The following is a 57,671-nucleotide window of genomic DNA, read 5'->3' as shown; positions in this document are numbered from 1 at the left end:
AACAATACGGTAGATTTGGTTTTTTTAGATATTAATCTGCCAGACATTTCTGGAATCGATTTCATTAAAACCATTAAAAATCCGCCAGCAATTATTATCACAACAGCATATCCGGATTATGCAGTTAGTAGTTTTGAACTAGATACTATTGTTGACTATTTAGTAAAGCCATTTGGTTTTGATCGCTTTTTAAAAGCAATGAATAAAGCAAAAGATAGAGTAGAAAAGCCCGTAAATACTTCCGAAGAAAACAATCCAGAAACACTCTTTTTAAATGTAGATAAAACGCTTCATAAAATTATAATTAGTGATATTCTTTATTTGGAATCGGACAGAAATTATATTACCATAATCACAAAGAATAAGAAACTGTCTTTTATAGATTCACTTAAAAATTGGAACGAAAAGCTTTCCGAAGCAGATTTTATTCAAGTCCATAAATCGTTTATTATTAATAGAAAGTATGTAGATAAAATTTCTGGAAATGAAATTTATGTGCAAGGGAATAGAATTGCTATTGGTAGAACGTATAAGCAGGAATTACTACGGTTTTTGAAGATTGTTTAAGGTTTTTGTATTCTGCGTAATAGTTAAAAAAACGTTTCACTCTTTTTATTACAAACGCTCCGAATTTATTTGCAATAAATCCACCTTTCTTTAACTAAAGAGAGGTGCGCTTGCGATTATGTTTAAAAAATAGTCATGAAGTATTTCAGGCGATTAGCTGTGCTTGCTCTCCTCTTATTTTAAGAGGAGAATGAATTTTAATTCTTCTTTCAAAATTAAAAGAAAGAGGAGTTAAAAAAACGTTATTCTCTTTTTATTACAAACGCTCCCAATTTATTTGCAATAAATCCACTTCTCTTTAGCTAAAGGGAGGAACACATACGATACTAATTTAGTTTATTAAATAAAAAAAGACCTGTCAGGTTTTTAAAACCTGACAGGTCTAATGTCAATAAACTGTGACTGTAAACTGAATACTGCCTACTGAATACTCTTTTTACTGTTTATTCGTTTTAGGATGCACCAATTTCATTTCATCAATTAAATGTGTTGCTCCAGCAAATTTATCTACAATAAATAATACATAACGTACATCTACCATAATGTTTCGGCAAATTTCTGGATCGTAATTCATGTCGCTCATAGTTCCTTCCCAAACTCTGTCAAAGTTTAAACCAACTAGGTTTCCATGTGCATCAATTGCTGGACTTCCAGAATTCCCACCAGTGGTGTGATTGGTTCCTAAAAAGCAAACAGGTACTTTCCCGTTGCTATCTGCATATTGTCCGTAATCTTTATTTTTATGTAATTCTAATAGTTTTTCAGGCACATCAAACTCATAATCTCCAGGAATATATTTTTCTACAACACCATCTAAATAACTTACAGGATTGTAGTATACAGCATCTCTTGGTGAGTAACCTCTAACTTGACCGTAGGTTACACGAAGCGTACTATTTGCATCTGGAAAATATCTAGCTTCAGGTAAAGCCTTCATTAAAGCGGTCATATACTCGGTTTGTAAGGCAGTAATTGGTTCGTTTTTTTCTTGGTACTCCTTATTTATAGTATTGTAAAACTCTGCAATCATTGGTTTTGCATATGTATATGCAGCATCTTTGTTTAGTTTTTTAAGCACATCTTTAGCATCTCCATCTAAAAGTTTTAAAGCTTTGTCTAAATTTGTAAAAGCTGTTTTGTCATAAATAGAAGCATCAGCATTTTTGTTGTAAAAAGGCATCACATTACTAAATACACCTTTGTCTACATCTACGTCATAATTTTTATGAATGCCTTGCAAAGTTGCAATTAAACGTTCTTTTTCTTTATCAAAAGCTTCCGGATTTGCAGTAATAGCTTCTTCCATTTGGTATGCTCTAAAAGTCATTTGCATTAACTCATTCGTTACCAAAAACACTTCAATAAAGTTTCTACGTTTAATATTTATAGGTGCAAAATCGGCATATAGTTTATCAAATTGCGGTAAAATGTTTCCGTATTTAGCATCTAAACCTTTTTCATTTAAAGCTTTAGTAAAAGTAGCTTCAAAAGCACGACGCTTTGCTACAGCATCACTTTTTTCAATTCCTAGATTTTCGCCAATCCATTTTTTCCATGCATTTGCAATACGTGCTTGTTTCGATGCATATTTAATTCGTACAGCATCACTAGTTTTCATTTTGGCATCAATTACTTTTAAAGCAGCTTCGCGAATAGCAATATTTGTAGGGTTAAATTCTTCTGTGATATGCTCAATTGCTACTGCAGGTAAATACTCATTTGTACTTCCTGGAAAACCAAAAATCATAGTAAAATCTCCTTCTGCAACACCATCTAAAGAAACAGGTAAAAAGTGTTTTGGTTTGTAAGGTTTGTTGTCGATACTATATTTTGCAGGTCTATTGTTTGCATCTGCATAAATACGAAACATAGAAAAATCGCCAGTATGTCTAGGGAAAACCCAGTTGTCTGTATCACTTCCAAATTTACCAATACTTGTTGGTGGTGCTCCAACTAAACGAATATCTTCAAAACGTTCGGTAACAAATAAGAAGTATTGGTTACCATTATAAAAGGCTTTTGTTTTAACATCTTGCCAAGCTTCTCTAGGCCAGTTTTTCATTAACCCATTCGCGTTTTTATCGATAACCGATTGCTTTTCTTTTTCGGTCATATCCTCATTTACAACCGCAAGAACTTCTTCCGTTATATCTGTAATACTTACAATAAATTCAATGTATAAACCTTCATTTGGTAACTCTTCTTCTAAAGACATTGCCCAAAAACCATCTTTTAAATAATCATTTTCTAAAGACGAATGTGCTTGTATTTGTCCGAAACCACAATGATGATTTGTTAATATTAATCCTTTGTCGCTAATAACTTCACTAGTGCAACCTCCATTAAAATGCCCAATAGCATCTTTTAAACTAGAATTATTAACATCATAAATATCTTTTGCGGTAAGTTTACTACCAAGATTTGTCATTTCGGTTTCGTTCATGCCTTCTAATAGGGAAGGAATCCACATACCACCTTGTTGTGCCGAAATATTCAGCGTTATAAAAAGGAATAAGAATTTAAAAAATTTCATATATATAGTTTTTTGAATACTACCAAAGATAAAAAACCAAGAAGTAAAAATGGTTAAAATGATTAAATTTCTAAGGGTTTTATTTTTTCGATTTCTCGGAATTTATTTTTCCATACATCCACCTATTTTTAACTATATAGAAGAGTGAATATTAAAGGTCTTTGGTGTTGATATTATTTTTTATTCGGAAGAAAGAAGCGTTAAAAACAGAAATTGTGTTTATATTTATAATTATGCAACACATCTCTAAATTACCAAACGTAGGAACCACCATTTTTTCTGTCATGAGTGCTTTGGCAAACCATCATAATGCAATTAATTTATCGCAAGGATTTCCTAATTTTAATAGTGATAAAAAGCTAATGGATTTGGTAAATAAAGCGATGCATTCTGGTTACAACCAATATGCGCCAATGCCTGGTAATATCGAATTAAGAGAACGTATTGCGAATAAGTTTGATTTATTATATAGCACAAGCTATCATCCAGAAACAGAAATAACAGTTACCGCTGGAGCAACACAGGCTATTTTTACTATTATTTCTGCTTTTGTGAAACCCGAAGATGAAGTGATTATTTTTAGACCAGCTTATGATTGTTATGAGCCAGCAATCGAATTACAAGGTGCAAAAACCATAAGTATACCATTAGATGCACCAAATTATGGAGTAGATTGGTATATGGTGAAAGAACAAATAAATAGCAAAACGAAAATGATTATCATAAATACACCGCAAAATCCTGGTGGTAGTATTTTTTCGGAAACCGATATGCTAAAACTGCAAGAACTTACTAAAGACACCAATATTATTGTCTTGAGTGATGAAGTGTATGAGCATATTATTTTTGATGGTAAAAAACACCAAAGCGCATGTTTGTTTCTAGATTTAAAAGCACGAAGTTTTATAACCGCATCTTTTGGTAAAACATTTCATAATACAGGTTGGAAAATGGGATATTGTTGCGCGCCAAAAGAACTGATGGCAGAGTTTAGAAAAGTGCATCAGTTTAATGTGTTTTCTGTAAACCATCCCATGCAAAAAGGTTTGGCAGACTATTTAAAAGAACCTAGTCATTATTTGGAGCTTGCTCAATTCTATCAAGAAAAGAGGGATTTGTTTTTAAGCTTAATAAAAGATTCACGATTTAAATTTAAACCTGCACAAGGAACGTATTTTCAGGTTTTAGATTTTTCGGAAATCACCCAAGAATACGATGTCGATTTCGCAAAACGATTAACTATTGAAAATGGATTAGCATCTATACCATTATCGGTTTTTAACGATAATAATAAAGATGATAAAGTATTGCGTTTCTGCTTTGCAAAAACAGAGGATACTTTAAAAAAAGCAGCAGAAATATTAAATAAAATGTAACACAGCCGATTCATTTGGCAATATATTTGCTAACTATTGGTAAACAATAAATATAAAACGATGAAAAAATTAATAGTACTAGTGTTCTTTTTGGGATTGGGATTAACGGTTACCGCGCAAAACGCAGAAGGCAATCCTGTTTATACGGTGAAAGAAAATAAAATATATGAAGGAGATAAAGAAGTTACCGATGTTTTAAGTGAAGAAAAGCGGAATGAAATTTTTGCTTCGTATAAAGCAGAAATAGAAGAAAAAGAAAAATATGATCGATTAAACGCGGCTTCCGAGGCGGTAGGAGAAGCAAAATCGGATGTGGAAGAAGTAGAAGATAAAACGGAAGAGGAACTTGCAGCCCAAGAAAAGGAGCTTAAAAAGGAGCAAGATGAAAAAGAGAAAGAAATTAATAAAGCTAAAAAAGAGGAAAAAAATCGTCAAAAAGAACTGAAAAAGAATGAAAAGGAGCTAAAAAAAGCGGAAAAGAAGCAAAAGCAAGCAGAGAAGGCGTTAAAGAAAAAAGAGAAAGCACAAAAAAGTTTTGATAAAGCAAATAGTAAATTAGAGAGTGCGCAAACTAAATATGATAGGCTTAAAAAGAAAGGGAAACTTTCGCCTCAAGACGAAACAAAATGGCTTAAGAAAATTGAAGGTTTAAATAAGGATATTAAAAAGGCACAAGAGAAATTAAGAAAGGCCTAATTGTAAAAGAAATGTTTTACTTCATTAAAAAATCCAGAGTTGTTCTCTAAAACAATCTGGATTTTTTTGTTTTACGACTTTGTAAAATAAAGTATCTTTATAAAATGCAAGAAAAATTAAGAATAGCGCTCATCCAATCGGATTTAATCTGGGAAAACCCAAAAGAAAATAGAATTCATTTTACGGAAAAAATCACTGCTGTTGCACAACAAGTAGATCTCATTATTCTTCCAGAAATGTTTACTACGGGTTTTACTATGCATGCACCAGAACTTGCAGAAAATATGCAAGGAGAAAGCGTTAAATGGATGTTGGAAATGGCTAAAATAAGCAACGCCGCTATTGTTGGAAGTCTTATTGTTTCCGAAGAAAGCAAATACTACAACAGGCTTTTATTTGTTCATCCGGAAAGGAAAATAGAAATCTATGATAAGCGACATACCTTTACACTTGCTGGTGAAGATAAAGTCTATACCGCAGGAAATAAAAAAATAATAGTAGATTATAAAGGCTGGAAAATTTGCCCTTTAGTGTGTTATGATTTGCGTTTTCCTGTTTGGGCAAGGAATACAGAAAATTATGATGTATTGCTTTATGTTGCTAATTGGCCAAAACAGAGAGTAACTGCTTGGGATGCATTGCTAAAGGCAAGGGCAATAGAGAATATGAGTTATTGCGTGGGTGTAAATAGAGTTGGTTTGGATATTAATAATTATGAATATTCAGGAAGCTCGGCTGTATATGATGTTTTGGGTGAGAAAATAACAAATATAGCTCTAGGTGTAGCCCAAACTGAAATTGTAACGTTAGATAAAAACCACGTAAAGAAATATAGAGACAGATTACAGTTTTTAGGAGATAGAGATAATTTTAGTCTAAAAGTGTAAAATCTATTATAGGATCCCAATTTGCACGAACTTCAATTACTTCATTAAAATGGCTAATACGTTCTGGTTGACGCTTTTTTAAATAGCTTCCAGAATCATACTTTTGATTTTTATTAGTATCAAAAATTACACGCAAATAATATTTAGCAGGATCGAGATACCTAAAATCTAAAGGCTCTGGTTCTGTACTGTATATTTCTGCTTTTATTTCGCCTTTATCATCTGTTAATTGGGCAATGATTGGGTATTTTGCATTGAATAATGTTATTCTTACATTACCATAATCTGCAAAGTTTTTTGTGCTTAATCTGTAATTTAAGGTATCGTTTTTATTCTCAAAAAAATCAGTAAAAGCTTCTGGTAAAACTTGAATGGTATATTTGTTGTCTTCCGTTTTATCAAAAGCAAAAGAATAGGTATTTGAAAGGGTGTCTAACGTTGTTTTATATGCTACTTTTAAAGAATCTTTATCTAAAATAGTAAGTTGCTCTTCATTAAACTTTACCAATGGAATATTTGCGGTTAATTTAAAATCGTCTTTAAAATTTAAAGTTCCTTTTGAAGCAGCTACTATTTTTAATGAATCTCTTGGTTGGTCGCTTATTTTAACCGTGAAGTTTTCGGTGTAATTTTTGTTTTTTACTGTAAAAAGCAAAGAGTCTGTATCTTTTAATCTTGGCATATACCAATAATTTAAAGAATCTGTTTTGGCATCTTTTGTAATGGTGTATTTAAAGTTGTCTGGCACAATGGATGACGTACTAATTTCTGTGTTTTTGTAATCTCCTTGATAACCAAAAGCTATTTTTTCACCAGCCACCAAACGCGGTCTAATTACAGTGAAATCTGCTTCTTCTTTAAATAATTTTAAGGTGAAAGTAGAATCTGTTGGTACTGTTATATAGTTTTTGTAAAAAGCGATCTTATCTGTTAGTTGCTGAAATTTATTGTCTTGGTTTGCATCTTTTAACGCCACAAGCATATACTTTCCTGCTTTCATATTATCGATACTAAATGTCGTGGTGCTGTCTAAAGTATTGGTTACGTATTTGGGTAGTTTTTTGTAAACAATAGAGTCGTTAAAAGTGCTATCTATTTCGTACAAACGCACAGAAACAAAATCATCAGGCTTACGTAAGGTAGCATCTGAAATTTCACCTTTAACAGAAAGGGAATCAATATAACTTCCTGTAGATAAAATATATTTGTAATAAGAATACGGGTTTTCTTCGTTGTTATCTGTTATACTGTTTCCAAAGTTAAAAGCATATGTCGTATTTTCTAATAAGGTATCGTTAATTTTAATCGTAATGAATTTGCTAGCAGTACCAATAGGAGTTACTTCTGGAGCAGGATCCATTGGTGGCGATATAATGAGTTGTTTGGTTAAGTTTTTCATTTTTACATACTCATCAAAATAGATTTTAATTTCCTTGCCATTAAAATTGGTAGTATAATTTTCGGGAGTAGATTTAACTATTTTTGGAGCTGTAACATCTTTTGGTCCTCCAGCAGGGTTTCCTCTATTAGCACAACTAACTATAATTAAGCCTATGGTTAGAATTAAAATTAAATTGGATAAGGTATTACGCATTATGAATTTCATGATTTAGTACAAAGTAACAAAATACTCAATTAACTATTGCCATGGTTGCTATGCTTATTTTAACATTTTCGGCTTTATTTAACACTTGAATACAAGACTCTAACGTGGCACCAGTAGTAATAATATCATCCACAAGTAAAATATGTTTGTTTTCTATTAATGTTGCGTTTTCTAAAGCAAAAAGTTCATGATCTGCTTGCCAACGTGCAAATCGTTTTTTGGTGACTTGAGACTTCGTATTCGTTATTTTAATTAAAGATTGTTCGTTATAATCTACTTGCAAAGCTTTTGCTATTTCTTGTCCGAATTTAGTAACCTGATTATATCCTCTTTTTTTTTGTTTCTTTTTATGTAAAGGAACAGCGATAACTATATCTACATCTTTGTAAGTCTCTAATTCTTTTAATTCGTTACCAAGCCATTCCCCTAAAAAGACACCTATTTCCTCATAACCTCTATATTTTAAATTATGAATAAGCTGTTGTACAACTCCTTTTTTTTCATAGCGAAGCAAAGCAGTAGCTTGTTCTACTTTGGCCCGACCATAAAATACTTTTTCAACCGTGTTGTTGGCATTAAAGTGATAATTAGTAACCGGTAAATTATGTCTGCAAGAAGTACAGACATACATTTCAAAATCTTGCAGCTGCGAATAACACGCAAAGCATACTTTTGGAAAGAACAAATCAACAACCGCTTGAATCATAGTATTAAACTTACAAAATTTCTAGCGAATTCTTTAAAGAAATTGCTTTAACAATTATATCACTTACTTTAACGATTAAAATAAAATAAACCAAACTAAATTTCTAGCTTCGTATTGTAAAATAAATAATATGTTAGTTTTCCCTCAAACTTTTAACTACAGATTAATTATTGGTACATTGGTAATAGCAATTGCTGTTTTAGGTTCTTATAGTATTTCTAGTTTTAATTCCTTTAAAAATCAAGAAGAATTTTTAGAGCAAGAAACAAAACTCGTGCAACATGAGTTAACAGAAATGATATCGCTTTATAATGATGTTTCTATTGAAAATGAAGTTGTAAACACGAAATTAAACGTATCTAAATCTAAAGTAGAGAACATATTAAGTTCTGTAAAAAACACGAAAACCGATTTATCATTAATATCTAAATACAGAAGTCAAATAAACACTCTTAAAAATGAAAGAGAAGTTATTTTTGATCAAATAGACTCGCTTCTTCGTGATAATGAAGCGTTGCACATACAGGTGGATTCCGTATCTCAGGAATTTGAAAATCAAAAAATCGAGTTAGCTGATTTATCAGAAAAGAATGAAAAGCTACATACTATTATTAGTAAAGTTGGAACACTGAAAGCTAATAATATAAAAGTGGTAGCTTTAAATACAACGCGGTCTGAAATATACGAAACAAATAAATTAAGTGAAGCAAATCAATTTGAAGTATGTATTTTACTAGAAGGTAATGCGTTGGCAAACAAAGGAAGTAAAAATATTTACGTACAAATTTTAGATACTACAGATCAAATAGTTTCCGAAAGAGGTGTTCTTACATACCAAGGGATAAAAATTGGATATAGCGGAAAAACAACAGTAAAGAATGTTTCTGAAAACATTACAGCCTGCCTGAAAATTAGCATTAAAGACAAAGAAAAGCTAAAACCAGGAACCTATAATGTGGACGTATTTCAAAATGCTACCTTATTAGGAAGCACATCTATTACATTAAAATAAAAAATAACTTATAATTTTTTGAAAACCGTTCCATTAATATGGAGTGGTTTTTTACTTTTGCAACCTATGGCAAATCAAGACGATCAATTTAAAAAAGTAATCTCTCACGCAAAAGAGTATGGTTACGTTTTTCAGAGTAGCGAAATCTACGATGGATTAAGTGCAGTATATGACTATGCTCAAAATGGAGCAGAGCTAAAAAAGAACATTCGCGACTACTGGTGGAAAGCCATGGTGCAAATGAATGATAATATAGTAGGAATAGATGCGTCCATATTTATGCATCCAACCACTTGGAAAGCTTCTGGGCACGTAGATGCTTTTAGTGATCCACTTATCGATAACAAAGATTCTAATAAAAGGTATCGTGCAGATGTTTTAGTGGAAGACTATTGTGCTAAAATTGAAACTAAAATAGAAAAGGAAGTTAAAAAAGCGGAAAAACGTTTTGGAGAATCCTTTAATAAAGAAGAATTTCTTGCTACTAACGGAAGAGTAGTAGGCTATCAAGAAAAGATAGACACTATTTTAAAACGTTTAGGGAAATCTTTGGAAGCAGAAGATTTAGCAGATGTAAAAGCATTAATTGAAGAATTAGAAATAGCAGATCCTTTAACTGGTTCCAGAAACTGGACAGACGTGAAGCAGTTTAATCTTATGTTTGGCACCAAGCTTGGTGCTTCTGCAGAAACTGCAATGGATTTATACTTGCGTCCGGAAACAGCACAAGGAATTTTTGTGAACTTCTTGAATGTGCAAAAAACAGGACGAATGAAAATTCCTTTTGGTATTGCGCAAACAGGAAAAGCATTTAGAAATGAGATTGTTGCAAGGCAGTTTATTTTTAGAATGCGTGAGTTTGAACAAATGGAAATGCAATTTTTTATTAAACCAGGAACGCAAAAAGAATGGTTTGATAAATGGAAAGAAACCAGAATGAAATGGCATCTATCTCTAGGAATGGGAACAGAAAATTATCGTTTTCATGACCACGAAAAATTAGCACATTATGCAGATGCTGCAACAGATATTGAGTTTAAATTTCCTTTCGGATTTAAAGAGTTAGAAGGAATTCACTCGCGTACCGATTTTGATTTAAAACAACACGAAGAATTTTCAGGTAAGAAATTACAGTATTTTGATCATGAAGAAAACAAAAGCTATACCCCTTATGTTTTAGAAACCTCTATTGGTTTAGATAGAATGTTTTTAGCTGTGTTTTCTAATGCTTTAATGGAAGAAGAACTAGATAACAATACTACAAGAACCGTTTTAAAATTACCAGCAGTTTTAGCTCCTGTAAAAGCAGCCATTTTTCCTTTAGTAAAAAAGGATGGTTTACCAGAAGTAGCAAAACAAATTGTGGAAGATTTAAAATGGGATTTCAATGTGTTTTACGATGAAAAAGATGCCGTAGGAAAACGCTACAGACGTCAAGATGCAAACGGAACACCATTTTGTATTACGGTAGATCATGAAACTTTAGAAAACAACACGGTTACCATAAGACATAGAGATACTATGGAACAAAAACGTGTGAAGATTGAAGATTTAAAAGACTTGATTAAAGCAGAGGTGGATGTGAAACATTGGCTAATGAAGATGAAATAATCTAATTCCTGCAAAACCAAAGATGCTAACGCGCTGTTTAAATAAAATAAATAAGTAAATAGGAATCTTATATACTAAAAAGCCCAAGCCGAAAAGCTTGGGTTTTTTTATAAAGTAGTCTTGCAATTAAAATCGCCAACCAAGTGATGCGCCTAATCTTGGCACAAAATCAGTTCCAACCTCGTTGTTAGAGGTGGAGATGTTTCTTCCAACACCACCAAAAACTTCAAATAAGAATCCTTTTTTGCTTACAAATTTTCCACCAACAGCCATACCAAATCCAAGGTTGTTAGAAGTTTCATCTGTGTACACATATTGATAGTTATCGGTAATAGAATTGTAAGTGTAAACTTCATTACTATCATCTTGTACGTTATACATACCAAATGCTTCTAAGAAAAATCCCCAAGCATACTGACTAGAAAAATAGCGTCTGTAGTATGGCGTGAATGCAAATTTCTCATTATAAATGGGACCGTCACTAAAATCTCTATCTTCTTGGTTTTGTAAATTAAAAAGTATGGAAGCACCAACAGAAGATTCTGAATCGATTAAATACTCATAAGAGAAATCTACCGATTTAAAAACAATAAGGTTAAAAGCATTTACTTTAACTTCACTATGTTTTACTTTTTCTTCTTGCATATCTTCCTGAGCAAAAGTTGCAAAAGAAGTAAATAACAATAATCCTAAAAGTGCCTTTTTCATTTATTTAATTTTTTAAGTTCCGTTTTATATTTATCAAAAGCTGTACCACTAGTAGATGTCCAAAACAGGAAAAGGTTGCGTGAAAAACACATGTTTATATCTGTTCTTTGTACGCTAATAAGCGTAAAGCATTTAAAACCACTACTACCGTCGATCCTTCATGAAACAAAACAGCAATTCCAATATTGGTTAGTCCTAAAATAGTAACAGGTACTAGTATAGCAACAACGCCTAAACTTATAAAAATGTTTTCTTTTATAATGCGTTTGGAGGCTCTGCTTAATCCGATTACAAATGGTAAATTTTCAATTTTATCAGACATTAGTGCTACATCTGCTGTTTCTAAAGCAACATCGCTTCCTGCTGCTCCCATAGCAACGCTAACCGTGCTTAAAGCCATTGCTGGAGCATCATTCACGCCATCACCAATCATTGCTATTTTTCCGTCTGTGGCTAGTAAGTTTTTAATAGCAGCAACTTTATCTTCGGGTAATAAATTTCCTCTTGCTTCTGTTAAGCCTATTTGTTTTGCTATAGCATCACCCACATTTTGATGGTCACCGGTTAGCATAATCATTCGTTTTATACCAATAGCACTTAGTTTTTTAAGTGTGTCTGCAGCTGTTTTTCGTGGCACATCCATTACGCTAATGATACCAATAATTTCCTTTTTAAAAGCGACAAGCATTACGGTATGTCCGTTTTGCAATAAACGATCCATTTGTGTGGTTACCGCATCCGTTATTGTAACGCCTACCTCTTGCATTAATTTTTGATTACCAATAAAGACTGTCGCGTTTTCGTAAACCGCTGTAATTCCTTTTCCTTGGATCGCTTCAATATTTGTGGCAGAGTTTTTAAAACTAAGGTTATGTAGTTTTGCAATATCTTTAGCAATTGCTTTCGCTAAAGGATGATTACTTAAGCTTTCCACCTCTAAAACGATTTGTAACAACTCCTTTTCTTCAAAATTATTTAAAGGAATAACGTTGGTTAGTTTCGGTTTTCCTTCGGTTAAAGTGCCTGTTTTATCAAATGCAATAGTGGTAATGCTTCCTAAATCTTCCAGCGCTTTTCCGCCTTTAATAAGAACTCCTTTTTGTGCCGCTCTTGCAATTCCGCTAAGTACAGCACTTGGTGTAGATATTGCCAGAGCACAAGGGCTTGCGGCTACTAATACTGTGATTGCTCTGTAGAGGCTTTCGTTAAATGTTTCGTCTATAATTAGATATGCAAAACACAATAATACCACCACAATTATCACAATTGGAACATACCATTTTTCAAACTTTTTGGTTAATCGTTGCGTTGGTGATTTTTGCGTTTCTACTTCACTCACCATTTTTATTAATCGTGCAACTGTAGAGTCTTGGCTTAATTTTAAAACCTGAATTTCAATACTACTATCTCCATTTATGGTGCCTGTAAAAGCGATGTGCTTTTTATCGATATGTTTAAATTCTGGTAACTTTTCTGTGGATGCAATTGCGGTTTTATCTACAGGCATACTTTCTCCCGTAATTGGCGCTTGATTTATGCTACTATTTCCTGAAGTAATAACCCCATCTGCTGCTATTTTAGTATTTGGTTTGACAACTATAATATCGCCAATTTTTAAGTCTTCAATTGGAGTTTCTGTTATTTGATTTCCTTTTTTTATCCATGCGGTTTTTGGAGATAAATCGCTTAAAGCTTCAATAGATTTTTTAGCTTTATTCATCGCATAATGTTCTAATGCATGACCTAAACTAAATAGAAATAAAAGTAAAGCACCTTCTGCCCAACTACCAATATAGGCTGCTCCAATGGCAGCAACTATCATTAGAAAGTCAATTTCAAAACCTCCTTTAATGATTTTTTTAAAAGCTTCAACGCTAATAAAATACCCTCCAAAAAAGTAAGCGATTATATAGCTCGATAAGGAAATCCAATCAGGGAAATTTGTTCCTTTTTCAAGACCAAAACCAAGGATTAAAAACACGCCACAAAGTATGGAGAAGTAGAGTTCTGTGTTTTTACCTAAAATTAAATTGTGACTATGGTTATGTGTTTCTTTATTATGATTTTCCATTTTGTTTCCTTCCAATTAATACTAATGACTGTGTCCGCCTTCACTATCATTTAAAAGCATACCTGTGCCTTTTACAAGTATTTGTTTGTTTTTTAGAACCTCCGAATTTAAAATTTCAACGCTAGTTTCGGTTTGTTTTCCAATCCCTAATTTAATCTTTTCTAAATGAAATTCGTCACCTTGCTGTTCTGCTAAAACCAAAACATAATTGTCGTCACCAACCTCTATTACAGCTTCTTTTGGTAAGCCCATTGCCTTTTTGCTGTCAATAATAATATCTGCATCTACAAACATACCAACAATAAAATTCTCTTTGCCATTATCTACATGTCCATGCACTTTTACGCGTCTTGTTTGTTCATCAATGGTGGTACCAACTAAATGGACTTCTGCCTCATATGTTTTATTGGAAGCTTCTGGTATTTTAAATAGAATTTTTTGATCCTTTTTCACTTTCATTATATCCTTTTCAAAGACAGATAATTCTAAATGAATATGATCAATATCTACAATTTCCATAATCACATCACTTGGCGAAACATACGTTCCGTTACTTACGTTCACCTTTGTAACATGACCATTTATTGGAGCATACAAGTTTATAGTGGATGAGATGCGTCCTTGCTCCACGCTACTCGGATTAATATTTAGCATTTGTAACTTTTTACGCAATCCGTTATAATGTGCTAAGTTGCTTTTATACGCGCTTTGGGCTTTTAAGTAGTTTTTTTCGGAAGTGATTTTCTCTTCAAATAAAGTTTTTTGTCTCGTAAATTCCGATTTTAAATAATTTAATTGTTCGGCAACTTCTAAATAGTTTTGCTGAATTTCTACAAACGCCGTGTTTTCTAAAGTGACTAAAAGTTGTCCTTTTTTAACCTGGTCCCCAATTAATAGAGGTGTTTTTGTAATATAACCACCAATAAAAGTAGTCACGCTAGATTTGTTGTGTGGTGGTACATCTATCATTCCGTTTACTTTTACGGTTTCATTAAAATCGAATTCAGATACCGTTCCAAAAGCCATCTTTTCCCCTTCAAATTGTGCTTTATTTATTGTTATTTCATCGTTATGTGATTCCGTTTCCGGAATTATAACTTCTTTATTTTCAGAATTTCCGCAGGCTACTAAAAGTATGGAAAATAGTACTATATATATGTTTTTCATGGGTTTATAATGTTAAGTGATTGATAGTGATTACCGTTTGATTGTATTGGTTTAATTGCTCTAAATAATTGAGCTGAATGTCTTTTGCAGTTTCTAAACTTTGAATGTATTGAAAGAAATCAATTTCACCTTCTTTAAAGGTTCTGTTTGCTGTTTTTATAATTTCTTCGGAAAGTGTTTGTCCTTGCGTTTCATAATAAGTTATGGCTTCTTCGTACTGCTGAAGCTCTGCTAATAACGATTGATGTTCTGCATTTAATTGTGTCTGATAATCTTGTTTTTGTTCTTTAATAACATCTTGCGCAATTTTTGAAGCTTTAATTTTAGAACGTTGACCACCAAACAGAATAGGAATTTTAAGCCCTAATTGATAGCCTTTAATATTATCGTTTAAACCACTATTGGTGCCTTGGAAATATTGGGCATTTAAATCTGGAAGTACGCTTTGCTTTTCTAACTTGGTTTGCGCTTTTTGATAAGTAATAGAAGCATCAAAAACGGACAAACCAGCATTTTTAGAGATAGATAATTGTTCGACTTCTAGTTTTTCGAGTAAACCATCTAAAATAGAAATAGAATCTACTTGAACTACTTTTTTAAGTTGTTCTCTAAATAAAACAACCTCTTGAAGGGATTGTTTGTAGCGTGTTTCTAATTGTTTCTGTTTCGATTTTGCGGTAATCATTTCTAGATAATTCGTTTCCCCTAACTCAAAACGACGTTTTGCTTTTCTAGCAAAATCTTGATATAAACTATCTAAATATTTGTAGTTTTCTGCTTTGTTTTTGGCATAGCTTAACTGGTAATAATTCGCATAAACTTGCTTTGTTATTTGTTGTAATTGTAAACTAAAATTGGCTTCTTGTATCTTTACTTTGGATAGGTTTACTTTCTTTTCAGCAAAATAAACCGTTGGAAATTTAAAATCTTGCTGGATTCCAAAGACTTTAAGTGGTTCATTATTTATGGCTAAATTACTTTCGTCATAATTATAATAAACACTGGTTTTATCAAATGTAAAGGCCGACTTTACTAAAGCGTTAGATTGGTCTATTTTTAAATTTTCCGCTTTTAAATTCGCATTATTTTCGATCGCTAATGCTAAAGTTTGCTCTATCGTTAATGGTTGGTTTTGTGCTTGAATATTAAAGGTGAATAGTAGAACAACTACAGTCGCAATGGTTTTCTTATTGATTTTTAATTCTTTTTGTTCTTCAAACCAAGCATACAAAACAGGTAAGACTACTAATGTTAATAAGGTTGCGGTTATTAAACCACCAATAACAACGGTTGCTAACGGACGTTGCACTTCTGCTCCCGCGTTTGTAGAAATGGCCATTGGTAAAAACCCTAAAGCAGCAGCGGCTGCGGTTAGTAAAACAGGACGTAAACGTTCACTTGTTCCTTTTTTAATGCGTTCTTCAACGTTAGAAAATCCTTCTGCTTTTAACTCTTTAAAATGCTCGATGAGTACAATTCCGTTAAGAACTGCAATACCAAAAAGTGCTATAAAACCAACTCCTGCAGAAATACTAAAAGGTAAATCTCTAAACCAAAGTAATAAAATGCCTCCAACCGCAGAAAGCGGAATAGCAGAGTAAACAATTAATGCTTCTTTTACAGAGTTAAACGCGAAATAAAGCAATATAAATATTAACACTAAAGCCACAGGAACAGCGACTAATAATCTGTCTTTTGCACTTTGTAGATTTTCAAATTGACCACCATACGTAATGCTGTAACCAGCAGGTAATTTAAGGTCGCTTTCTATAATATCTTGTATGTCATGCACCACAGATTGTAAATCCCTATTCCTAACATTTACACCAACTACAATACGTCTTTTAGTGTCGTCACGCGATATTTGTGCAGGGCCAGTTGTGTATTTTATTTCTGCTAATTCGCTAAGCGGAATTTTATTTCCGTTAGGCGTGTCTACATATAAATTTTGAAGACTTTCTAAATCTTTTCTATTGTTTTTCTGAAGTCGAAGTACTAAATCGAAACGTTTTTCACCTTCAAAAACATTTCCAACGGTAGCACCAGCAAATCCCATGGAAATAACATGGTTGATGTCTGAAATATTAAGTCCGTAACGTGCAATTTTACTTCTATTGAACTTTACACTCATTTGTGGTAAACCTGCTACTTTTTCAACTGAAATATCTTCCGCACCTTCTACTTCTTTAATAAGGTTTTTTATTTCATCTGCTTTGGTGGCTAAAACCGATAAGTCTTCACCAAAAATTTTAATAGCAACATCTGCTCTAACACCGGTAACCAATTCATTAAATCGCATTTCTATAGGTTGGGTAAACTCCACTTCCATTCCAGGAATTACAGCTAATGCTTCTTTAAATTTATTGGCTAATGCATCTTTATTGGTAGCAGACGTCCATTGTTTTTTAGGTTTCAGTTTTATAATAACATCACTTTGCTCCATAGACATCGGGTCTGTTGGTACTTCTGCAGCACCAATTCGACTTACTACTTGAACTACTTCAGGAAAATTATCTAATAAAATTTGTTCTATTCTAGTGGTGATTTCTATGGTTTTTCCAAGTGATGTTCCTGTTTTTAAAACGGGTTGAATAACAAAATCACCTTCGTCTAAAGTAGGTATGAATTCACCTCCCATTTTACTAAAAATCCAAACGCTAGATGCAAGTAAAATAACGGAAAGTAACACCACTATTTTTTTGTTGGATAAAGCCCAATGAATGATTGGTTGATACCCTTTATTTAAGAATTTCATTAGTCTTACGGAAATGTTTTTTGCAGACTGTTTACTAGGTTTTAAAAATAAGGAAGACACCACAGGAACATACGTTAAACACAAAATCATGGCTCCAATTAAAGCGAAACTAAAAGTCATTGCCATAGGCTTAAACATTTTGCCTTCAATACCACTTAAAGAAAGAATTGGAATAAATACAATTAGAATGATTAATTGTCCGAAAATGGCAGAATTCATCATTTTTGAAGCGCTTTTTAGGGTTATTTGGTCGATTTCAGCTTGTTTCTGGTTTTTGTCTATTTCGGAAAGATGTGCCGATTTAGACATGATTTGAAACGCAATAAATTCGACAATAATAACTGCTCCATCGATGATAATACCAAAATCGATAGCGCCTAAACTCATTAAATTGGCATCGACACCAAATTGATTCATGAGTATAATTGCAAACAATAAACTTAATGGAATTACGGAAGCGACCACTAAACCAGAACGCCAGTTACCGAGTAGTAAAACGACAACAAAAATCACAATTAAAGATCCTAGTATTAAGTTTTCGGCAACTGTAAATGTTGTTTTATTAATAAGTTCGCTACGTTCTAAAAAACCATTAATATAAACACCTTCTGGTAGTGTACTTTGTATGGACGCAACACGTTCTTTAACCGTATCAATAACTTCTTTAGAGTTGCCATCTTTTAGCATCATGATTTGTCCTAGTACTTTTTCGCCTTCTCCATTTCCGGTAATGGCTCCAAAACGGGTTGCGCTTCCAAAACCTACTTCTGCTATATCTTTAATGTAAATTGGGGAACCGTCATTTTTTACAACGATGTCTTCTATGTCTTTTAGTGAGCTGACTAAACCTTCGCCACGAATAAAAAAGGCTTTGTCATTTTTTTCAATGTAACCACCTCCAGAAACACTGTTGTTTTTTTCTAAAGCCTCATAAATTTCGGCAATAGAAATATGCATCGCTGTTAGCTTGTTTGGATTGATAGCTACTTCGTATTGTTTTAAAAATCCGCCCCAAGTGTTTACTTCTACTACACCAGGAATTCCAGAGAGTTGACGCTTTACAATCCAATCTTGAATGGTACGTAAATCTGTTGTGGTATATTGATCTTCATAGCCAGGTTTTACATCTAAAATATATTGATAAATCTCCCCCAAACCAGTAGTTATTGGACCCATTTCTGGCGAACCAAAACCTTCTGGGATTTGTTCGGAAGCAGATTTAATTTTTTCAGCAATAAGCTGACGAGGTAAATAGGTGCCTAATTTGTCGTTAAACACAATGGTAACTACGGATAGCCCAAATTTTGAAACCGATCGAATTTCTTCCACTCCAGGTAAATTAGCCATTTCTAGCTCGATAGGATAAGTAATAAATTGCTCGACATCTTGTGTAGATAAATTTCGAGAAGTGGTAATAACCTGTACTTGGTTGTTGGTGATATCTGGAACTGCACCAATAGGTATTTGGGTTAGTGAAAAAATTCCAAAGCCTATAATAAAAGCTGTAAATAGGAAAATAATCAGCTTATTATTTAAGCTGAACTTGATAATGTTTGTTAACATAATTCATAAAAATTAAGAAATAATAAATGCCTGTTTTTATTTTACAGGATTAAAATCTAAAATGAATTATGCGCACTTAGGTGGCTGAAAAACGGATAGTTTTTCAAAAGAAGAGATAGTTTCTTTATAAAAGAAGTTGCATGGTATTTCTATAAATTCTTCGTAATCTAAATCGAAGGTTATACTTTCAAAAGTAAATGCAGCTGTGGTATGGACGCAAGTTTGATGATGATGTTTAAATGGTAAATCATCATGTTCTTTATGGTCGCTTTCATGAACTATTAGGGTTTTTCCATAATGTTCCGCTAAAAACTGATAAAAGGAATCGCCATAAGTTTCTTGATGATATTCAGCATGTTCAAACAACGTGCCTATTTTAGAGATATCATCAGAGCTTAAATTAATGCTTTGAAAAAGCACTAATAGAGAAAACGCTATGGCAAATAATTTTTGCATACCTCAAAGTTATAAAAAAAGATATGACATTATGTTATAAATGTTACAAAAGGTTAAAAATAAGCTTTTAACTGAATGTTCCCTGTGTGAATAGTTTTACTAGTTTCTGTATTTCTACCAAAATAACTTAGGTTTAAATCTAAGTATTTGGTTAGTTTTTTTTGTGCTAGAAATGTCCAAGTAAAGTTTTTGCCTGGCTGTAAACCTTCTAGCATTTGGTACGCTACGGGAGAATTTGCATTGCCAGAAAAGGCATTGGCGAAATAATTAAACTCTCCAGAAATTGCCATTTGTTGTTTGCTAGAAAACGAGAATGAAGCGCCGTATTTTTGTTGTTTTAAAGCTTCTAAATCTCCAATCGTATTATCCTTATTTGTGTATTGGTAAAAAATATCAAAACGCGTGTTGTCATTTAATAAATAGGAAAGCTTTGGGTTTAGTTGTGTTTCTTCAATAGTATAATTTTTACTCGTATAGTTTTCGCTTTTACTTTCGTTCGTATTAAAACTAGTTAATAGATTTGCTAACCAATTGGTTGCGAATTTATGATTGAAAAGCAATTGATGACTTTTAGATTTCGCTTCTAATGAACCTATAGTTAATAGGTTTCTAGAGCTATTGGTTAAAAAAGTATACGACGTTGTGTAATGCTGTTTTCCTCTATTAAAAAAGAAAACATTTCTAAAATTAGATTGTAGACCAAGACGCTTTTCTGCATCATCATTAAAAGGGTTGAGGTTAAAAGTGCTGCCTTCTCGTTTTTGTTTTCGGTCTATTAAATAGGAAGTTTGGTTGTAAAAACGGGAAACCACTTTTTTGAAACTGTTTTCACTATTAGACCATTGCAACGGATTTAAAGTTACCGTTTGACTAAATCTATTTTGATGTGTTTTTACATATACTTGATTGGGAAGTAATACTCTTATATAGGTACCTTGATCTGTAAATTGGGCAATTTCAAATTCCTCTAACTCTTGAATGCCATTGTTGTTGTAATCGATCCAAGTGTATGCGCCTTGTCCTGCTTCTACTTCTACGTACGTAAATTCTTGTTGCGCTAAGGTTCCAGAATTGGTTTCGTAAACCGTATTCCAGTGTATCATTTGCTTAAATAATTTTTGACTGAATTGTATTCTAGAATTTAAAGATTGTTCATTTTCTAATGCTGTATCTACATTATTTAAAGTTCTATAATTTGCATAAAGGGATAAATTGGTATTGTTGTTTTGAATAATTCTGGAATCGATATAATAAGTATTGGAGGTATTTACTTTTTGAAGATTCCCGTTTACTAAACTATCATTAACCCTGTGTTTATAGCCAATTTCTGCAAATATTTTTGTGCTATCTCCAATTCCTGTAAAAACTTCATACGATTTATAACGTTGGCTTAATGCGGTAAAGGAATCTGTTTCTATATTTTTTTGTTCGTTGTTTTCTATGGCTAATCTTGTACCAACCCAAGCATTTTTTAAACTATAGGTAATCCGATTATAGCTTCGTAAAAAAGTGGAATTGTTTACATTAGATTCCGCATTTAATATACTAGAGTTGGAAAGTATATGCCATTTTTTGAGATTTAAATCGCCAAAAAGAATGTGTCTACTTCCGTTAAAGTTTTCGGAATAATTTAAATATTCAAATTGATATTTTGCTAATCCCTTTTCTTGATGAAGCGCTTGAACTCCGGAAGCAAAAAGCGTTTGATTCCCATTATTAATAACGTTTTGATTGCTTGTAGATTGCTCAATATTCCAATCCCGAATAAACTCTGCATTATATAAACGCTCCATGGTTCTAAAATCTTCTTGAATGTAGTTTGCATCTGCAAATGCGTTTACACTCCAAAGACTATCCTTTTTAATAATTGCTTGTTCTAGTTTTATTTTTGCTGCAAATCCATCGTTATTACCATCATCTATATTAGAAAACAAGTTCAAATCATTCTTGCTTCCAGCAACTTCAAAACCAATATTCGTTTTTTCGGTTGGTGCATAGTTTCCGTTTAAAACGGCAATTTGTAATTTATTTGGCGCAACTAATTTTGTAATTGGTTGGTAGTTTCCTTGAAGTTCACCAGAGATTGGTGCTACATATTCATAAATAGTACTAATAGCATTAATGCTACTTATTATATAATTTCCTTGATTATCGCCAACCGAAGAAAAGTTAACACTAAATAATTCATCGTCTTCATTGTTAGAAAAGACAAAAGTTTCCACACCACTTACAATTTCCTTTTTGTATAAAATTCTGTTTTCATTATAGGTTTCTGGAGTTGCAGAAGGAGCAGTCATTAATGTTTCGTCATCTCCTGCATTTGCTAGAATTTCCACTTGCTCACTAGAAAGGTTTTGTTGCAAAGGGTTATTTTTTGCATCATTCTCGCTATATACCGAAAAGCCGAGTTTTAGTTTTTCGCTTTCGTAATTACTGCCGCCATAAACTACCAATCTAGAATAGTTTCGTTCGCTATATTGGTAATCTACGGTAATTCGCATTTCACTGGTTATAGGAAAAGTGGCATTGAAAATTATTTCGCCAGCATTATAATTTATAATGTAATCGTTGTTTTCTCCTCGTTCTAAGGCAATTCCGTTAACGTAAACAATTTCACTACCAGAAACTACAAGTACAAATAATTCGCCACTAGGACCGCGAAGTTTATACGGACCTTGATTCCCTTCTTGCGCAGTAAATTGGCTAGTAGTAAATTGCCCTCTAACAATTGCTCCTGCAGCAAAAATATTAGTTTTAGAATCGGAGTGATTTATCGTTGCTCCAAGCGATAAACCTTGCACGCGTTTAGAAAAATTAGCAAAAGCACTATTTGTGTTTTGCAGGTCGACATCTCCCGCGCGAATTTTCCAGTTGTCGCTAAAAAGTTCTACAAATACTTGGTCAAATTCATCTAATCGTTGGGAATAACCACTTTCTTGCAAAGGTATATTTGCATCTTGAATGGAAGCTCTTAAGGAAACTTTATCATTGAGCTTTCCGGTAATTTGTAAATCTAATTCACTGTTTAAAACCGAATTTTGATTGTTTCCAATAATAACACCTCGAGAAATACTTCCAGAAGTTGTTAAACCATCAAAAGGAGTAAAAGTGTTAATTTCGCTAGATTGTTTTATTTTATATAATTGTTGTTGGTTGTCTGTGCTTTGTACTATGATTTTGTCGTCTAGCTGTTTGTAGGTTTTGGTTAAAAATTCTGGGTATTTTAAATAATTAATAATTATTGAATCTGTTTCTATAGGTTTTTTAAAACGAAGTATCGCTTTTTCAAAATCGACAGCATAGTACGTAGTATCAATAATGGAATTGTCTTTTCTTCTAATATTAAAGTGAGCTGCATTAATACTCACACTATCTATAGCAATACGATCTTGTACAATAACCGTTTTAGTTTTGTAATTAGAATCTTGATCTTGTGCCATAGCAACAAAACCAATAAAAAATATAAAAAGAAAGTATGTAAACTTCATGCGATACTAAAACTGCAAAATACTTAAAATATTTTGTTGATAGTTTTTTGTTAAAAGGACTTTAAAATAATAGTGTAAATGTAAAGCATTATTTATTTTAGCTGAAACATAACTTTTTTAAAATAAAAACCCATTGAAAATAATATCATACAACGTAAACGGAATACGTGCAGCGCTTAAAAAAGACTTTATAGGATGGCTTAAAGCAGCAAGTCCGGATGTGATTTGTTTACAAGAAATAAAAGCAATGGAAGAACAACTAGATTTAGATGTTTTTGTTGAAGCTGGTTACAAATATAACTATTGGTTTTCTGCACAAAAAAAAGGATATAGTGGTGTTGCTATTTTAAGTAAAACCGAACCAGACCATGTAGAATATGGTACAGGAATAGAATCTATGGATTTTGAAGGTAGAAATATTCGTGCAGATTTTAATGGTGTTTCGGTAATGAGTTTATACTTGCCGTCGGGAACAAATGATGCAAGACTGGAACATAAATTAGAATATATGGATATGTTTCAGGAGTATATAAATACTCTAAAAAAGGAAATTCCTAATCTAGTTATTTGTGGGGATTATAATATATGTCATGAAGAAATAGATATCCATAATCCGAAAATGAAAGGTGTTTCTGGATTTCTTCCTATAGAAAGAGAATGGATTGGCGGTTTTATAGATAGTGGTTTTATAGATGCTTTTCGTTTTATACATCCGGAGAAACAAGAATATAGCTGGTGGAGTTATCGTGCAAATTCTAGAGCTAATAATAAAGGTTGGCGATTAGATTACACAATGGTTTCAAATCCTATAAAAGAAAAAATTAAAAGGAGCGTTATACTTCAAGAAGCTGTGCATAGTGATCATTGTCCGGTTTTAGTAGAAATAGATTAATTAACAGTAAAACAGTACACAGTACACAGTAAAACAGTACACAGTAAGCACGAAACACGGAATAAACCCAAATCCAATATGAAAAATAGAATTTTAACAATAGTAATTACAACCATTTTAGTTACATCCTGCGTTTCGCCAAAAGTCTATAAAGATTTAGAAACTAAATATGCGCACTTGAAAAAGGAAAATAGAAAACTTTCGGATGAAAACGAGTCCTTATTAGGAGCGAATAACAAAACGGAAAATGACTACGCGAAATTGAAGAGTGATTATGATGTGGCTATTGCAAATCGCGATAAGTTGCAAGCCGATTACAATGCGTCTAAAACAAATCTAGATAACCTTAAGGCTTCTTATGATGCTTTAGAAAAAAACAGCTCTGCTTCATTAGCCGAAAACTCTCAAAAAAACAGGGAGTTATTAGCGCAATTAGAAGCTAAAGAACAAGCTTTGGAAGCGGAAAACATAAGACTTGAAAAAATAAAAAGCGAATTAGAACAACGTTCTAACAGGGTTGCAGAGTTGGAAAATGTGATAGCGTCTAAAGATGCAGCAATGACACAATTAAAAAATGCAATCTCTAAAGCCTTAACAGATTTTGAAGGAAAAGGTTTAACGGTAGAACAACGTGACGGAAAAGTGTATGTGTCTATGGAAAATAAACTACTTTTTGAATCTGGTAGTTGGGCAGTTGGTACGCAAGGTAAAAAAGCCGTACAACAATTAGGAACTGTTTTAGGGGAAAATCCCGAAATTGCTGTTTTAATAGAAGGACATACAGATAATGTGCCATACACAGGAACAGGACAAATTTCAGGGAATTGGGATTTATCTACCAAGAGAGCAACAGCAATTGTAAATATATTAAGAGAAAACAACGCGATTACTCCTGGAAACTTAACCGCAGCTGGACGCGGAGAATTTGCGCCAATAGCAGGGAATGATACTGCTGAAGGGAAAGCGAAAAACAGAAGAATAGAAGTTATTTTAACGCCTAAGTTAGATGAGGTAACAAAGCTTTTAAAAGATATTTAATAATAGTCTTTGTTTTAATATCTAGAAGCGAAGTGATCTAAAATTTATTTTCATGAAATATACTACACTACCAAACACCAATATTAAAGTAAGTAAAATCTGTTTAGGAACCATGACTTGGGGGAATCAAAACACCCAAGACGAAGGTTTTGAGCAAATGGATTATGCGTTAGATCAAGGTGTGAATTTCTTTGATACCGCAGAATTGTATCCTGTTCCTGCAACCGAAGAAACGTACGCAGAAACAGAGCGCATTATAGGTAATTGGTTTAAGAAATCTGGAAATAGAGATAAAGTGGTTTTAGCATCAAAAATTGCAGGACCAGGAGATTATACAGCACATATTAGAACAAATGGTTTTAAACCAGAAGCAATAAAAGATGCGGTAAACAAAAGTTTAGCACGTTTACAAACCGATTATATAGATTTATATCAATTGCATTGGCCAGAAAGACAAACCAATACTTTTGAAACTAGAGATTACGCACACAATCCACAAGATAAATGGCAAGACAACTTTAATACGATCTTACATACTTTAGATGAAATTGTAAAAGAAGGGAAAATTCGTCAAATAGGAATATCTAATGAAAAAGCTTGGGGAACCATGCGTTATTTAGAAGAATCTAAAAAGCATAACTTACCAAAAATGATTACCATTCAAAATGCGTACTCTTTGCTAAATCGTATTTTTGAAGGGGATATGGCAGAAATAGCAATGCGTGAAAATATAGGTTTATTGGCATATTCACCAATGGCATTTGGTGTGCTATCTGGTAAATATATTAAAGGAACAGCTGCAGATAATTCTAGATTGAAATTATTCCCAAGATTTAAAAGGTATAGTAGTGATTCTTGTACGGAAGCTACTCAGCAATATTTAAAAATTGCGGAAGAAAATAATATGTCTCTTGCGCAAATGTCTTTAGCATTTGTAACACAACAACCTTTTGTTACTAGCAATATAATAGGAGCAAGTACAATGTCTCAATTAAAAGAGAATTTAGGTAGTGTAAATGTAGAGCTAAATGCGGGTATTTTGGATCAAATAAAAGGGGTTCATAATGCGATTCCAAACCCTGCAGCATAGCATTTGAAAAAACCACGTACTTGTTAATAAATCTAACCTTTTATCGTAAATATGCGTATTTAATCTATTAAAGTAAAGTTAATTTATTAGGCATAATCTTTTTTTATACTTTAGGTATTTAATTAAAGCACCAGAATTTATTTGGTGTTTTAATATTTAAATTTCAATTAAATATAATAGTTTGTTTAACAGCGGATTATGGAAGATATATTTAATATTTTAATAACTAACCTTAACCATAAAATGAAAAAAATTACCCTTTCCCTATTATTTGGGTTTATGTCTATTATTGGCTTCTCTCAAGTAGGTTTAGTAGAAAATTTCGATTCCGGATTTACTTTGCCCACAGGTTGGACAAGTGATTTAGAAGATTACACCATTTCTTTTTTTGAAAACTGTGACGGTAACTCTATAAGAGCAAACCTAAGCATAGATAATTTGGACGCGCAACTGACTTCGCCAAATGTCGCAGGACAGTCAAATGGAACTGATTTAACAATAGCTTTTGACTATAAAATAGTCGATTGGCCAGATGTAGTAAATGGAACTGTTCCAGGATGGGGAGAAATTTTAATAGAGTACTCTACAAATGATGGAGGAACTTGGACAACAGTTGAGACTATTAATGATATAAACCATAGTACAACAGATATTTGTACTGGTTGGTCTGTAATTGTTCCTGCTGCAAGTTTGCCAGTTGGTTCCGATTTTAAATTTCGTTTAAATGCGAACTGGTCTTCAGGGTCCTATTTTATTTACTTAGATAATATTTCGGCAACGCAAGTAGTGGAAGATCCGCCATCTTGTGTTAGTTTAATTACACCATCTGGTAGTACAGCCGTTTCCATTAACACAGACTTAGAATGGTCTACCGCAACAGGAATACCTGCAGGGTATACTGTAACTGTTGGTACAACTCCTGGAGGAACAGAAATTGCAGATAATGTAAATGTAGGTTTATCAACAACCTATGATTTACCAGATTTAGAATATGCCACTACGTATTATGTGAGTATAATTCCTTTTAACTCCAATGGAGATGCAATAGGATGTACAGAAAACATCTTTACTACAGGGTCAGATCCTAATGCACCAGTAGATTGTAGCTCAGGAGCACCAATTAATACCGTGTATTGTTATACTATTAACGAGACAATGACTTGGTCTTTTGAAAGCTCTGATGGTGCTCCACTAAATGTGTTCTTTAACGCAGGTATTATGGAAGCTTGTTGTGATGAGGTTACTATATATGATGGTACAGATAATACAGGAACTGTATTATATGATGATAACAATGGAGGAGATATGGCAGGTGTTTCTGTTATTGCTCCTTCTGGTTTTGTTTTTATAGAAATAGATAGTGATAGTTCTATAAGTTGTGAGTCTAACAATTATGTGCCTCTAGATTTTGATATATCTTGTGTAGATACTACTGCAATACCAAATTGTAATGCATCTTTAATAGCTCCTGCAAATGGAGAAGTTGATGTTAATTCCAATGCAGATTTAGTTTGGAGTCCAGCTTCTATAATAGTTACTGGTTATGTACTTTCTGTTGGTACAACACCTGGAGGAACAGAACTTATTGATAATTTAGATGTTGGTTTAGTTACAAGTTATACCCCAGGAGGTTTGCTTTATGAAACAGTATATTATGTAACTATAGTTCCTTATAATGATAATGGTTCTGCGATTAATTGTAATGAAGAAAGCTTTACAACAGAAAGTGATCCTTATCAAGTAGTAGATTGTTCTATTAACGAAATTATAAATACTACGTACTGTTATGATAATGGTACTAATGGTGTTTTTGTTGAAATATTTAACTTTCAAAGCTCAGATGGTGCACCTTTATCTATTGTATTTAATTCTGGAGATATTGAAGACTTTTGGGATACGATAAGAATTACAGATGCAGATGATTCTGTAATATATGAAGGAGATAATGGAGGGGATTTAACAGGACTTAATTTTGTTACCATTGGAGATGCATTAACTATTTTTGTAGAATCGGATGGTTCTGGAAGTTGTACTTCAAGTGGTTATATACCTTGGGATTTTGATGTTACATGCGTAGATACTAGTGCAGTGCCTAATTGTAATGCATCTTTAAATTCACCAGCTAATGGAGCGATAGATGTTAGTGAAAATGAAGATTTAGTATGGAATGCAGCAACCGTATTTGTAACAGGATATTACCTATCTATAGGTACAAGTCCTGGAGCTGTAGATATTTTAGATAATCTAGATGTAGGTAATGTATTAACGTATGAGCCAGGTATATTAAATTATGAAACTACCTATTATGTTACTATAGTACCATATAATGATAATGGATTTGCAACCGGGTGTACCGAAGAAAGTTATACTACTCGATCAGATCCTAATCAAATTGTAGATTGCCCATCCAGTCAAGTTATAAATACACTTTTTTGCTATGAAAATAATAGTGGAGGAAATGGAAATGGTAACTATTTAGAAATTTTTAGTTTTCAAAGTTCTAATGGAAACCCTTTAAGTATGATCTTTAATGCAGGAACAATTGAAACTTGTTGTGATACATTGCGAATTGAAGAAGGTGATGGTACACTTATTTATCAAGGAACTGGTGGAGCTGGTGGAGTTTTAGCTGGTTTATCCTTTTTCTCTACAACAGATAGAATTGTTGTTTTTTATGAATCGGATGGTTCTGTTAGTTGCAGTAGTGGATCAGATGATGAATGGGATTTTGATGTAACATGTTTCGATCCTTTAGCACCTCCAGTTTGTAACGCAGAAATTACAACTCCAGTAAATGGGGAAACGGACGTAGCTATTAATACTAACATAACTTGGAGTCCTGCAACTATTGTAGTTACAGGTTATGTAATCTCTATTGGTAGTACTCCTGGAGGAACAGATGTAGCAGATAACGTAGATGTAGGAAACGTATTAAATTATAACCCTGGTGTTTTAGATAATGCAACAGAACATTATGTAACTATTGTACCATATAACGATAATGGTCCAGCAATAGGTTGTGTAGAGCAGAGTTTTAAAACCATTTGTATACCACAAGAAGTTACTTTTAATGCTATTGGTGATTGTGATACAGATCCAAATAACCCAGATTTTATATTAGAAGTTAATATTACAGATTTCAGTGGTTCGGCATCTATTCTTATTTCAGATGATCAAGGTAGTCCTGTTCAAACAGCAACGGAAACTGGAATTATTACCATGGGACCTTATGCTGCAAATACAATTGTAATTATTACAACAATCAAGAGTGATGATGATACTTGTGATGTTATTAGTAGTCCAATAACATTCATTTGTCCACCACCACCAAACCCTTGTTCTATTATTTATGCAGGAGAAGACGCAACAGTAGATTGTGCAGATACTTCAACAGATTTAGCAGCTAATTTCCATTTATTTGGACAGGATACAAATACATACGTTATCAATGGTTTAGATACTTGTCCGTTACCTACTACAATTGGAGGTACACCAACAAGTCTTGATATTGATGATACTTGGTCTGAAGCTTTAGATATTGGATTCCAATTCTGTTTCTTTGGTAATATTTATAGCCAGATTCTTGTAGGTTCTAATGGTGTTTTATCTTTTGAATTAGAGAATGCTGGAGGATATAACGACTGGGGCTTTACAGATAGTTTACCTAATAATACCGATAACGCATTAGCTCAAGGTAATATTTTTGGTGTAGGACACGATATTAATCCTGCTGTATCTGGAGACATTAACTATTTAGTTATTGGTACAGCGCCTTACAGAATGTTTGTAGTTAACTATACAGATGTAGCTCAATTTAGTTGTACTGATTTAATCTCTAGCAGTCAAATTATTTTATACGAATCCTCTAATAATATCGATGTTAATGTATTTGATAAACCGACATGTACAGGTTGGAATAGTGGAAATGCCGTTATTGGTGTTCAAAATGTAGCAGGAACAGTTGCTTTTACTCCGGTAGATAGAAATACAGGACCTTGGACTGCATCTAATGAATCTTATAGATTTGCACCTTCTGCAGGAATACCAAATTATACATTCGAATGGTTTGATGGAGCTACTTCTTTAGGAAACATAGAGAATGTTACCGTAACTCCAACAGAAACAACAACGTATACTGCAACAGTAACGTATGAACTTTGTACAGGAGGAACATCTACTTTAACTGACGAAGTAACAATAACAGTAGACCCTTCAGGGTTAGAAGATGCTACATTTACTATGTCAGCAACATGTGATGGTGGTACAGCAAATGTAACCGGAACACTAGGAGGTACTTTTGCTTTTGAAGATCCAACGCCAACAGATGGTGCTGTAATTGATCCTGCAACAGGAACAGTTACTAATGGAGTTTCTGAAACTACCTATACTGTAGAATATACTACGCCTGCAACAGGAGCATGTGCAGCTACAAGTACGGTAGATGTTACGGTAACTTTAGGAGAAGATGCCGGATTTACTATGACAGCAACCTGTGATGGTGGTATAGCCAATATAACAGGAGATACAGGAGGAACGTTTGCATTCCAAGCACCAGCACCAACAGATGGAGCAGTAATTGATGCTGCAACTGGAACCGTTACAGGAGGAGGTTCTGAAACAGTATATACTATAGAGTATACAACTGGTGGAATATGTCCGCAAACCAGCGCTCAAACAATAACTACTTTATTAACAAGTGATACTTCATTTACAATGACGGCGTCTTGTGATGGAGGAACCGCAGATATAACTGGAGATTTAGGAGGTACATTCACATTTAATCCAACACCTACAGATGGCGCAATGATAGATATGGTAACCGGAGAAGTTTCTGGAGGAACAGCAGGAGCTACGTATACTGTAGAGTATGCTATTTCTGATGCTTGTTCAGTACCAAATGCACAAAACTTAACATTACTTATAGATGTGTTTGATTATGTAATCCTTCCAGATTGTAATGGTGCTATTTATGAATTAACTGTAGGTCCAATAAATGATGGTTACGATGCTAATACTGCGACATATGAATTATATGATGATATGAATTCATTATTACATACTAATGCCGTTGGAGATAATGTAATTGTAATAGATGAGAGCCTCTTTACACCTCCAATGTCTGGAAGTACTTATAACTATGTGGTTAAGGTTACAGATGCTAGTGGTTGTGTTGCAACAAACGAAGTACTAGTAGAAAGCATTAATTGTATTATATCTCAAGGTATATCTCCTAATAATGATGGTAAGAATGATGCTTTCGATTTAAGAGGATATGATGTAAGTCGATTAGAGATTTTCAATAGACATGGTATGAAAGTATATTCAAAAACAAACTATACTAATGAATGGTATGGTCAGTCTGATGGCGGTGATGAACTTCCAGTAGGTACTTATTTCTATAAGATGGAATATCAAGGAAATAAGACTAGAACATCTTGGATATACATTAATAGAGAAAACTAATAAACTAATTAATTAAAATGAAAAAATTATATATTATTCTCGCTTTCTTGTTTGTTGTTCAAATGCAAGCACAACAAGATCCGCAGTACACACAGTATATGTATAACATGAATGTTGTAAATCCAGCATATGCAGGTTCCTATGAAGGAGTTGCAGTTGGTATGCTATATAGAAGCCAATGGGTTGGTTTAGAAGGAGCTCCTAAAACGGGAACCTTCGCAATTCATTCTCCAGTTGGTAAAAAAGTTGGTTTAGGTTTGTCTTTTATTAGTGATGAAATTGGACCCGTAAGAGAAACAAATGCCTATGCAGATTTCTCCTATACTTTACCAATGGGAGCTGATAATAAATTAGCCTTCGGTTTAAAAGCAGGAGCAACATTTCATGATATAGGATTAGGAAGTTTAGAATTAACGGATGCAGATGATGACCTTTTTCAAGATATCAATGAAGTAACACCTAATATTGGAGCTGGAGTTTATTTTTACAAACCAAACAAATATTATATTTCTGCTTCTATGCCAAATATTTTGAACGCAACGCACTTAGATGCTAATGGTTTAAATATTGGTTCAGAAACACAACATTTATTTGCAGCAGCAGGTTATGTATTTAATTTATCGGAGAACTTTAAATTAAAGCCTCATGCCATGTTTAAAACAGCATTTGATGCGCCTTCAAGTTTTGATATCAATGCCAATGTATTTATGTATGATATTGTTGAAGTAGGAGTTGGATACAGACTGGAAGATTCTTTTAGTGGTATGATAAACTTTATGGTAGCACCTAATTTAAGAATTGGTTATGCGTATGATGCTATTCAATCCGATTTAAATTACTCTACAAGTTCATCACACGAAGTGTTTATTAATTTCGATATTACTTTTGCTAAAAAAGTATCTCGTTCACCACGTTATTTCTAATCAGTTAAGCTAAAAAAAATGAAAAACTTAAAAATATTTATAACATTACTATTATTGAGTAGTGTAAGTTTAACTGCTCAAAATAAATACACAAAAACAGCAGATAAACATTTTGATAAATTTGAATTTATGGAAGCCATTGCGTCTTACAATAAATTAGTTGAAAATGGAAAAGCAGATGCTTATGTGTATGGGAAATTGGCAGAAGCTAACTACAATATCTTTAGCACCACCGAAGCAGAAAAATGGTATGCAAAAGCATTAGAAACGTCGCAAGATGAAGAAATGATGTATAACTATTCGCAAATGCTAAAAGCAAACGGTAAGTATAGCGACTCTAATAAATGGATGCAAAAATTTGCAGAAGCGAGCCCAAAAGATGATAGAGCTGTAGCTTTTGTTTCTAACCAAGATTATCTTCCTGGTATATTAGAAGGGATTCAAGAATATGAAACTAAAAATTTAGATTTTAATTCTGAGGCTTCCGATTTTGGAGGGACTTTAAAAGATGGTGTTTTATACTTTTCTTCCGCTAGAAATAATGCAAGAAAGACGTATGGTTGGAATGAAGAACCATTTTTAGATATCTATCAAGTAGCAATTTCAGACATAGATAATGTAGAAGCTAAAGCGGTTACGGGAAACATTAATACAAGATATCATGAAGGACTTGTTTCTTTTAGTCCAGATGGAAATACGATGTATTTTTCAAGAGAAAGCTTTTTTGATGGTGTTTACGAAAAAATTGAAGAAACGAAAACTAAAATAAGTGTAATACACTTATATAAAGCAAGTAAATCTGGTGACTCTTGGAAAAATGTAAAACCTTTACCTTTTAATAATGATAGCTATTCTGTGAAAAATCCTTCTGTAAGCAAAGATGGTAAAACCTTATATTTTGCTTCAGATATGAAGGGAGGACATGGTAAATATGATATTTATAAAGCCTCAATAAATGGAGATGGTACGTATGGTGAAGCTGAAAATCTTGGCGACACAGTGAATACAGAAGGACAAGAAATGTTCCCGTTTATTAGTGATAACGGAACCTTGTATTTCTCTTCTAATGGTCATTTAGGAATTGGTGGATTGGATGTGTTTTATACGAATGAATCTGGAAAAGTTGTGAATGCAGGAATTCCTGTAAATAGTAATGCGGATGATTTAGCATTTTCCATCAACGAAGAAACTGGAGAAGGTTTTGTGTCTTCTAATAGAGAAGGTGGAAAAGGAAGTGATGATATTTATGCTATAAAAAGACTAGAACCTTGTCTTGTTATGGTTACTACTACAGTTGTAGATAGTGAGACTAGCAATCCAATTGCTGGTGCAATAGTTACCATTACAGATGTAAAAGGGCAAACTTTGGCAACAGAAACATCTAATGCTATTGGTGAAGTAGTATATACTGTTCCTTGTGATAATGCATTACATATAGCAGCTGCATATAATGATTACGAAAGCAACACTGTAGATTTTTCAGGAAGTAGAGAAAAAGAACAAGCATTACAGATCGCTCTAAATCCTATAGAGAAAATAATAGTTGCAGATCGAGTAGTCTTAAACCCAATATTGTTTGATTTTGATAAATCGAATATTACGGCACAAGGTGCTTTTGAGTTAGACAAGCTTGTATCTGTTATGACTAAATACCCGGATATGGTTATTTTAGCAGAATCACATACCGATAGTAGAGGTCCTGCAAGATATAATGAAAAATTATCTAGTAGACGTGCACAATCCACGGTGCAGTACGTTATCTCAAGAGGTATTGATGCAAGTAGAATAACAGGTGTTGGTAAAGGTGAAAGTGCCTTAAAAATCAGCTGTGGCTCTAAGTGCACCGAAGAAGATCACCAAATTAATAGACGTAGTGAGTTTATTATTGTAAGTGGAGGTCCTAACAATAAATAAGACAAACAGAAAAAGTAGATACATTAAAAAACCACCTCAAATGAGGTGGTTTTTTTGTGTTCCGTAATTTTGGTGTTGCTATAAATAGTGACTAGTTTAGAAAACACGAAAGTGTATAAAACAAAAAAGCCTTACTTTTTAAAGTAAGGCTTTTTTTATTTTTTTATTTGATTACCATCTTTATCAAAAAAATGATATTCTAAATATGTGTAAGCATCTCTTGGTAAAATTTTCACCCATTTCTTATGTTCAAAAAACCATTTTGAACGTATCGATGGAAAACCTTTTGTTAAAAAGGCTGCTATAAAAGGATGTGTGTTTAAAGTCACCTTCTGATAGTCTTTTTTAAATAGTCGTTCCATATCATCTTTGATTTTAGGAACAATACTGATTGGAGCTTCAACTTCGGAACCATTAATAATCTCATCCGGATTTTCCTCGCGAGTTTTAATGTTCATTTCTGGTCTTACTCTTTGTCTAGTTATTTGTATCAATCCAAATTTACTTGGAGGTAGTATTTTATGTTTAGCTCTATCATCTTGCATTTCATCACGTAGATGGTTGAAAAGCTTTTTTCTGTGTTCAGCAGTATTTAGATCAATAAAATCAACAACAATAATTCCGCCCATATCACGTAAACGCAATTGTCTGGCCATTTCTGTTGCTGCAATTAAATTAACTTCAAGTGCTGTATCCTCTTGTGAATTGGCTTTATTAGAGCGGTTTCCACTATTTACATCTACAACATGAAGCGCTTCGGTATGTTCTATTACCAAATATGCTCCTTTTGCCATGGAAACAGTTTTCCCAAAAGAGGTTTTAATTTGTCTTTCCACTCCAAATTTTTCAAATATTGGAACGTTTGACTGATACAATTTAACTATGGATTCTTTTTTTGGTGCAATAAGTTGCACATAATCTTTAATTTGAACGTAAAGCGCCTCATCATCCACATGAATTCCGGTAAAGGAATCATTAAAGATGTCTCGTAAAATAGAAGAAGCTTTATTCATTTCTCCTAATACTTTACTTGGATGCGGTGCTTTATGTAGCTTTTTACACATTGCGGTCCAACGACCTAACAAATTTTGTAAATCTTTATCTAGTTCAGCTACTTTTTTGCCTTCTGCTACGGTACGTATAATTACGCCAAAACCTTTTGGAGTAATACTTTTAACCAATCGTTTTAGTCTTTCTTTTTCTTCTTTACTTTCTATCTTTTGAGAAATAGAAATGCGATCAGAAAAAGGAACTAAAACAATATATCTACCAGCAATAGAAAGCTCAGAGCTTATTCTAGGGCCTTTTGTAGATATTGGTTCTTTTACTATTTGTACCAGTAACGATTGATTTGATTTTATAACGTTAGCAATGCTACCGTTTTTATCAATATCTTTTTCAAATGGGAAATTCTTTAATGAAAAATCATTTAGTTTACCTGTGCTTACACTTTTTGTGAATTTTAAAAGGGAAGGTAGTTTTGGTCCTAAATCATGATAATGCAAAAATGCATCTTTTTCATAGCCAACATTAACAAATGCGGCATTTAGACCAGGAACAGCTTTTCTGGTTTTGGCAATAAACACATCGCCAACAGAAAAATCGTTACCATCTTCATCTTTTTGTAATTCAATAAGTTTTCCATCTTTTAATAAGGCAAAATCAACGTGGTTGGAACTAGATCTAATGATCAATTCTTTATCCATTTTGTTAATTTTTATCCATACAATTAAGTACAGATGGATTATACATTATTTTTCTAATCATAGTTAAAGCTATCTATTAACTTTAACTATGATTAGAAATCACAGGGTTTTTAAATCCGTGGAGTTCAAACAACGCAAGGTATTACGTGTTTTTATAGAACTCATTTCAAAGAACGTTTGCTATAAACCAAAAAAGTAGCTATTAACTACTTTTTCAATCTATTTCTTCTTTTTGTGACGATTAGCGCGTCTTCTTTTTTTACGCTTATGCGTAGCAACCTTGTGTCTTTTGCGTTTTTTACCACTTGGCATAAGTTTGATCTTTTTTAAATTAATATTATTTTAGCGTCTTACTTAACGTCTACATTTGTTTTCACTCCTTCTACAAATACTTTAGCAGGTTTAAATGCTGGAATATTATGAGCCGGTATTTTTATAGTTGTATTCTTAGAAATATTTCTACCAGTTTTTTCCGCTCTTGTCTTAATGATGAAGCTTCCAAATCCTCTTAAGTATACATTGTCACCACCTTCTAAAGAAGTTTTTACTTCTTCCATAAATGTTTCAACCGTTGCTTGAACATCTCCTTTTTCAATTCCTAATTTCTCAGAAATTTTTGCTACTAAATCAGCCTTAGTCATTCTCTATTATTTTTAATTATTGTAATCAGTTATTAAGGGATGCAAATATAGGAATTTAAATTTCAATATTTCAAACCTAATTCACTTAAATTTAACCTAATAAACGTTTATTTTTGCAGTTACTATATATAATAAATGACTATAAACAAAACTTTAACACATTGGTATTCAGAAAACAAGAGGGATTTACCATGGCGAAGAACTACCAATCCGTACTTTATATGGTTGTCTGAAATCATTTTACAACAAACTAAAGTGGATCAAGGATTACCTTATTATGAAGCTTTTGTTACTAATTTTCCAACAATTTTTGATCTTGCAAGTGCAAAGGAGAGCGATGTTTTAAAATTATGGCAAGGTTTGGGCTATTATTCTAGAGCTAGAAACCTACATGCAACTGCAAAATATATAGTAGATTCTCTTCATGGGATCTTTCCAGATAACTATAAAGACTTATTAAAACTTAAAGGTGTAGGTGATTATACCGCAAGCGCTATTGCTTCTATTTGTTTTAATGAGGTTTGCGCTGTGGTAGATGGCAATGTATATCGTGCATTTTCTAGATATTTCGGGATTGCTACTCCTATTAATAGTACAGCAGGTCAAAAGGAGTTTAAAGTATTGGCCCAAAAATTAATAGATAAAAAAGATCCAGCAGAGTTTAATCAAGCTATTATGGAGTTTGGTGCGAGACAATGCAAGCCTAAAAATCCGGATTGTACTATTTGTCCGTTACAAGGTGGTTGTATTGCTTTACAGAAAAACTTAATTACAGAGTTACCAGTAAAGAAGAAGAGTCTAAAACCTAAAACAAAACATTTTAATTTTTTGGTGTTTGTTTCCGTAGATAAAAAAACTATTTTAGAAAAAAGGGAAGGAAAAGGTATTTGGCAAAATCTATATCAGTTTCCTTTAATAGAGAGTAAGGCGAGTATGAATTTTAATGCGTTGCATTCTCAATTAAAGAATCATGCTTTAATCAATACTTCTTCCTTTAGTTTGTCCTTATATAATGAAGAGGCAATTATTCATAAACTATCACATCAGCATTTGCATACTAAGTTTTGGATTATAGAAACAGATCAGCTTCTCGTGGAAGGGATTGCTATAAACGAAATAATAGATTATCCTGTTCCTGTGTTGCTTTCTAATTTCATGGAAGCTTTTAATTTTTAGAAACGGTATCTTAATTTGGGAGTCAAATGGTGTGTTAAGACTATCGTTAATTTTAAATTTAAAAGAAACAATACGGCTGGTATTATTAGAGGATTAAACAGGTATTAGTCTATATCATATTTTTTTATTAATTTTAAGTTTATCAATTGCAAAAGCGTAATTTTGTGGAACATTAAAAACAAGATATCATGTCAGGTACGTTAAATAAAGTAATGCTAATTGGGCATTTAGGAGATGAAGTAAAAATGCATTATTTTGAGGGAGGTGGTTGTGTTGGCCGTTTTCCTATTGCAACGAATGAAACCTACACTAATAAGCAAACTAACGAACGTGTTACTAATACCGAATGGCATAATGTAGTGGTACGTAATAAAGGTGCAGAAATTTGCGAAAAGTATTTAAGCAAAGGAGATAAAGTATATATAGAAGGAAGAATTAAAACCAGAAAATGGCAAGATGAAGGTGGAAACGATCGTTTTTCTACAGAAATACAATGTAATGACTTTACTTTTTTAACAACAAAAAATGACAGTGGTTCTGCAAATAGTGCGCAGCCGCAACAACAAAAACCGGAAGCAGCACAGCCGCAAGCAACGCAACCAAAAGCTAGTGCGCCAGTTGCAGAAGACGATGCGGATGATCTTCCCTTTTAACGTTTAACTAAAAATATAATCTTTGGATCCCGAACCCTCGAGTTTTTTACTAATAAATTTAGCTATTGATTTTTCAATTGTAAGTGGTTTTGTACTCTTATTTGTGCTATTGCTTTGTTCTGCTTTAATCTCAGGAGCAGAAGTGGCTTTTTTTTCCTTAACAGATACAGATATAGAAGAAGGTTTAGAGGAAAATGCGAAACCAATTCAAATAATTTCCTATTTATTAGAAAGACCTAAAAAACTATTGGCAACCATTCTAGTTGCTAATAATTTTATAAATATTGCAATCGTAATTCTGTTTGCTTATTTAGGTAATTTTATGTTTGAAAGTATAAGCTCTTCAGCTGTAAAATTTATTTTAGAAGTTGTTTTAGTTACCTTTTTAATATTGCTATTCGGTGAAATTTTACCCAAAGTATATGCCATTAGAAATAGATTGAAATTTGCCACATTTATGGCGTATCCTATACGTTTTCTAGATGTTGTTTTTTCGCCTATAAGCTTACCAATGCGAAGCATTACATTAGCAATTAATAATAAATTTGCGAAACAAAAATCCAATCTAAGTGTCGATCAACTTTCCCAAGCGCTAGAGTTGGCAAGTGATGAAGACACTACTAAAGAAGAACAAAAAATACTGCAAGGTATTGTCTCTTTTGGTAATACAGATACCAAACAGGTGATGCGACCAAGAATAGATATTTTTGCATTAAACGTAGAACAAAAATATGCAGAGATAATTCCTGAGATCATTAAAAATGGCTATTCTAGAATTCCTGTATATAAAGATAATATAGATACGGTTGTTGGCGTTTTATACGTTAAAGACTTGTTGCCTTTTATCGATAGAAAACAATTAGATTGGAAAACCTTATTACGAGAACCATTTTTTGTGCCTGAAAATAAAAAGCTAGATGATTTAATGGCTGAGTTTCAAGAAAAGAAAGTCCATTTGGCTGTGGTTGTAGATGAATATGGAGGGACTTCCGGACTTATATCTTTAGAAGATATTATTGAAGAAATAGTGGGAGATATTAGCGATGAGTTTGATGACGAAGGATTAGTGTATTCTAAATTAGATGATAAAAATTATGTTTTTGAAGGTAAAACAGCTTTAAAAGATTTTTATAAAGTCATAAGATTAGACGAACAAGATATTTTTGAAAATAAAAAGGGAGAAGCGGAAACGATAGCTGGTTTTGTTTTAGAGATTTCTAGAAGTTTCCCGAAAACGAATAGTAAAATACTTTTTCAAGATTATGTTTTTACTATTGAAGCATTAGATAAAAAACGAATAATACGCGTAAAAGTTACTATTCCTTAATATATATTAGAACACGGAACACTGCATACTTTATGATCTATAAACCAAAACATATTATAATTTTAAAAAGTTTATTTGTAGCCATTTGCATTCTAGCTACTTCTTGCGGAAACGAAACAACACCTAAACCAGAAGCGAAATTACGATTAGAATATCCAGCGCCTAATTATGTAGCGACTAATTTAAACATGCCTTTTGCTTTTGAAAAAAATACGTTGGCAACAAATGTTAAAACAAGAAAGTTAAAAGGAGAGGATAGTTATGGTGTAAACTTAGAGTATCCAACTTTAAAAGGAACCATTTACTTAACGTATAAATCAATAAATAAAAGCGAAGAGAAATTAATTTCTTATTTGCGAGATGCGCAAAATTTCACACAAGAACACACGCAAAAAGCAGATGAAATCTTTAGTGATTTATTTGAAAATCCTAAAAACAAGGTCTACGGAATGTTTTACGAAGTTGGTGGTAACGCTGCATCACAATCCCAGTTTTATGTAACCGATAGTACCGATCATTTTTTAACAGGCTCGTTGTACTTCTATATAAAGCCTAATTTTGATTCTATACTTCCTGCTGCAAGCTATTTAAAAAATGATATTAAGCATATCATGGAAAGTATTACCTGGAAATAAAAAAGGCTTCTCATAGAGAAGCCTTTTAGATATAATAATACTTTGTTTTTTAAGACTTAGCCTTATCCGCACAACATGCTTTCTTGCAGTCTGCGCCACAAGTCATTTTTTTATCTGAAGAAGAAACTTCTGCTTTATTGGCACAACACGCTTTTTTACAATCTGCTGCACAAGCTGTTTTCTTATCTGTAGATGCTTCTGCTTTTTTACCTGTAAAAGATTCTACCGTTTTCATTTCTTTAACGGTATATGTTTCTCCAACCTTCGTTACTGTTTCTTCTAAAGAAGTGGTAGTAACTTTAGCATTGTCATATTCTACCATTGCTAATTTTTTGTCGTAATCTACTTTTGCAGATTTTACACCTTCCATTTTAGCTAGTTTCTTTTCAATAGTTCTTGCACATCCAATTGCACAAGTCATACCTTCTATAGTGAATTCTGCTTTTGCATATGTAGCATTTGGATCTAATGCTGCTTTTGTAGTTTCTACAGCAGTTTCTGTTTCTACTGTAACTACTTCTGCTTTAGATTCGTTTTTGCAACTAAATGCTGCTAAAGCGATTACAGCTATTGCTGCTATTTTTTTTATTTGTCTCATCGTATAAGTTTTTATTATTCAACTGTTTGCAAATCTAATAATTATTTGCTGTTAATTGTGTTAAAAAGTAGCACATTTGTAGTACTAAAAAAGGATGTATGTTTCAGAACAACAAAAAATGGTTCTACCTTATCGTTTTGTCTCTAATTTGGGGCACATCGTTTATACTTATTAAAAAAGCACTTATTGGTTTAAATCCGTATCAATTAGGAGCTTTAAGAACTATAATAACTGGTTTGTTTTTGTTTGTTGCTGGTTATAAAACAGTGAAAACCATAAAAAAAGAAGATTGGAAATGGATTGCTATTTCTGGCTTTTTCGGATCGTTTATTCCTGCTTTTTTCTTTGCGATTGCCGAAACGGAAATTGATAGTGCAGTGGTTTCTGTATTAAATTCTTTAGTGCCATTAAATACCATATTACTTGGATTTGCTGTTTTTAAAATAGCTTCCACAAAAAGACAGGTTTTAGGTGTTATTGTTGGTTTTATTGGTACCGCAATATTGATATTACAAGGCGCAGCATTAAATCCGGAACAGAACTATATGTATGCTGGATTTATTATTGTTTCTACCTTTATGTATGCAGTAAATGTAAATATTATAAAAAGGTATTTACAAGACGTTAAACCTTTAGCGATTGCAACGGGAAACTATGTCATTATCTTTATTCCTGCTATTATTGTCTTATTGTTTACTGACTTTTTCACGGAAACTACATTTAGTAAGCCCGAGCTAGGTGCCTCTATACTTTATGTTACTTTGTTGTCGTTTTTTGGTACGGCTTTAGCGAAAGTGCTTTTTAATACATTGGTGCAAATTTCTACTCCAGTTTTTGCTTCTTCGGTGACGTATGTTATGCCAATTGTAGCTTTAATTTGGGGAGTTTTAGACGGAGAAGGTTTTAGTATGTTGCAAGCTTTTGCTTCTGGTATTATATTAATTGGTGTTTATTTGTCGCAAAAAAGAACAACTCAAAGATAACTTCTAAGTAATTAATAAAAAAAAACCGAAGCAGTTACGCTTCGGTTTATGGTTTGTATGATTAATTCTAATTAGTCAAAATCTGCATCTGTAACACCTTCATTTACTTTAATTTCTTTTACTACAAAATCAAATTTACGTGGTCCATTTGTTTGTCCGATTTTAAACGGAAATTTCACACCAGATACTTCTTGGTATTCTGTTAAATAAGTAGACGCAGATCCCATTTCGGTAGATTTATCTACTTTTATTTTTAATCCAGTTTCTACGCTGTAGAAGTTAGTTTGCTCTTCAGAGATTTTAATTCTGTATGCTTTTTCACCATCGATATCTTCAATTTTCTCTAAAGTAACGCCGCTATTATTTAAGTAGTTTACTTCCGGGAATGGAGACCCTTCTTTTACGGTTTCCTTTACTTCTTCCGGTGTCATTTCAGAACGTTGTCCTTGTTGTACTTTGTATCCGGCTTCCCCATCAACAACCGTTTTCATCATCGATTGTCCCATGGCAAAAACTTCGGTTGCAAATTGGTCTTTAGATGTTTTCTTCATTTCTAGATGCATCATCATACCTGGTTGTAATTCTGCTTCCGCAGTAATAAAAACAGAATTTACTTTATCTAAATTCGCTTTTCCACCAATAGCATCAAGATACTTGTTAAGTACTGTATTTGCATCGATGTCACTTGGCATTTCTATATTGTAGTTTGGTTTTTCCACTGGATTTGCGTACGCATCATAATATTTGATTGGTACATTGCTTCCGTTAAAGGTGATTTTCTCTAAATTTTCTAGCACTTCGCTACCTTTTCCTACTACAACAATTCTAGCGCTATCTGTACCAAAATATTTATTTGCTACTCTGGTTACATCCTCTATAGTTACCGCTTTTATTTTTTGTAAGTACGTAGTGTAAAAATCTTTTGGTAAATCATTCAACTTGATGTTTAATGCATAACGGGCAATATTTTGTGGGTCTTCAAGATTTAAAACAAAGTCACCAAGATATTTTGCTTTTGCATTTTCTAATGCTTGTGCGGAAACTGGTTCTTCTTTAATGCGTTTTATTTCTTTTAAAGTTTCTACAACAGCACTATCTGTAACTGCATTTCGAACTGCTGCTCCAGCTTTAAAACGAGATACATATTTGTCTGATCCAACACTAGAACGAGCGCCGTAAGTGTAAGCATGTACTTCACGAAGATTCATGTTTAAGTAACTGTTAAAACCGCCACCTAATATTTTATTAGCAATTAAAACAGCATGGTAATCGGGATCGCTCATTTTTAAATCAACATTACTAGTTAAAGAAATGTTAGACTGTACAGCATTTGGCATGTCTACAAAATTGATTTGCGTGTATTGCACATTTGGCATTGCTTCTGGTACTGTAGAAACCACTTTTAGTTTGCTTTCCCAAGTAGAAAAATAATTTCTAATTTGTCTTTCAATCGTTGTGTAATCTACATCACCAACAACTACTAAATAGGCATTGGAAGGCGTATAATATCTTTCGTAAAAAGTTTTAACGTCTTTTAACGTTGTTTTATTAATCGTTTCTTCGGTTACAAATTCTCCGTAAGGATGGTGTGTACCATAAGCTAAAGCGCTACCAACACGACCTGCAACAACATCAACACTCTTTTTGTTAGATTTTAAGCCTTCAATAGCTTTATCTTTTTCTTTTTGAAATTCTTCTTCCGTTAATAATGGGTTATTAATGGCATCTGACATTAGCTTTAAAATCCTATCGGAATATTTAGATAGTGAACTTGCATAACCACCATTGTATCTAAAGCTCATTCTAGCGCCAAGAAAGTCTATTTCTTCATTAAATGCATCTTTGCTAATGCTAGATGTTCCGTTTCCTAGCATGCTGCCTAATAATCCAGAAACTCCAGCGATATCTCCTTCTTTAACGGGTTTGTTGTCAATAGTTAAACTATAAGAAACACGAGGTAATTTGTGGTTTTCTACGACTAAAACTTTTAAGCCGTTTGGTAGTTCAAATTCTCCAGGAACTTCTAAGGCGATTTTAGGAGCTGGACCTGATTTTGGTTGTTTCGATCTATCTATTTGTGCTTGTGCAACAACAGACATTAAAAACAAAGTTAATAGTGTAAATATTTTAGTTTTCATCTTTTCTTTTATGTTTTTATTGATCTTTTTCTTTTGGTAAATATTCCATTTCCAATCGTTGATTCGTGTTTAAATATTTTTTAGCAACCGCTTGAATTTCTTCTCTAGTAATAGATCTATAAATTTCAATTTCTTTATTAATTAAAGAAGTATCACCATATAACATATAATACGTTGCAAGAGAACTAGCAATTCCTTCTACACCCGAATTAGAGTTAACGAATTGGTTTTCTGAAATATTTTGAAGTTTTTGGTAGTCTCTTTCTGAAATTAATTCGTTTTGAACTTTTACAATTTCTTCGTCAATTTCTTTTAGTAAATCTGCTAAAGAAACATCTCCTAAAGGCATTCCGTATAAAATGTATGTACTGTAATCTTCTTGACTATTATTAAAGGCACCAACTTGTATTGCCATTTTTTTCTCGTCTACTAATTTTTTGTACAAAACAGAACTTTTACCACTGCTTAAATAAGTAGATAACATGTCAAGAGCATAAGCTTCTCTTTCTTTCATAGAAGGTGTTCTGTATGCTGCTACTATTGCAGGGATTTGAATGTTAGAATCGTAAGCCTTCGCTTTGATGGTTTCTGTAATAGGGTCTTCTTTAGCGAAATTTCTAGTAATTTCTTCTCCTCTAGGAATTGGTCCAAAATAGTCTTGAATCATTTTCTTTACCGAAGGAATATCAATATCTCCAGCAACGACTAAAGCGGCGTTATTTGGAACATAGAATTTTTTATTGAATGCTTGAAATTCTTCTAAAGTAGCGGCGTCTAAATGTGCCATTTCCCCAATAGTTGTCCATCTGTATGGGTGTTTTTTGAACATATTTTTCTTTACATTTTCAAAAAACTTACCATAAGGAGAGTTGTCTACACGTAAACGTTTTTCTTCTTTAACCACTTCGTTTTGTGTATCTACACCAATTTGATTGATAATAGGATGCATTAATCTTTCCGATTCCATCCATAAACCAGTCTCTACACTGTTAGAAGGGAATACTTCGTAATAGTATGTTCTGTCGTCTGTAGTATTTGCATTATTGCTTCCGCCATTAGAACTAACAATAGTGAACCATTCACCTCTTCCAATGTTTTCTGTTCCTTCAAATAAAAGGTGTTCAAAAAAGTGAGCAAAACCAGTACGTTCTGGGTTTTCATCTTTTGCACCTACGTGATACATAACCGAAGTTATTACTACAGGAGCAGCGTTATCTTTATGTAAGATAACATGCATGCCGTTATCTAAATCGTACTCTTCATACTTAACTTCTTGAGCAGTTGCTGCAAAACCAGCTAAACATAGAGAAGCTAAAGCCAAAATGCGTTTTTTCATTGTGTATTTGATTTTTATAGTTTTATTGATTTGTCTATAACGATAAAGAATAGTTACAGGTTTTCAAAAGTAATATTTATAAATATTTTTAACGTTAACAAAATCAAAAAGTTAGGGTTATATTATAATAAGTGAAAATTTTTCACGAAATTTAAAAGAGTATAATCCTTAAAGCTTTATTGATATGAATTCTTCTTCATCTGTAGCTGTTAAATATAGCGTTTTTACAATTATAGCGCTTATAGCATATTTTTTAATTCTTAAATTTTTAGGACTACATACGAATCCGTGGTTTAGAATGTTAAACGGATTATTTATGGGATATGGAATTTATGCATCTATGAAAAGGTATAAATCGATATCTGGAGGAGAGTTTAATTATATAAACGGGTTTAAAGTTGGATTAATTACTGGTTTTTTAGCTACTTTTAGTTTTGCCTTATTTATGGGGATTTACATGTTTCATATAGATGTAGATTTTATGAATACCTTATTAAAAGATTGGTTTGATGATGGTGGCTATGGCGGCGGAATTTTAATCTTTGTAATTATCGTGGAAGGTTTAGCGTCTTCAATAGTTTTAACACTTACCTTCATGCAGATTTTAAAAAACAGTACAAAAGTTGTTCAAAAGCAATAAAACGTTTGTAGTTTAATTAATTAGCAGTATATTTGCATCCGTTTTCTAAGGAAAATGAGATTATTTTATATAAATTAATTAATAAAAACGTTACGCTATGTACGCAATTGTAGAGATAGCAGGGCATCAATTTAAAGTTGAAAAAGACCAAAAAGTTTTTGTTAACCGTTTAGCATCAGAAGAAGGAAAGACTATGTCTTTCGATAATGTTCTTTTAATTGCAGATGGTAGCAATGTAACTTTAGGCGCCCCAGCTATAGATGGAGCACAAGTAAGTGTGAAAATCTTAAAGCACCTTCAAGGTGATAAAGTTATTGTTTTCAAAAAGAAGAGAAGAAAAGGTTACCGTGTAAAGAATGGACACAGACAAGCCTTAACAGAAATCGTGATTGAGAGCATTGTAGCTTCAGGAGCTAAAAAAGCTGCTCCAGCTAAAAAAGCCGCTGCTCCAAAAGCAGAAGCTAAAAAAGAAACTCCAAAAGCTAAACCAGCTGCGAAAGCAACAGGAAAAGCAGATGATTTGAAAAAAATCGAAGGAGCAGGACCTAAAGCTGCAGAAGCATTAGTTGCTGCAGGTATAGATACCTTTGCTAAAGTAGCTAAAACAGATGCTGCTAAGTTAAGTGAAATCTTAACAGAAGCTAGTTCAAGATTAGCACATTTGGTTACAGATACTTGGCCAGCACAAGCGCAATTAGCTGCTGATGGTAAGTGGGATGAGTTAAAGAAATGGCAAGACGAATTAGATGGTGGAAAAGCGTAATTGCTTAACTACTTAATATTAACAATATAAAACCTTAAGACAATGGCTCATAAAAAAGGAGTTGGTAGTTCGAAGAATGGTAGAGAATCAGAATCAAAACGTTTAGGCGTGAAGATATTTGGTGGACAAGCTGCTATTGCTGGAAATATCATATTAAGACAAAGAGGTAATACGCATCACCCAGCGGAGAACGTATACCAAGGAAAAGATCACACTTTACACGCTAGAGTAGATGGTTTAGTAAAATTCACAAAGAAAAGAAACAATAGATCTTATGTATCTATTGAGCCTTTCGAAGCTTAGGAATTTTATAAATCCTTAAAATCTAAAACGCCTTTACTTATTTAATAAGTAAAGGCGTTTTTTTTATGTGCTATACTTAAAAAAGGGAAAACCGTCTCCTAAAATAGTTGGCATGGAATATAATCTAAAACTATAAAAGTCATATAATCTATTTTTATAGTTATTATAATGTGTTTGGCTGTTTTTTGTGTTTTAATTTGGAAAAGTCATACCTTTGAAAAGGGGAATATTTAAAATCAAAATAATATAAAGTTTGTTATTTGTTTTTAAAGACAAAAAAGGAAATGATAGCATCAGACAAGTTAGTAACTTATATGTGGATTTTATTAGCAGTTTATGCTGCCGTAATATTATTTTTCGTCATACGAGGCGCTCGAAAAAACACAAGTATAAAAGATTATGCCGTTGGTAATATTGGTTTCCCTTCTTGGGTGGTTGGTTTGTCTTTGGCTGCTTCTATGACAAGTGCCGCAACCTTTATTATTAATCCTGGATTTATAGCACTCTACGGAATTTCTGGAGTGATCTCTTTTGCTGTTGTATTACCCATTGCAGCATTCCTATCGTTAATTGTTTTTACCAAAGGTTTTGTTAAGCAAGGTAATGCCGTAAAGGCAACAACGATGGCGCAATGGATTGGAAAGCGGTATAAAAGTAAAAGCTATGCCTTCTTCTTTGGTATTATCGCACTCTTACTTATTACTTTTATTGTGCTAATTAATGTCGGCTTAACACAGGTTATTTCTAAATCGCTAAATGCAGATCCTTTTTATGTGCTTATGGGCATTACAGTATTTGTATTTGGTTATATGATGTTTGGTGGTGCAAATTCTATGGTGTATACCAATACTATTCAGGCTATCATTATGTTTGTTGTTGCTATTATTTTGATTAGTTCTGGATCTGAATATTTTACCGATGGTATTTCAGGTTTCTTCGATAAATTAAATGCTATAGATCCTAACCTTACAAAACCAACAAATACCTCCAGTTTCTTATTTCGAGATTATTTTGAAATTATTTTTACGCAAATCGTCATTGGTGTAGCCATTGTATGTCAGCCACATATTATTACAAAATCCCTATTATTAAAAGATTCTAGTAAGATTAACACCTATTTGTTTAGTGGGATTGCTTTTATGATCGTTTTCTTTTTAGTGGTAATTGTTGGTTTGTATGCGCGAATTAGTTTTCCTGACTTTATGGTTAATGGAGAAAAATTAAGAATGGATGAAATTATACCAACGTATGTAGTTACCAAATTCTCTGTAGGTATTGGTTTAGTTATTGTAGTAGGTTTAATTTCTGCGGGATTATCCACTTTAGAGAGCCTAATTCAATCGTTGTCCATAACGATTACTTCCGATATTATAAACCCTTTATTTAAGGATAAGTTTACCGAGAAAACCATAAGTATTAATAAAGCAGTTATTGTTGTTCTTGGTGTTGTGAGCTTTTTATTAAGTTGGGAACAAATTAAAAACCCTGATGTTAGTGTGGCTATTTTTGCTCAAAACGGAGTCTATGCTTACTTTGCGGCTGCTTTTGTGCCTGTTCTTTTTGGTACATTTTTAGATAATGTTTCTTTAAGGTCTGTTTTTATAGCAAGTATTACGGCTATAGTAGTACATTTTGGTATTTACTACGGAAGAATAACGCCTTATATGCAGGAACCTGTAAATAATCCAGGAGTTTCAGCAGCAATAGGAATACTAATATCACTAATAATTGGTTATATTATTTATAAAATAGATTCTAAAAAAGAAGCAAGTGGACGCATTAGATTGGACAGCTAAATGGGCAGATTATACGCCTGAAAAAATTGCAATAACATCGTATGACACAAATAAAAGTTATACGTATAATGACTTGCATATCTATGCCAATCGTTTAGTCCATAAATTTACCGAACTCCATCTAGAAGAAGGAGATAGAATAGCTGTTTTAGCAGAGCATAGTCTAGAATATATGGTGCTTTTTGTAGCATGCCAACGTATGGGGCTTGTTATTGTCCCTTTAAACTATCGCTTACCGGTAAATGAAATATCTAAACTTCTTGTGGATTGTACACCTTGTTTGTTTATCAGTAATGAAAACCATCAAGATAAAGTGGCGCAATTACCACTTCGTACTATACAAAAAATGTCTTTTAATACGCTAGAACAATTTTTTCAGATTGCAGAAAACGATTCGGTTAAAACGGTTTCCATAAAAGAAGATAATGCCTTATTTATATTTTATACTTCGGGAACTACGGGAGCGCCAAAAGGTGTTATTTATACCAATAAAATGTTGTTTTGGAATAGCTTAAATACATCCATGCAATTGGGTATTACGTTTCGAGATTCCACAATAAATACCTTGCCGCCTTATCATACATCTGGATGGAATGTTTTTGTAACCCCATTATTGCACAAAGGAGGACATATTGGTATGTTAGAAAAGTTTGATGCCGAAAAAATATTAAGTCTTTTAGAGCGTAACAAAACGACTTTGTTTATGGCTTTGCCGACCATGTTATTAATGATGCAGAAAACACCGGTTTTTAAAGATGTTAATCTGAAAAAACTACGATACATTATTTCTGGAGGAGAAAAAGTAGCATCCGAACTTGTCTCATTCTGGAAAACCGAAAAAAATATTTACATAAGACCAGGTTATGGTTTAACCGAAGCTGGACCAAGTATTACTTCTTTGCATCATAAAATGGCAGAACTAAAACCAAATTCTATAGGGAAGCCTAACTTTTATTTAGATCTAAAAATTGTGAATGTAAAGGGAGAGCGCGTTAAGGCATATGAAGTTGGTGAACTTTGTATTAAAGGAGATATTGTGACTCCTGGTTATTGGAATAATTCTGTTAAAACCAGTAGTAAAATAAAAAAAGGATGGTTGTTTACTGGGGACTTTGCATATAGCGATGAGGAAGGGTTTTTATATATGAAAGGACGCAAAAATGATATGTATATCTCTGGAGGTGAAAATATTTATCCGCAAGAAATTGAAGTGCAATTAGAATTAATAAAAGGAATAAAAAAAGCTGTAGTTTTAAGTGTAAAGGATGAAAAATGGGGAGAATGCGGCATAGCATTTGTAACGATAGGGAATGAAGATCTTTCCGTAATAGAAATAAGAGAAGTTTTAAAAACGAATCTAGTAGCTTTTAAGCATCCAAAATATCTGTTTATTTTAGAGGAAATTCCTTTAACTAGTTTAGGTAAAGTTTCTAGGAAAAAATTATATAATTATTTTAATACTATTAAATCAGAACAATGAAAAAATGCACGTTACTATTTATTTTCACTTTAATTAGCACCACTATATTTTCGCAAAAATCGGATAAACTTATGAAAGAAATAATTTCTCAATATGATTTTAAATCCCATACTGTAGTAATTGATAGTACAGAAATAAGTTATATTAAAGAAGGAGTTGGTGAGAAAACAATACTTTTTGTACATGGATTAAGTAGTAATTCAGATGCTTGGTCAAAAAATATTGAGACCTTAAAAGAGCAGTACACATGCGTAGCTTTGGATTTACCAGGATACGGAAAGTCGGCTAAGCCCGAAGCGGAATACACACCAACGTATTTTGCAGAGATTTTACACAAGTTTATAGCCAAATTAGAATTAAAAAACGTGATTCTTGTTGGTCATTCTATGGGAGGGCAAGCAAGTATTAAACTAGCAACTTCTTATGAAGCAGATATTCAAAAATTAATTTTGATAGCTCCAGCGGGTTTAGAGCAGTTTTCGGAAGCTGGTGCTAGCATGTTAAAAAGTTATTTTACTGCAGAAATGGTAAAAAACACCACAGATGAACAAATAGAAAAAAATTATGCTTTAAACTTTTACCAGTTGCCAGAAGGGACTTCTAGAATGATTCGCGATAGAAAAGAAATTAAACTGGCTACAGATTTTGATGCACACTGTAAAGCTATTGTTAGTAGTATTTCTGGAATGCTAAACGATCCTGTGTATGTAGATTTAGAAAACATAACAAGAAAGACGTTAGTTGTTTTTGGTAATAAGGACATGCTTATTCCTAACCGTTATTTAAATCCGACTTTAACCATAGAAGACGTTGGTGAAATAGCTTCGCAAAAAATAAAAAATGTAGAAGTAGCGTTTGTGGAAGATGCTGGTCATTTTGTGCAATTTGAAAAACCGATAGAAGTTAATCTGCTTATTCAACAATTTATTGAGGCTGATTAATGCAAAACTGGATATATAATAATTACTTAATTGCATTTGATGTTTAATGAAAACAAAGCTAAAAAAATTTACTGAATTTAGTAAAACGATACTGCCCAATGAAGCCAAATATCTGCAAACTAGATATCAGTTTACAGATTCAGAAAAGCTTCAAATTATAGAGTTGATCGTGTCTAATGCTTTGTCTCAAAAAGCATTTGTAGATTTTGATACCACGATCAATAAACGCAAATATTCCTACATTAAAGATTGGGTCGAAAAAAAATTAGCCAATATCGATGTAGATGCAACCATTGGTTGGTTAATGCCATTAAAGCAAAAAATACTTACAGATGCAATAGCTTCTAGTGAAGAAAAAGAATTTCTATATTATATTTCTACATATAAGAACTTGGATTATAATTTTCAGATTTTGTATGATTTGGCTAAAGAGTATAAGTCTTATTTATTGGTTAGAATGCGCTATAAAGACCATCAAATAGTAGCAGATTTTATCGAAACCTATAAAGAGAATTACGCAGAAGTTAAAGATGTTAACGAGAAACTGTACACCGCTACTACAGAAATCACCAATCAATATACGCTTAATAATAACGAAACAAAGCACTTAGAAACTTGGTTGCTTGCGGTCTTTAATGATAAAAATATAGACGGAAAAAACAGGTATCAAGCATTTGTTTTACTCGCTTTTATCTATACAAATTATAATGAAAATGATAAATTAAAAATCATTTTCGACCAAATTGACTATTATTTTAGCCAAGGCGAAATGTATTCTAGACGTTTACTCTCTAATTATTATGCAAGTCGAGTGTTGTTGCATTCTAAACAAGACGAATTTGAAGAAGCGGAGTTTTATGGGTATTTGTCTATCCGCCAAAACAATAATGATACCCTAATGTATTTGAATAATTTGGTCGCTATTTTATTGCGGAATAATAGTCCGGAAAAAGCTTTTACATTATTAGATGCATATCAAGAATTGTATAAAGAAACACATAACTACCATCAAAAAATAGGCTATTGTTCCTATCAAATTCGTGTTTTATCCGAACTTCAAAAAAACGATCTAGCGGGAGTTACAGCGAAAACATTTTTAGTAAAATATAAAAAGGAAGTGCTGAAGCATCGTTGGCATCACTTTTTTACATCGTATATCAATGTTTTGGTCATCCAAGAAAAGTACGAGGAAGTGCTGAAGCTTGCTGCGAAATTCAACTTGATAGAAAAGGAAAGCGAACGTCAAAAACAAAGTAATTACGTGCCTAATATTTCATGGAGTATATCGCTTTCTAGATACATGGAAGGTAAAATAAACTCTGTACGTTTATTAGAGGAGATTAAAGCGCCAATTAAAGGTGTGCAATCCACAAAAAATCAAAAACAATTGATGATAAAGGTGATTGATACCCTTTCAAATAATTTACCAGAAGCATTTTTTAAACTAAAGTCATACATTTAATATTTTGCTTTAAAACCCTTTATTTAAATGGGGGTTTGGTTTTTATTCTCGTTTTTTAAACTAAAGTCATACTTCTCATAGCTAATTTTTAGTACTGTTTATTTTCTTTTTCACAATAGATTGCCATCATAATCTAACTTAAAACATCATTTCAATTATGAAAAAACTACTATTCTTACTAACCTTGATTAGTTCTTTGGTTATTAATGCGCAAGACACAGGAAGCGTAAAGGGGATAATTACCGAAGCAAGTGGTATGCCTTTAGCTGGAGCTGCTGTATATATTAAAAGTATAGACAAAGGAGGTGTTACTGATTTTGATGGTAATTTCACCATTGAAGATGTGGCAGAAGGTACGCATGATGTGACTATCTCATATATTGGTTATGAAACGCTAGAGCAAAGTGTTTCAGTAACTGCCGGTAGCGTAACACAATTAAACTCGCAATTAAAAGAATCTAATAGTGTTTTAGATGAAGTTATAATAACAGCAGGGAAAAAACCGCAAAAAATTACAGATGTACCAGCTACAGTAAATGTAATTACAGCTAGAGATATTGAAGAGTTTCCTAGTTTTAATATTGGAGAATTAGCAGCAAGACAAAAAGGTGTTGATTTTGTACGAACTGGTGTTTTGGGAACCGGAATTAATATTAGAGGATTTAATTCTGCTTTTAATTCTAAAAACTTACAAGTAACAGACGATAGATTATCTACATTAATTGCTACAGGATTACCAATGGGCTCTTTTTCTACAGTAACTAAAGATGACATCTCAAGAGTGGAAATATTATTAGGCCCAAACGGAACGTTGTATGGACCAAATGCACATAACGGATTAGTAAGTACGATTACTAAAAACCCAAGACAGTCTGAAGGAACTACATTTGCATTAGGAGCTGGTAATCAAAATGTGGTTACCATGCGATTAAGACATGCACAAGTGCTTAATGATAAATTTTCTTATAAATTTCATTTTGAAAGATCACAAGGAACAGAATTTAACTATGCAGATAGTGTATATGTTGGTACAACAGCATATAAAGAATTAGATCTGGATCGTGATTTTGATTCGCAAAAATATGGTGCTTCTTTATTTTATAAGCCAACAAAAAGTTCAGAAATAACTGGGTATTACGGACATAGTAATAGCAATAATATTGGTGTTACAAGTGCGGGACGTAACCAAATTAAAGATTGGAGCATCGATGTTGCGCAAGTGAAATTTGTTTCTAAAAACTTTTTTGCTAATACGTATTATACGTGGAGTAATACAGATAAAACCTATGCTATGAACCAAAGAACACAAAATTATGTGTCCTTTATAGATAATGGTTTTTCAGAAGCAGAAGCTAGTGAACGTTCTTTTACAGAGCAATGGTATCAAACAGGTGCAAATCAAGGTGAAGGTATAGCATTACAGCGTGGTGCGGTTTTTAAAGACGCTTCTAAACGTTTTAATGCAGAAGCGCAATACAATAATAGCTGGAATAAATTCTATTTAACTTTAGGAGCGCAGTACCAATTAGATATGGCAGATTCTAAAGGAACTTATCTTTTTGATGACGGTGGAATTGATCTAGATCAAACTGGTGTATATACACAAATGGAATATAAATTAGACGATTCTGGATGGGGATTCTTACTAGGAGGAAGAATAGATAATCACGAATTATATGGTTCTAACTTTATCCCAAAAGCTGCAATTACTAAAAAAGTGAAAAGCGGAACATTCCGTTTAACTTACGGTAAAGGTATCGCTGTACCATCTATCTTAAATCTTAAAGGAAACTTATTTGGTGGTTTAGTTATAGGAAATGGGGAAGGATTTACATTAACCGATGGAACAAAAGTTGGAAAATTAGATGTGGAAACTATTAATTCTTACGAAATAGGATACAAAGGGAAATTATCAGAGAAACTTTTCATCGATACCAATGCATATTATAATCAGTCAGATAATTTTATCAGTCCGTTAGTTAATATTGCAGATGCAGCAAATGGAAATAATGTAACGCATGTTGGGGATACGCCAATCGGAGAGCTGGTTGAAGGTTCTACTGGTGGTTTTGTGTTAACGTATTTAAACTTTGGTCATGTAGATACGTATGGATTGGATGTAGGATTAAACTATTACTTCAATGATAGCTTTAGAACTTCTTTTAACTACTCTTATTTTGATAGAGATCTAGATAAAAATGATATGGATAATGATGGTAATTTAGACGGACAAGTTTTAGAAAGCGAGTTGCCAATTAATACACCTAATCATAAGTTTAGTGTTGGTCTTCACTACGGAAAAGGTAAATTTTATGGTGCGCTCTTCGGAAGATATGTTCAAAAATATGATTTCTTTTCCGGTATAAATGTAGCAGCAGAAACACAAGATCAAGATGGTGATGGTATCAATGAAATAGTTGAAAATGCTCAGGTAGGAAGAACTTGGAACTACGGACAATTAGGAGGTTTCTCAGTAGATGCTAATGCAGGTTATAATTTTAATGATAATCTATCTTTAGGTTTAAGTATTACTAATCTATTTAATGCTAAAAATAGAGAGTTTGTAGCTTCTCCAATAATTGAAACGCTGGTTTCTTTTGAGTTAAAGTATAAAATGAACTTCTTTAAAAAGAAATCTGCAACTATTAACTAAGCTTCCAAATCATGCCAAAAATACAAGTTAAGGATATAGAACTTGACTATGAAGATTATGGAAAAGGAAATGTACTTCTGTTACTTCATGGTTTAGGATCCACAAAAAAAGATTGGGACGGTCAAGTCCCTTTCTTTTCTAAAAAATATCGAGTTATTACATTAGATTTAAGAGGTCATGGAGATTCTACTAAACCATTAGATGCTTATGGAGTCGGCTTTATGACAGAAGATGTAACGCTGTTTTTAGATAAATTAAATATTAAAAAAGCAACTTTTGTTGGTTTTTCTATGGGTGGTGCTGTGGCTTTTGAAATGGCAGCTAAGCATCCAGAATACGTAGAGAATCTAGTGATTGTAAATAGTGGTCCCGACTTTAATGACATGGGAAAAACTGGTGAGGATCTTTTAAAGAATCGTACCGAATTTTTACAAACAAAAGGAGTAGAGCCATTAGCCAAAGAAATTTCATTTAATATGTTTCCTGAAGCACATCAAATAGATCTGCGAAACCAATTTGAAGAACGATGTAAAAACAATGATTACAACGCATACTTTAAATCTTTTGTAACCTTGATGGATTGGGGTTTGGGAGATAGAATAAAAAACATTACGACTAGAACCTTAGTGGTGGCTTCTGATATGGATTATACACCAGTTTCGTTTAAACAAGCTTATGTAGATAAACTACAAAACGCTTCTTTGGTGGTTATTGAAAACTCTAGACATGGTGTGGTTATCGACCAACCCGAAGCTTTTAATGTCGCACTTGAAAATTTTTTAGAAGATGAATAAAACCGTTCTTATTACAGGAAGTACTAGCGGAATTGGTTTCGGTATTGCAAATCAATTTGCCAAAGAAGGTTATAATATCATGTTTCATGGTTTAGAAAAAAATGGAGCAGAAATAGCAAAAGAAGTTGGTGATGAACACCAAGTGAAAGTCGCTTTTTCTAATGCTAATTTATTACAATCGGAAGCTATTGAAGATTTAATAGAAGAAACTATAAAGGTATTTGGAGCATTGCATGTATTAGTAAATAATGCAGGAATACAATTTGTTTCGCCAATTGAAGATTTTCCGAATCAAAAATATGAAAATATTATTGCTATAAATATGAATGCTGTGTTTTATGCTTCAAAAGCCGTTTGGAAACAGATGAAAAAACAAAAGTTTGGTAGAATAATAAATGTGTCTAGTGTGCATGGTATTCGAGCTTCCGAATATAAATCAGCTTACGTAACCGCTAAACATGGCGTAATAGGTATGACCAAAGTGTTAGCTTTAGAAGGAGCTCTTTTTAATATTACTTGTAATGCGATTTGTCCGGGTTATGTAAAAACACCTTTGGTAATCGGACAAATAAAAGACCAAGCCAAAGCGCATAACATGACTGAAGATGAAGTAGTAGAAAAAGTGATGCTTAAAAAGCAAGCGGTAAAGCAGTTTGTACCTTTAGAAGCGATTGCAGATATGGCAATATTGCTAGCAAAAGACAGCTCCACAACCATAACAGGATCCTCTTTTGTTTTAGATGGAGGTTGGAGTGCACAGTAATTTTTGATTAGTTTTTAAAAATGCTTTTCTGGAAACAGAAGGGCATTTTTTTATTTTTAAACTAGTTTTAATATTAAGGTTCTTACTGAAAAGCATTTCGTTAGTAACTCCTTCCTTTAGTTAAAGGAAGGTGGGTTTTATTGTAAAATAAAACTCGCAAGGTTTGTAGTAAAATAGTGAAGTGTATTTTTTAACTCCTCTTTCTCAAAATTTCTAAAGCGGAAATTTTAATTCATTCTCCTCTTTAAAAAAAAGAGGAGAGCAGGTAAAAATCAACTTTTATATTTAGCTATAATATGCTTAGAAATCAATAATGCTCTCGTTTTGAATATAAGTGTATCGAGAAGTGCTCCTTCCTTTA

At 32.8% G+C, this 57,671-nt stretch carries 41 protein-coding genes (1 of these 41 running past the window's edge); 27 read left to right on the top strand and 14 right to left on the bottom strand.

Annotation, left to right across the window (positions count from 1 at the left end):
* Nucleotides 1-567: the 3' portion of a LytR/AlgR family response regulator transcription factor gene (locus ACVCXO_RS07850; protein ID WP_452229044.1), read on the top strand. 129 nt of this gene lie to the left of the window's left edge; only the last 567 of its 696 coding nucleotides appear in the window; its start codon lies off the left edge, out of view; its stop codon occupies nucleotides 565-567.
* 436 nt (nucleotides 568-1,003) lie between these two features.
* On the opposite strand, the gene ACVCXO_RS07845 is transcribed toward ACVCXO_RS07850, so the two are convergent.
* Nucleotides 1,004-3,100, bottom strand: a complete 2,097-nt coding sequence (locus tag ACVCXO_RS07845; RefSeq protein ID WP_452229043.1) for a S46 family peptidase — start codon at nucleotides 3,098-3,100, stop codon at nucleotides 1,004-1,006.
* 233 nt (nucleotides 3,101-3,333) lie between these two features.
* Here ACVCXO_RS07845 and ACVCXO_RS07840 point away from each other — a divergent pair, with 233 nt between their 5' ends.
* The 3 genes from ACVCXO_RS07840 to ACVCXO_RS07830 all read left to right on the top strand — a co-directional run bounded on the left by ACVCXO_RS07840 (nucleotide 3,334) and on the right by ACVCXO_RS07830 (nucleotide 6,059).
* Nucleotides 3,334-4,476 (top strand): methionine aminotransferase, encoded by a 1,143-nt coding sequence (locus tag ACVCXO_RS07840; protein ID WP_452229042.1) that lies wholly within the window; start codon nucleotides 3,334-3,336, stop codon nucleotides 4,474-4,476.
* Nucleotides 4,477-4,536: 60 nt separating this feature from the next.
* Nucleotides 4,537-5,172 carry a hypothetical protein gene (locus ACVCXO_RS07835; RefSeq protein ID WP_452229041.1) on the top strand — a complete coding sequence of 212 codons (636 nt, stop codon included), beginning with the start codon at nucleotides 4,537-4,539 and terminating at the stop codon, nucleotides 5,170-5,172.
* 104 nt (nucleotides 5,173-5,276) lie between these two features.
* Entirely contained in the window at nucleotides 5,277-6,059 is a 783-nt protein-coding gene (locus tag ACVCXO_RS07830; protein ID WP_452229040.1) for an amidohydrolase, read from the top strand.
* On the opposite strand, the gene ACVCXO_RS07825 is transcribed toward ACVCXO_RS07830, so the two are convergent.
* Nucleotides 6,043-7,665, bottom strand: a complete 1,623-nt coding sequence (locus ACVCXO_RS07825) for an Ig-like domain-containing protein (RefSeq protein WP_452229039.1) — start codon at nucleotides 7,663-7,665, stop codon at nucleotides 6,043-6,045. The two genes, ACVCXO_RS07830 and ACVCXO_RS07825, sit on opposite strands and share 17 nt — an antisense overlap.
* A 25-nt stretch (nucleotides 7,666-7,690) precedes the next feature.
* On the bottom strand, nucleotides 7,691-8,371 hold the full coding sequence (locus ACVCXO_RS07820) for a ComF family protein (protein WP_452229038.1): 681 nt from the start codon (nucleotides 8,369-8,371) through the stop codon (nucleotides 7,691-7,693).
* 130 nt (nucleotides 8,372-8,501) lie between these two features.
* Between ACVCXO_RS07820 and ACVCXO_RS07815 the strand changes: the two genes are divergently transcribed.
* Nucleotides 8,502-9,383, top strand: a complete 882-nt coding sequence (locus tag ACVCXO_RS07815; RefSeq protein WP_452229037.1) for a hypothetical protein — start codon at nucleotides 8,502-8,504, stop codon at nucleotides 9,381-9,383.
* Nucleotides 9,384-9,449: 66 nt separating this feature from the next.
* Nucleotides 9,450-10,994: a glycine--tRNA ligase gene (locus ACVCXO_RS07810; RefSeq protein WP_452229036.1), complete on the top strand. Its 1,545-nt coding sequence runs from the start codon at nucleotides 9,450-9,452 to the stop codon at nucleotides 10,992-10,994.
* 126 nt (nucleotides 10,995-11,120) lie between these two features.
* Here ACVCXO_RS07810 and ACVCXO_RS07805 read toward each other — a convergent pair whose 3' ends face one another.
* From ACVCXO_RS07805 to ACVCXO_RS07780, 6 genes are all read right to left on the bottom strand, one after another.
* On the bottom strand, nucleotides 11,121-11,702 hold the full coding sequence (locus ACVCXO_RS07805) for a DUF3575 domain-containing protein (protein WP_452229035.1): 582 nt from the start codon (nucleotides 11,700-11,702) through the stop codon (nucleotides 11,121-11,123).
* Between the two features lie 94 nt (nucleotides 11,703-11,796).
* Complete coding sequence (locus ACVCXO_RS07800) at nucleotides 11,797-13,773, bottom strand: heavy metal translocating P-type ATPase (RefSeq protein WP_452229034.1); 1,977 nt, start codon at nucleotides 13,771-13,773, stop codon at nucleotides 11,797-11,799.
* 21 nt (nucleotides 13,774-13,794) lie between these two features.
* Nucleotides 13,795-14,940, bottom strand: coding sequence for an efflux RND transporter periplasmic adaptor subunit (locus ACVCXO_RS07795; RefSeq protein ID WP_452229033.1), 1,146 nt, complete (start codon nucleotides 14,938-14,940; stop codon nucleotides 13,795-13,797).
* Nucleotides 14,941-14,944: 4 nt separating this feature from the next.
* The gene (locus ACVCXO_RS07790; protein WP_452229032.1) at nucleotides 14,945-19,258 is read right to left on the bottom strand and encodes a CusA/CzcA family heavy metal efflux RND transporter; all 4,314 of its coding nucleotides are present in this window, start codon (nucleotides 19,256-19,258) and stop codon (nucleotides 14,945-14,947) included.
* A 66-nt stretch (nucleotides 19,259-19,324) separates the two neighbouring features.
* On the bottom strand, nucleotides 19,325-19,714 hold the full coding sequence (locus tag ACVCXO_RS07785; protein ID WP_452229031.1) for a hypothetical protein: 390 nt from the start codon (nucleotides 19,712-19,714) through the stop codon (nucleotides 19,325-19,327).
* A gap of 53 nt (nucleotides 19,715-19,767) precedes the next feature.
* Complete coding sequence (locus ACVCXO_RS07780; protein WP_452229030.1) at nucleotides 19,768-23,202, bottom strand: hypothetical protein; 3,435 nt, start codon at nucleotides 23,200-23,202, stop codon at nucleotides 19,768-19,770.
* Nucleotides 23,203-23,335: 133 nt separating this feature from the next.
* Here ACVCXO_RS07780 and ACVCXO_RS07775 point away from each other — a divergent pair, with 133 nt between their 5' ends.
* The 6 genes from ACVCXO_RS07775 to ACVCXO_RS07750 all read left to right on the top strand — a co-directional run bounded on the left by ACVCXO_RS07775 (nucleotide 23,336) and on the right by ACVCXO_RS07750 (nucleotide 34,522).
* A complete protein-coding gene (locus ACVCXO_RS07775) occupies nucleotides 23,336-24,094 on the top strand; it encodes an exodeoxyribonuclease III (RefSeq protein WP_452229029.1) in 759 nt (252 codons plus the stop codon).
* Between the two features lie 78 nt (nucleotides 24,095-24,172).
* A complete protein-coding gene (locus ACVCXO_RS07770) occupies nucleotides 24,173-25,132 on the top strand; it encodes an OmpA family protein (protein ID WP_452229028.1) in 960 nt (319 codons plus the stop codon).
* A gap of 52 nt (nucleotides 25,133-25,184) precedes the next feature.
* Nucleotides 25,185-26,222, top strand: coding sequence for an aldo/keto reductase (locus ACVCXO_RS07765; RefSeq protein WP_452229027.1), 1,038 nt, complete (start codon nucleotides 25,185-25,187; stop codon nucleotides 26,220-26,222).
* A gap of 243 nt (nucleotides 26,223-26,465) precedes the next feature.
* Nucleotides 26,466-31,685, top strand: coding sequence for a T9SS type B sorting domain-containing protein (locus ACVCXO_RS07760; RefSeq protein ID WP_452229026.1), 5,220 nt, complete (start codon nucleotides 26,466-26,468; stop codon nucleotides 31,683-31,685).
* Between the two features lie 17 nt (nucleotides 31,686-31,702).
* A complete protein-coding gene (locus ACVCXO_RS07755) occupies nucleotides 31,703-32,608 on the top strand; it encodes a PorP/SprF family type IX secretion system membrane protein (protein WP_452229025.1) in 906 nt (301 codons plus the stop codon).
* An 18-nt stretch (nucleotides 32,609-32,626) separates the two neighbouring features.
* On the top strand, nucleotides 32,627-34,522 hold the full coding sequence (locus tag ACVCXO_RS07750) for an OmpA family protein (protein ID WP_452229024.1): 1,896 nt from the start codon (nucleotides 32,627-32,629) through the stop codon (nucleotides 34,520-34,522).
* Between the two features lie 155 nt (nucleotides 34,523-34,677).
* On the opposite strand, the gene ACVCXO_RS07745 is transcribed toward ACVCXO_RS07750, so the two are convergent.
* Together ACVCXO_RS07745 and ACVCXO_RS07740 are read right to left on the bottom strand one after the other, a co-directional pair.
* Nucleotides 34,678-36,228, bottom strand: coding sequence for an Rne/Rng family ribonuclease (locus ACVCXO_RS07745; protein ID WP_452229023.1), 1,551 nt, complete (start codon nucleotides 36,226-36,228; stop codon nucleotides 34,678-34,680).
* Between the two features lie 350 nt (nucleotides 36,229-36,578).
* Complete coding sequence (locus ACVCXO_RS07740; RefSeq protein ID WP_055442767.1) at nucleotides 36,579-36,869, bottom strand: HU family DNA-binding protein; 291 nt, start codon at nucleotides 36,867-36,869, stop codon at nucleotides 36,579-36,581.
* A gap of 135 nt (nucleotides 36,870-37,004) precedes the next feature.
* On the opposite strand from ACVCXO_RS07740, the gene mutY reads away from it, so the two are divergent.
* The 4 genes from mutY to gldD all read left to right on the top strand — a co-directional run bounded on the left by mutY (nucleotide 37,005) and on the right by gldD (nucleotide 40,660).
* Nucleotides 37,005-38,045, top strand: a complete 1,041-nt coding sequence (gene mutY, locus ACVCXO_RS07735) for an A/G-specific adenine glycosylase (RefSeq protein WP_452229022.1) — start codon at nucleotides 37,005-37,007, stop codon at nucleotides 38,043-38,045.
* Between the two features lie 188 nt (nucleotides 38,046-38,233).
* Nucleotides 38,234-38,698: a single-stranded DNA-binding protein gene (locus tag ACVCXO_RS07730; RefSeq protein ID WP_452229021.1), complete on the top strand. Its 465-nt coding sequence runs from the start codon at nucleotides 38,234-38,236 to the stop codon at nucleotides 38,696-38,698.
* Nucleotides 38,699-38,720: 22 nt separating this feature from the next.
* Complete coding sequence (locus ACVCXO_RS07725) at nucleotides 38,721-40,025, top strand: gliding motility-associated protein GldE (RefSeq protein WP_452229020.1); 1,305 nt, start codon at nucleotides 38,721-38,723, stop codon at nucleotides 40,023-40,025.
* A gap of 32 nt (nucleotides 40,026-40,057) precedes the next feature.
* The gene (gldD, locus tag ACVCXO_RS07720) at nucleotides 40,058-40,660 is read left to right on the top strand and encodes a gliding motility lipoprotein GldD (protein WP_452229019.1); all 603 of its coding nucleotides are present in this window, start codon (nucleotides 40,058-40,060) and stop codon (nucleotides 40,658-40,660) included.
* Nucleotides 40,661-40,709: 49 nt separating this feature from the next.
* Here gldD and ACVCXO_RS07715 read toward each other — a convergent pair whose 3' ends face one another.
* Complete coding sequence (locus tag ACVCXO_RS07715; RefSeq protein WP_452229018.1) at nucleotides 40,710-41,258, bottom strand: cation transporter; 549 nt, start codon at nucleotides 41,256-41,258, stop codon at nucleotides 40,710-40,712.
* Nucleotides 41,259-41,356: 98 nt separating this feature from the next.
* On the opposite strand from ACVCXO_RS07715, the gene ACVCXO_RS07710 reads away from it, so the two are divergent.
* Nucleotides 41,357-42,241: a DMT family transporter gene (locus tag ACVCXO_RS07710; RefSeq protein ID WP_452229017.1), complete on the top strand. Its 885-nt coding sequence runs from the start codon at nucleotides 41,357-41,359 to the stop codon at nucleotides 42,239-42,241.
* A gap of 71 nt (nucleotides 42,242-42,312) precedes the next feature.
* Here the strand turns inward: ACVCXO_RS07710 and ACVCXO_RS07705 are convergent, their stop codons facing one another.
* Together ACVCXO_RS07705 and ACVCXO_RS07700 are read right to left on the bottom strand one after the other, a co-directional pair.
* Nucleotides 42,313-44,379, bottom strand: a complete 2,067-nt coding sequence (locus tag ACVCXO_RS07705; protein ID WP_452229016.1) for a M16 family metallopeptidase — start codon at nucleotides 44,377-44,379, stop codon at nucleotides 42,313-42,315.
* Between the two features lie 16 nt (nucleotides 44,380-44,395).
* Nucleotides 44,396-45,715, bottom strand: a complete 1,320-nt coding sequence (locus ACVCXO_RS07700) for a M16 family metallopeptidase (RefSeq protein WP_452229015.1) — start codon at nucleotides 45,713-45,715, stop codon at nucleotides 44,396-44,398.
* A 184-nt stretch (nucleotides 45,716-45,899) separates the two neighbouring features.
* Here ACVCXO_RS07700 and ACVCXO_RS07695 point away from each other — a divergent pair, with 184 nt between their 5' ends.
* From ACVCXO_RS07695 to ACVCXO_RS07650, 10 genes are all read left to right on the top strand, one after another.
* Nucleotides 45,900-46,355 carry a DUF4199 domain-containing protein gene (locus tag ACVCXO_RS07695; RefSeq protein WP_452229014.1) on the top strand — a complete coding sequence of 152 codons (456 nt, stop codon included), beginning with the start codon at nucleotides 45,900-45,902 and terminating at the stop codon, nucleotides 46,353-46,355.
* A 97-nt stretch (nucleotides 46,356-46,452) separates the two neighbouring features.
* Nucleotides 46,453-47,118, top strand: a complete 666-nt coding sequence (gene rplU, locus ACVCXO_RS07690; RefSeq protein WP_452229013.1) for a 50S ribosomal protein L21 — start codon at nucleotides 46,453-46,455, stop codon at nucleotides 47,116-47,118.
* Nucleotides 47,119-47,160: 42 nt separating this feature from the next.
* Nucleotides 47,161-47,421, top strand: a complete 261-nt coding sequence (gene rpmA / locus ACVCXO_RS07685; protein WP_055434719.1) for a 50S ribosomal protein L27 — start codon at nucleotides 47,161-47,163, stop codon at nucleotides 47,419-47,421.
* A 284-nt stretch (nucleotides 47,422-47,705) separates the two neighbouring features.
* On the top strand, nucleotides 47,706-49,217 hold the full coding sequence (locus tag ACVCXO_RS07680) for a sodium:solute symporter family transporter (RefSeq protein WP_452229012.1): 1,512 nt from the start codon (nucleotides 47,706-47,708) through the stop codon (nucleotides 49,215-49,217).
* Nucleotides 49,192-50,697, top strand: coding sequence for a class I adenylate-forming enzyme family protein (locus tag ACVCXO_RS07675; RefSeq protein ID WP_452229011.1), 1,506 nt, complete (start codon nucleotides 49,192-49,194; stop codon nucleotides 50,695-50,697). The genes ACVCXO_RS07680 and ACVCXO_RS07675 overlap by 26 nt, the downstream gene beginning before the upstream one ends.
* A 71-nt stretch (nucleotides 50,698-50,768) precedes the next feature.
* On the top strand, nucleotides 50,769-51,638 hold the full coding sequence (locus ACVCXO_RS07670) for an alpha/beta fold hydrolase (RefSeq protein ID WP_452229010.1): 870 nt from the start codon (nucleotides 50,769-50,771) through the stop codon (nucleotides 51,636-51,638).
* A gap of 46 nt (nucleotides 51,639-51,684) precedes the next feature.
* The gene (locus ACVCXO_RS07665) at nucleotides 51,685-53,100 is read left to right on the top strand and encodes a hypothetical protein (protein WP_452229009.1); all 1,416 of its coding nucleotides are present in this window, start codon (nucleotides 51,685-51,687) and stop codon (nucleotides 53,098-53,100) included.
* 157 nt (nucleotides 53,101-53,257) lie between these two features.
* A complete protein-coding gene (locus tag ACVCXO_RS07660) occupies nucleotides 53,258-55,753 on the top strand; it encodes a TonB-dependent receptor (RefSeq protein WP_452229008.1) in 2,496 nt (831 codons plus the stop codon).
* 11 nt (nucleotides 55,754-55,764) lie between these two features.
* Entirely contained in the window at nucleotides 55,765-56,547 is a 783-nt protein-coding gene (locus ACVCXO_RS07655; RefSeq protein WP_452229007.1) for an alpha/beta fold hydrolase, read from the top strand.
* The gene (locus tag ACVCXO_RS07650) at nucleotides 56,540-57,310 is read left to right on the top strand and encodes a 3-hydroxybutyrate dehydrogenase (RefSeq protein WP_452229006.1); all 771 of its coding nucleotides are present in this window, start codon (nucleotides 56,540-56,542) and stop codon (nucleotides 57,308-57,310) included. Before ACVCXO_RS07655 ends, ACVCXO_RS07650 begins: the two co-directional genes overlap by 8 nt.
* Nucleotides 57,311-57,671 lie beyond the last annotated feature (361 nt).

Source organism: Lacinutrix sp. MEBiC02404 (genome assembly GCF_053601575.1).
The sequence above is the reverse complement of the archived record's forward strand: the minus strand, read 5'-3'. Positions and strand labels throughout refer to the sequence as shown.

Bases quoted from the DNA above. Each gene is read 5' to 3' on its own strand.
- ACVCXO_RS07845 (WP_452229043.1), bottom strand. From the start codon at position 3,100: ATGAAATTTTTTAAATTCTTATTCCTTTTTATAACGCTGAATATTTCG.
- ACVCXO_RS07840 (WP_452229042.1), top strand. From the start codon at position 3,334: ATGCAACACATCTCTAAATTACCAAACGTAGGAACCACCATTTTTTCT.
- ACVCXO_RS07835 (WP_452229041.1), top strand. From the start codon at position 4,537: ATGAAAAAATTAATAGTACTAGTGTTCTTTTTGGGATTGGGATTAACG.
- ACVCXO_RS07830 (WP_452229040.1), top strand. From the start codon at position 5,277: ATGCAAGAAAAATTAAGAATAGCGCTCATCCAATCGGATTTAATCTGG.
- ACVCXO_RS07825 (WP_452229039.1), bottom strand. From the start codon at position 7,665: ATGAAATTCATAATGCGTAATACCTTATCCAATTTAATTTTAATTCTA.
- ACVCXO_RS07820 (WP_452229038.1), bottom strand. From the start codon at position 8,371: ATGATTCAAGCGGTTGTTGATTTGTTCTTTCCAAAAGTATGCTTTGCG.
- ACVCXO_RS07815 (WP_452229037.1), top strand. From the start codon at position 8,502: ATGTTAGTTTTCCCTCAAACTTTTAACTACAGATTAATTATTGGTACA.
- ACVCXO_RS07810 (WP_452229036.1), top strand. From the start codon at position 9,450: ATGGCAAATCAAGACGATCAATTTAAAAAAGTAATCTCTCACGCAAAA.
- ACVCXO_RS07805 (WP_452229035.1), bottom strand. From the start codon at position 11,702: ATGAAAAAGGCACTTTTAGGATTATTGTTATTTACTTCTTTTGCAACT.
- ACVCXO_RS07800 (WP_452229034.1), bottom strand. From the start codon at position 13,773: ATGGAAAATCATAATAAAGAAACACATAACCATAGTCACAATTTAATT.
- ACVCXO_RS07795 (WP_452229033.1), bottom strand. From the start codon at position 14,940: ATGAAAAACATATATATAGTACTATTTTCCATACTTTTAGTAGCCTGC.
- ACVCXO_RS07790 (WP_452229032.1), bottom strand. From the start codon at position 19,258: ATGTTAACAAACATTATCAAGTTCAGCTTAAATAATAAGCTGATTATT.
- ACVCXO_RS07785 (WP_452229031.1), bottom strand. From the start codon at position 19,714: ATGCAAAAATTATTTGCCATAGCGTTTTCTCTATTAGTGCTTTTTCAA.
- ACVCXO_RS07780 (WP_452229030.1), bottom strand. From the start codon at position 23,202: ATGAAGTTTACATACTTTCTTTTTATATTTTTTATTGGTTTTGTTGCT.
- ACVCXO_RS07770 (WP_452229028.1), top strand. From the start codon at position 24,173: ATGAAAAATAGAATTTTAACAATAGTAATTACAACCATTTTAGTTACA.
- ACVCXO_RS07765 (WP_452229027.1), top strand. From the start codon at position 25,185: ATGAAATATACTACACTACCAAACACCAATATTAAAGTAAGTAAAATC.
- ACVCXO_RS07760 (WP_452229026.1), top strand. From the start codon at position 26,466: ATGAAAAAAATTACCCTTTCCCTATTATTTGGGTTTATGTCTATTATT.
- ACVCXO_RS07755 (WP_452229025.1), top strand. From the start codon at position 31,703: ATGAAAAAATTATATATTATTCTCGCTTTCTTGTTTGTTGTTCAAATG.
- ACVCXO_RS07750 (WP_452229024.1), top strand. From the start codon at position 32,627: ATGAAAAACTTAAAAATATTTATAACATTACTATTATTGAGTAGTGTA.
- ACVCXO_RS07745 (WP_452229023.1), bottom strand. From the start codon at position 36,228: ATGGATAAAGAATTGATCATTAGATCTAGTTCCAACCACGTTGATTTT.
- ACVCXO_RS07740 (WP_055442767.1), bottom strand. From the start codon at position 36,869: ATGACTAAGGCTGATTTAGTAGCAAAAATTTCTGAGAAATTAGGAATT.
- mutY (WP_452229022.1), top strand. From the start codon at position 37,005: ATGACTATAAACAAAACTTTAACACATTGGTATTCAGAAAACAAGAGG.
- ACVCXO_RS07730 (WP_452229021.1), top strand. From the start codon at position 38,234: ATGTCAGGTACGTTAAATAAAGTAATGCTAATTGGGCATTTAGGAGAT.
- gldD (WP_452229019.1), top strand. From the start codon at position 40,058: ATGATCTATAAACCAAAACATATTATAATTTTAAAAAGTTTATTTGTA.
- ACVCXO_RS07715 (WP_452229018.1), bottom strand. From the start codon at position 41,258: ATGAGACAAATAAAAAAAATAGCAGCAATAGCTGTAATCGCTTTAGCA.
- ACVCXO_RS07710 (WP_452229017.1), top strand. From the start codon at position 41,357: ATGTTTCAGAACAACAAAAAATGGTTCTACCTTATCGTTTTGTCTCTA.
- ACVCXO_RS07705 (WP_452229016.1), bottom strand. From the start codon at position 44,379: ATGAAAACTAAAATATTTACACTATTAACTTTGTTTTTAATGTCTGTT.
- ACVCXO_RS07700 (WP_452229015.1), bottom strand. From the start codon at position 45,715: ATGAAAAAACGCATTTTGGCTTTAGCTTCTCTATGTTTAGCTGGTTTT.
- ACVCXO_RS07695 (WP_452229014.1), top strand. From the start codon at position 45,900: ATGAATTCTTCTTCATCTGTAGCTGTTAAATATAGCGTTTTTACAATT.
- rplU (WP_452229013.1), top strand. From the start codon at position 46,453: ATGTACGCAATTGTAGAGATAGCAGGGCATCAATTTAAAGTTGAAAAA.
- rpmA (WP_055434719.1), top strand. From the start codon at position 47,161: ATGGCTCATAAAAAAGGAGTTGGTAGTTCGAAGAATGGTAGAGAATCA.
- ACVCXO_RS07680 (WP_452229012.1), top strand. From the start codon at position 47,706: ATGATAGCATCAGACAAGTTAGTAACTTATATGTGGATTTTATTAGCA.
- ACVCXO_RS07670 (WP_452229010.1), top strand. From the start codon at position 50,769: ATGAAAGAAATAATTTCTCAATATGATTTTAAATCCCATACTGTAGTA.
- ACVCXO_RS07665 (WP_452229009.1), top strand. From the start codon at position 51,685: ATGAAAACAAAGCTAAAAAAATTTACTGAATTTAGTAAAACGATACTG.
- ACVCXO_RS07660 (WP_452229008.1), top strand. From the start codon at position 53,258: ATGAAAAAACTACTATTCTTACTAACCTTGATTAGTTCTTTGGTTATT.
- ACVCXO_RS07655 (WP_452229007.1), top strand. From the start codon at position 55,765: ATGCCAAAAATACAAGTTAAGGATATAGAACTTGACTATGAAGATTAT.
- ACVCXO_RS07650 (WP_452229006.1), top strand. From the start codon at position 56,540: ATGAATAAAACCGTTCTTATTACAGGAAGTACTAGCGGAATTGGTTTC.